This window comes from Lactobacillus sp. PV037, from assembly GCF_014522345.1.
In the GTDB taxonomy this organism is placed as follows: Bacteria; Bacillota; Bacilli; order Lactobacillales; family Lactobacillaceae; genus Lactobacillus.
This window is the reverse complement of record NZ_CP041987.1, coordinates 461,373-519,043: the sequence shown is the minus strand read 5'-3', so window position 1 is coordinate 519,043 and position 57,671 is coordinate 461,373. Positions and strand designations below refer to the sequence as shown.

57 protein-coding genes (2 of these 57 cut by a window edge) are annotated in these 57,671 nt (G+C 33.6%); 9 read left to right on the top strand and 48 right to left on the bottom strand.

Translation table 11 applies throughout. The features are described 5' to 3' along the window. Positions 1-1,385, bottom strand: partial view of a YSIRK-type signal peptide-containing protein gene (locus FP435_RS02990; RefSeq protein ID WP_265484333.1) — the 5' portion only. The gene continues 592 nt to the left of window position 1, outside the view; only the first 1,385 of its 1,977 coding nucleotides appear in the window; the start codon lies at positions 1,383-1,385; its stop codon lies beyond the left edge, outside the window. A gap of 173 nt (positions 1,386-1,558) precedes the next feature. On the opposite strand from FP435_RS02990, the gene FP435_RS02985 reads away from it, so the two are divergent. Genes FP435_RS02985 through FP435_RS02975 form a run of 3 tightly spaced genes read left to right on the top strand, consistent with a single transcriptional unit; the run spans position 1,559 to position 4,055 of the window. Then, a complete protein-coding gene (locus FP435_RS02985; protein ID WP_265484331.1) occupies positions 1,559-3,154 on the top strand; it encodes an Mbeg1-like protein in 1,596 nt (531 codons plus the stop codon). Positions 3,155-3,169: 15 nt separating this feature from the next. Further along, complete coding sequence (locus FP435_RS02980) at positions 3,170-3,661, top strand: LysR family transcriptional regulator (RefSeq protein WP_265484330.1); 492 nt, start codon at positions 3,170-3,172, stop codon at positions 3,659-3,661. Beyond that, the gene (locus FP435_RS02975) at positions 3,618-4,055 is read left to right on the top strand and encodes a LysR family transcriptional regulator substrate-binding protein (protein ID WP_265484328.1); all 438 of its coding nucleotides are present in this window, start codon (positions 3,618-3,620) and stop codon (positions 4,053-4,055) included. The genes FP435_RS02980 and FP435_RS02975 overlap by 44 nt, the downstream gene beginning before the upstream one ends. A gap of 40 nt (positions 4,056-4,095) precedes the next feature. Here FP435_RS02975 and FP435_RS02970 read toward each other — a convergent pair whose 3' ends face one another. The 6 genes from FP435_RS02970 to FP435_RS02945 all read right to left on the bottom strand — a co-directional run bounded on the left by FP435_RS02970 (position 4,096) and on the right by FP435_RS02945 (position 11,202). After that, a complete protein-coding gene (locus FP435_RS02970) occupies positions 4,096-4,707 on the bottom strand; it encodes an NAD(P)H-binding protein (RefSeq protein ID WP_265484326.1) in 612 nt (203 codons plus the stop codon). A 69-nt stretch (positions 4,708-4,776) separates the two neighbouring features. After that, positions 4,777-5,769 (bottom strand): asparaginase, encoded by a 993-nt coding sequence (locus FP435_RS02965; RefSeq protein ID WP_265484324.1) that lies wholly within the window; start codon positions 5,767-5,769, stop codon positions 4,777-4,779. Positions 5,770-5,848: 79 nt separating this feature from the next. Continuing rightward, positions 5,849-6,514, bottom strand: coding sequence for a beta-phosphoglucomutase (gene pgmB, locus FP435_RS02960; protein ID WP_265484322.1), 666 nt, complete (start codon positions 6,512-6,514; stop codon positions 5,849-5,851). 15 nt (positions 6,515-6,529) lie between these two features. Then, positions 6,530-8,782, bottom strand: a complete 2,253-nt coding sequence (locus FP435_RS02955; protein ID WP_265484320.1) for a glycoside hydrolase family 65 protein — start codon at positions 8,780-8,782, stop codon at positions 6,530-6,532. A gap of 13 nt (positions 8,783-8,795) precedes the next feature. Then, positions 8,796-10,145 (bottom strand): SLC45 family MFS transporter, encoded by a 1,350-nt coding sequence (locus FP435_RS02950; RefSeq protein WP_265484319.1) that lies wholly within the window; start codon positions 10,143-10,145, stop codon positions 8,796-8,798. 124 nt (positions 10,146-10,269) lie between these two features. After that, complete coding sequence (locus FP435_RS02945; protein WP_265484318.1) at positions 10,270-11,202, bottom strand: LacI family DNA-binding transcriptional regulator; 933 nt, start codon at positions 11,200-11,202, stop codon at positions 10,270-10,272. A 102-nt stretch (positions 11,203-11,304) separates the two neighbouring features. On the opposite strand from FP435_RS02945, the gene FP435_RS02940 reads away from it, so the two are divergent. Next, on the top strand, positions 11,305-12,036 hold the full coding sequence (locus tag FP435_RS02940) for a DUF554 domain-containing protein (RefSeq protein WP_265484316.1): 732 nt from the start codon (positions 11,305-11,307) through the stop codon (positions 12,034-12,036). A 114-nt stretch (positions 12,037-12,150) separates the two neighbouring features. Here FP435_RS02940 and FP435_RS02935 read toward each other — a convergent pair whose 3' ends face one another. The 10 genes from FP435_RS02935 to rpsO form a co-directional block, all read right to left on the bottom strand. Continuing rightward, positions 12,151-12,612 carry a low molecular weight protein-tyrosine-phosphatase gene (locus tag FP435_RS02935; protein WP_265484314.1) on the bottom strand — a complete coding sequence of 154 codons (462 nt, stop codon included), beginning with the start codon at positions 12,610-12,612 and terminating at the stop codon, positions 12,151-12,153. 14 nt (positions 12,613-12,626) lie between these two features. Next, the gene (locus FP435_RS02930; RefSeq protein WP_265484313.1) at positions 12,627-13,382 is read right to left on the bottom strand and encodes a hypothetical protein; all 756 of its coding nucleotides are present in this window, start codon (positions 13,380-13,382) and stop codon (positions 12,627-12,629) included. A 12-nt stretch (positions 13,383-13,394) separates the two neighbouring features. Then, positions 13,395-13,913, bottom strand: coding sequence for an SA1002 family membrane protein (locus FP435_RS02925; RefSeq protein WP_265484311.1), 519 nt, complete (start codon positions 13,911-13,913; stop codon positions 13,395-13,397). Positions 13,914-13,973: 60 nt separating this feature from the next. Then, positions 13,974-14,558 (bottom strand): ribosome biogenesis GTP-binding protein YihA/YsxC, encoded by a 585-nt coding sequence (gene yihA, locus FP435_RS02920; RefSeq protein ID WP_265484309.1) that lies wholly within the window; start codon positions 14,556-14,558, stop codon positions 13,974-13,976. Then, entirely contained in the window at positions 14,555-15,814 is a 1,260-nt protein-coding gene (clpX, locus tag FP435_RS02915) for an ATP-dependent Clp protease ATP-binding subunit ClpX (protein ID WP_265484307.1), read from the bottom strand. Before clpX ends, yihA begins: the two co-directional genes overlap by 4 nt. A gap of 117 nt (positions 15,815-15,931) precedes the next feature. Then, positions 15,932-17,266, bottom strand: a complete 1,335-nt coding sequence (tig, locus tag FP435_RS02910) for a trigger factor (RefSeq protein WP_265484305.1) — start codon at positions 17,264-17,266, stop codon at positions 15,932-15,934. A gap of 153 nt (positions 17,267-17,419) precedes the next feature. Further along, the gene (tuf, locus tag FP435_RS02905; RefSeq protein WP_265484304.1) at positions 17,420-18,610 is read right to left on the bottom strand and encodes an elongation factor Tu; all 1,191 of its coding nucleotides are present in this window, start codon (positions 18,608-18,610) and stop codon (positions 17,420-17,422) included. A 197-nt stretch (positions 18,611-18,807) separates the two neighbouring features. Further along, positions 18,808-19,650 (bottom strand): hypothetical protein, encoded by an 843-nt coding sequence (locus FP435_RS02900; protein WP_265484303.1) that lies wholly within the window; start codon positions 19,648-19,650, stop codon positions 18,808-18,810. Next, the gene (locus FP435_RS02895) at positions 19,650-21,458 is read right to left on the bottom strand and encodes a ribonuclease J (protein WP_265484301.1); all 1,809 of its coding nucleotides are present in this window, start codon (positions 21,456-21,458) and stop codon (positions 19,650-19,652) included. Before FP435_RS02895 ends, FP435_RS02900 begins: the two co-directional genes overlap by 1 nt. 139 nt (positions 21,459-21,597) lie before the next feature. Continuing rightward, positions 21,598-21,867, bottom strand: a complete 270-nt coding sequence (rpsO, locus tag FP435_RS02890) for a 30S ribosomal protein S15 (protein WP_265484300.1) — start codon at positions 21,865-21,867, stop codon at positions 21,598-21,600. Between the two features lie 206 nt (positions 21,868-22,073). Here rpsO and rpsT point away from each other — a divergent pair, with 206 nt between their 5' ends. Beyond that, positions 22,074-22,340, top strand: a complete 267-nt coding sequence (gene rpsT, locus FP435_RS02885) for a 30S ribosomal protein S20 (protein ID WP_265484298.1) — start codon at positions 22,074-22,076, stop codon at positions 22,338-22,340. A gap of 46 nt (positions 22,341-22,386) precedes the next feature. Here rpsT and holA read toward each other — a convergent pair whose 3' ends face one another. From holA to typA, 9 genes are all read right to left on the bottom strand, one after another. Next, the gene (holA, locus tag FP435_RS02880) at positions 22,387-23,373 is read right to left on the bottom strand and encodes a DNA polymerase III subunit delta (protein ID WP_265484297.1); all 987 of its coding nucleotides are present in this window, start codon (positions 23,371-23,373) and stop codon (positions 22,387-22,389) included. Next, positions 23,370-25,646, bottom strand: a complete 2,277-nt coding sequence (locus tag FP435_RS02875) for a DNA internalization-related competence protein ComEC/Rec2 (RefSeq protein WP_265484296.1) — start codon at positions 25,644-25,646, stop codon at positions 23,370-23,372. Before FP435_RS02875 ends, holA begins: the two co-directional genes overlap by 4 nt. Further along, entirely contained in the window at positions 25,615-26,331 is a 717-nt protein-coding gene (locus FP435_RS02870) for a helix-hairpin-helix domain-containing protein (protein ID WP_265484294.1), read from the bottom strand. Before FP435_RS02870 ends, FP435_RS02875 begins: the two co-directional genes overlap by 32 nt. Before the next feature lie 45 nt (positions 26,332-26,376). Beyond that, positions 26,377-27,411, bottom strand: coding sequence for a SepM family pheromone-processing serine protease (locus tag FP435_RS02865; protein WP_265484292.1), 1,035 nt, complete (start codon positions 27,409-27,411; stop codon positions 26,377-26,379). After that, positions 27,404-27,889: a pantetheine-phosphate adenylyltransferase gene (gene coaD / locus FP435_RS02860; RefSeq protein ID WP_265484291.1), complete on the bottom strand. Its 486-nt coding sequence runs from the start codon at positions 27,887-27,889 to the stop codon at positions 27,404-27,406. The genes FP435_RS02865 and coaD overlap by 8 nt, the downstream gene beginning before the upstream one ends. A gap of 2 nt (positions 27,890-27,891) precedes the next feature. After that, positions 27,892-28,443 carry a 16S rRNA (guanine(966)-N(2))-methyltransferase RsmD gene (gene rsmD, locus FP435_RS02855; protein ID WP_265484289.1) on the bottom strand — a complete coding sequence of 184 codons (552 nt, stop codon included), beginning with the start codon at positions 28,441-28,443 and terminating at the stop codon, positions 27,892-27,894. After that, positions 28,440-28,775, bottom strand: coding sequence for a DUF2129 domain-containing protein (locus FP435_RS02850; protein ID WP_265484287.1), 336 nt, complete (start codon positions 28,773-28,775; stop codon positions 28,440-28,442). The genes rsmD and FP435_RS02850 overlap by 4 nt, the downstream gene beginning before the upstream one ends. Position 28,776: 1 nt before the next feature. After that, complete coding sequence (locus FP435_RS02845; protein ID WP_265484286.1) at positions 28,777-29,964, bottom strand: FtsW/RodA/SpoVE family cell cycle protein; 1,188 nt, start codon at positions 29,962-29,964, stop codon at positions 28,777-28,779. Between the two features lie 99 nt (positions 29,965-30,063). Next, positions 30,064-31,902 (bottom strand): translational GTPase TypA, encoded by a 1,839-nt coding sequence (typA, locus tag FP435_RS02840; RefSeq protein WP_416202968.1) that lies wholly within the window; start codon positions 31,900-31,902, stop codon positions 30,064-30,066. 367 nt (positions 31,903-32,269) lie between these two features. Between typA and def the strand changes: the two genes are divergently transcribed. The 4 genes from def (at position 32,270) to FP435_RS02820 (ending at position 35,857) form a co-directional block, all read left to right on the top strand. Then, positions 32,270-32,824: a peptide deformylase gene (gene def / locus FP435_RS02835; protein WP_265484284.1), complete on the top strand. Its 555-nt coding sequence runs from the start codon at positions 32,270-32,272 to the stop codon at positions 32,822-32,824. Positions 32,825-32,941: 117 nt separating this feature from the next. After that, positions 32,942-33,169, top strand: a complete 228-nt coding sequence (locus tag FP435_RS02830) for a DNA-dependent RNA polymerase subunit epsilon (protein WP_265484283.1) — start codon at positions 32,942-32,944, stop codon at positions 33,167-33,169. Next, entirely contained in the window at positions 33,169-34,854 is a 1,686-nt protein-coding gene (gene rnjA / locus FP435_RS02825) for a ribonuclease J1 (protein ID WP_265484281.1), read from the top strand. Before FP435_RS02830 ends, rnjA begins: the two co-directional genes overlap by 1 nt. Positions 34,855-34,915: 61 nt before the next feature. Further along, a complete protein-coding gene (locus FP435_RS02820) occupies positions 34,916-35,857 on the top strand; it encodes a diacylglycerol/lipid kinase family protein (protein ID WP_265484280.1) in 942 nt (313 codons plus the stop codon). A gap of 65 nt (positions 35,858-35,922) precedes the next feature. On the opposite strand, the gene FP435_RS02815 is transcribed toward FP435_RS02820, so the two are convergent. The 22 genes from FP435_RS02815 to FP435_RS02710 all read right to left on the bottom strand — a co-directional run. Beyond that, positions 35,923-38,283, bottom strand: a complete 2,361-nt coding sequence (locus tag FP435_RS02815) for an ATP-dependent RecD-like DNA helicase (protein ID WP_265484278.1) — start codon at positions 38,281-38,283, stop codon at positions 35,923-35,925. Next, positions 38,270-38,914, bottom strand: a complete 645-nt coding sequence (locus FP435_RS02810) for a tetratricopeptide repeat protein (protein ID WP_265484277.1) — start codon at positions 38,912-38,914, stop codon at positions 38,270-38,272. The genes FP435_RS02815 and FP435_RS02810 overlap by 14 nt, the downstream gene beginning before the upstream one ends. Next, on the bottom strand, positions 38,915-39,580 hold the full coding sequence (locus FP435_RS02805) for a histidine phosphatase family protein (protein ID WP_265484276.1): 666 nt from the start codon (positions 39,578-39,580) through the stop codon (positions 38,915-38,917). Positions 39,581-39,679: 99 nt separating this feature from the next. Continuing rightward, positions 39,680-40,807: a tRNA 2-thiouridine(34) synthase MnmA gene (gene mnmA, locus FP435_RS02800; RefSeq protein WP_265484275.1), complete on the bottom strand. Its 1,128-nt coding sequence runs from the start codon at positions 40,805-40,807 to the stop codon at positions 39,680-39,682. Between the two features lie 17 nt (positions 40,808-40,824). Further along, on the bottom strand, positions 40,825-41,160 hold the full coding sequence (locus FP435_RS02795) for a DUF1831 domain-containing protein (protein WP_265484273.1): 336 nt from the start codon (positions 41,158-41,160) through the stop codon (positions 40,825-40,827). Between the two features lie 54 nt (positions 41,161-41,214). Next, a complete protein-coding gene (locus tag FP435_RS02790) occupies positions 41,215-42,369 on the bottom strand; it encodes a cysteine desulfurase family protein (protein ID WP_265484272.1) in 1,155 nt (384 codons plus the stop codon). A gap of 114 nt (positions 42,370-42,483) precedes the next feature. Continuing rightward, on the bottom strand, positions 42,484-43,179 hold the full coding sequence (locus tag FP435_RS02785) for a 5'-methylthioadenosine/adenosylhomocysteine nucleosidase (RefSeq protein ID WP_265484271.1): 696 nt from the start codon (positions 43,177-43,179) through the stop codon (positions 42,484-42,486). Between the two features lie 15 nt (positions 43,180-43,194). Further along, positions 43,195-43,470 carry a hypothetical protein gene (locus FP435_RS02780; RefSeq protein WP_265484270.1) on the bottom strand — a complete coding sequence of 92 codons (276 nt, stop codon included), beginning with the start codon at positions 43,468-43,470 and terminating at the stop codon, positions 43,195-43,197. 3 nt (positions 43,471-43,473) lie between these two features. Beyond that, positions 43,474-44,028 carry an NUDIX hydrolase gene (locus FP435_RS02775; RefSeq protein WP_265484269.1) on the bottom strand — a complete coding sequence of 185 codons (555 nt, stop codon included), beginning with the start codon at positions 44,026-44,028 and terminating at the stop codon, positions 43,474-43,476. Positions 44,029-44,032: 4 nt separating this feature from the next. Continuing rightward, entirely contained in the window at positions 44,033-44,254 is a 222-nt protein-coding gene (locus FP435_RS02770) for a cold-shock protein (RefSeq protein WP_265484268.1), read from the bottom strand. Beyond that, on the bottom strand, positions 44,254-47,040 hold the full coding sequence (gene ileS / locus FP435_RS02765) for an isoleucine--tRNA ligase (RefSeq protein WP_265484267.1): 2,787 nt from the start codon (positions 47,038-47,040) through the stop codon (positions 44,254-44,256). The genes FP435_RS02770 and ileS overlap by 1 nt, the downstream gene beginning before the upstream one ends. Positions 47,041-47,257: 217 nt before the next feature. After that, positions 47,258-48,043 carry a DivIVA domain-containing protein gene (locus FP435_RS02760; protein WP_265484265.1) on the bottom strand — a complete coding sequence of 262 codons (786 nt, stop codon included), beginning with the start codon at positions 48,041-48,043 and terminating at the stop codon, positions 47,258-47,260. 4 nt (positions 48,044-48,047) lie between these two features. Further along, positions 48,048-48,848: an RNA-binding protein gene (locus FP435_RS02755; protein ID WP_265484263.1), complete on the bottom strand. Its 801-nt coding sequence runs from the start codon at positions 48,846-48,848 to the stop codon at positions 48,048-48,050. Next, positions 48,849-49,142 carry a YggT family protein gene (locus FP435_RS02750; RefSeq protein WP_265484262.1) on the bottom strand — a complete coding sequence of 98 codons (294 nt, stop codon included), beginning with the start codon at positions 49,140-49,142 and terminating at the stop codon, positions 48,849-48,851. Further along, positions 49,142-49,576 carry a cell division protein SepF gene (locus FP435_RS02745; RefSeq protein ID WP_265484261.1) on the bottom strand — a complete coding sequence of 145 codons (435 nt, stop codon included), beginning with the start codon at positions 49,574-49,576 and terminating at the stop codon, positions 49,142-49,144. Before FP435_RS02745 ends, FP435_RS02750 begins: the two co-directional genes overlap by 1 nt. Before the next feature lie 22 nt (positions 49,577-49,598). After that, the gene (ftsZ, locus tag FP435_RS02740) at positions 49,599-50,921 is read right to left on the bottom strand and encodes a cell division protein FtsZ (protein WP_265484260.1); all 1,323 of its coding nucleotides are present in this window, start codon (positions 50,919-50,921) and stop codon (positions 49,599-49,601) included. A 16-nt stretch (positions 50,922-50,937) separates the two neighbouring features. Further along, on the bottom strand, positions 50,938-52,311 hold the full coding sequence (ftsA, locus tag FP435_RS02735) for a cell division protein FtsA (protein ID WP_265484259.1): 1,374 nt from the start codon (positions 52,309-52,311) through the stop codon (positions 50,938-50,940). Between the two features lie 69 nt (positions 52,312-52,380). Next, positions 52,381-53,232, bottom strand: a complete 852-nt coding sequence (locus FP435_RS02730) for a cell division protein FtsQ/DivIB (protein WP_265484257.1) — start codon at positions 53,230-53,232, stop codon at positions 52,381-52,383. A gap of 17 nt (positions 53,233-53,249) precedes the next feature. Beyond that, on the bottom strand, positions 53,250-54,371 hold the full coding sequence (murG, locus tag FP435_RS02725; protein WP_265484255.1) for an undecaprenyldiphospho-muramoylpentapeptide beta-N-acetylglucosaminyltransferase: 1,122 nt from the start codon (positions 54,369-54,371) through the stop codon (positions 53,250-53,252). 1 nt (position 54,372) lies between these two features. After that, positions 54,373-55,752 (bottom strand): UDP-N-acetylmuramoyl-L-alanine--D-glutamate ligase, encoded by a 1,380-nt coding sequence (gene murD, locus FP435_RS02720; protein WP_265484254.1) that lies wholly within the window; start codon positions 55,750-55,752, stop codon positions 54,373-54,375. A gap of 4 nt (positions 55,753-55,756) precedes the next feature. Beyond that, positions 55,757-56,716: a phospho-N-acetylmuramoyl-pentapeptide-transferase gene (gene mraY / locus FP435_RS02715; RefSeq protein ID WP_265484253.1), complete on the bottom strand. Its 960-nt coding sequence runs from the start codon at positions 56,714-56,716 to the stop codon at positions 55,757-55,759. A gap of 14 nt (positions 56,717-56,730) precedes the next feature. Continuing rightward, on the bottom strand, positions 56,731-57,671 hold the 3' portion of the coding sequence (locus FP435_RS02710) for a penicillin-binding transpeptidase domain-containing protein (RefSeq protein WP_265484251.1). 1,219 nt of this gene lie beyond the right edge of the window; only the last 941 of its 2,160 coding nucleotides appear in the window; its start codon lies off the right edge, out of view; the stop codon is at positions 56,731-56,733.

Sequence of the window (57,671 nt, the reverse complement as noted above, 5' to 3'; positions counted from 1 at the left end):
CCTGCGGTTACCTTATCAACATCACTTACCTTGATCCATTGATTGCTCTTGTAGCGATATGCAACTACCTTACCATTTACTTTCTTTACATTAGTAGTGTAAAGGTAAGAAACATTCTTTAAACTAGTTGTAACTTTCTTTAATTTATAGTCATAAAGAGAGAGATTCTTTTGAGAGTTCTTTTTGATAGTAATAGTTGCTTTGTAAGCAGGGTAAGTTACTTTATCGGCTGCTTTAGCCTTGGTAAAGGTTACAGCAGAACCTAAGAGCCATTGATCTTTTTTGGTACTACCAATTTGGTAATATACCTTACCATTAATGGTCTTCTTAGCAGTTGTCTTCCAAGTACTACCCTTCTTTACAGAAGTTTTAGTCTTTTTACCCTTACCAGTGTAGACGTAGGTATTTTTCTTAACTTTGACAGTACCATTTACTTTAGTAGCGCTACCTTCTACAGTAAGTACATCACTTGGCTTCACCCAAGCAAAGCCATCAGTTACATTACCAAAAATTACTCTTACATAACCATCATCAGTTACGCTAATAGTAGTGCCATCAGTAAAACTGTTTTCTTCTTTAATAGCAGCAATAATTTTATCTTTTTCACTATCAGTTAACTTAGAACTATCTTTAACACTAACTTTGGTCTCTGGTAGAGTAACTGTAGTAGCTGAAGCATTTAAACTTCCAGTTAGATTAAAAGTACTAATCCAACCTTCATTTACTAAATCCTTATTAGTTAAGTTTTTAGTTGAACCGTCAGTAAAAGTAACCACTACTTTAGAACCAGATTGAGAAACTGACTCTACTTCTTTATTCAAAGATTTAATTAAATCAGATACTTTATCAAATTCACTAGATGATAAAGAAGTTAATTTGTCTACTGCTACAGGAACAACTAAACTATCATCCTTAGCAGTATTTGGAGTTACGAAAGTTCCATTTGCTACTGGACCTTCGTTAATCAAATATTCAACAATCTTTAAAGTCTTAACAGTTTGCCCATCTTTAATAATATTTACTTCAGTTCCATCATCACTGAGTTTTACAGTATAGTCTGGATTTAATGTTTGAATTTTATTGACAAAATCAGCTGCAATCTTCTTACCATTATCATTTGAAGTAAAGAAGTCTTTATCATTTACTTTAGCAAATTCTGAATCACTTAAATGAACACTTAAGTGATCTACCTTTACTTCACTACTAGTAGTTGATGAGCTAGTTGTGCTATCAGAACTCGTAGTTACAGCTGTATTTGTAGTATCAGCTTGAACTTGTTGGCTTTGACTAGCTACACCAAATAAAGTTGTACCAATAACAACTGAAGCTGCACCCACAGCTAATTTTCTAATTGAAAATCTAAGTTTTTTTTCGTATTTCTTCACTGTTGAATCCTCCGACTATTGTTTAATAATTATTCATTCAACACTTATATTATAGGGTAGTGATGGACGGAATATCAATTACAAAAGTATTAAGAATTGGTAAGAATGCAGATCTTTTTCACGTCGTGATTTTTTAGAGGTAAAATATAAGAGAGAGATGAGGTGAACAACACATGGATAATTCAAATAATATTTTATCTTACATTAAATGGCGAGGAGATATTGATCTATCTGCTCTTCCTTTTAATGAAGTGGATGGATTAGCATTTGCAGTTTTATCTTATTTAGATTTTAGTGGCATTGTTTCTGATAGTGGAAAACAAATTACGATTAAAGAAGCTGCTAAAAAATATTTTGCTAGTGAAGATCAGCGCCATAATAGTCTTAAACAGCGAACCTTATTACAATTAATGGCAAATTCAAAGAGATTTGCTAATGCTAAACTTTCTTATTATGTTGCTATTAATAATGATCAAACACAGTTTAGTGCCATTCGCATTACCTTAGATGATGGGACTAATTATATCGCCTTTCGCGGCACTGATGATACAATTGTCGGCTGGAAAGAAGACTTTGAAATCAGCTTTAAAACTACTGCTGCCCAAGCTTCTGCCCTTGAATATTTAGAAAAACTTCTAAGTGAGGTTAAAAAAGACTTTACCCTAGTCGGTCACTCTAAAGGAGGGAACTTGGCTGAATTTGCTGCTTTAAATTTACCTGATGATCAAAAAAAGCAGATTAAAGGTGTTTATACTTATGACAGTCCTGGTCTTAGTAAAAGAGTTCAAGAAGTTCACTCAAAAATTCATCGTTACGTACCTGAGTTTAGTATTATTGGGCGACTTTTTGAACCTGCTGAAGGACAAGCAGCCACTATTGTAGTTTCCAATCGCCCTAAACTTGCCCAACATGATCCAGTGAGCTGGCAAATTGAAGGTTCTCATTTTGTTACTGCTAAGCACCGAAATGCTGAAGCTACACTTTATAATCAAATGATTAATAAGTGGATTGAAGAAGCAACGCCACAAGAACGCGAAGCTTTAACTAATGATTTATTTAGTGCTTTAGCTGCTAGCGGTTCTGACAAAATTACCCAACTTAATAAAAATGGTTTTGGTGGCTTTGGCGCAATTCTTTTTTCATTAACTAATTCTTCACGTAGAACTCGTTTTGTCCTTGGAAGTTTATGGCGGACTATTTGGAACAGCATTAAAGCCTTACATTTAAATCGACTTTTTATTACTAAACAGTCTTTAGTTGGTTGGGGGATGATAGTTCTAGGAATTATTAGTTTAACCTCTCCTGCTCATGCTTATCGAGCTTTTGGTTGGTTAGCTGCCTTAACAGTAATTATTTGGAGCGGTATTCATATTGTTAAAGCCGCTACCTCAACTTTTAAAAACCGCCAAAAACGATTCTTTATCATTACCTATTTGATTACCTTTGGTTTAGCAATTGCTATTATTGCTAATCGACTGCTCTTAGCTTTTCTAGCTCACTACGTCTTGGGAATTTTTCTTTTAAGTTTTTCTTATTTCAAATTGCGAAAAGTAATTCTAAAACGTGTAAAAGAAGGAATGCGCAAATTCGTTGATATTGTTGAAGGACTTTTAGCTTTTGCAGTAGGAATCATTGTAATCATTCGCCCACAATCACTTAATAAAGAGACAGTTGTCTTTTTGGGAATTTTTTTAATAGTTTATGGCCTATTGAAACTGCTTTTAGAACTTTGGCAACAACGTAAAAAAATGCCTACTGACCATCGTTAAGGAAATAGAGGAAACATGGATACCAGGGTTTTAAATTACTTTTTAACCGTTGCTAAAACTGGAAATGTCACTAAAGCCGCAAATAAGTTACATATTACTCAACCTACTTTATCACGGCAAATAAGTGACCTTGAAAAGCAACTTAATATTACTTTATTTGATCGAACAAACCGGCATCTTCGTTTAACAAAAGCCGGCACTTTTTTCAAAAAAAGAGCAGAATTAATTTTAGAATTAGTTTCTCAAACAGAAAAAGATATTCACACCCAAGAAAGTGAGCTGAGTGGTATCATCCGTATTGGCTGCGTTGAAAGTTCTGCTTCAACTTGGTTAATGAAAATTATCAAAAAGATGAATCATCACTTTCCTAACGTTCAATTTGATATTTATACGGCTAATGGGGATGACTTAAAAGAAAAACTAGATCAAAATTCACTAGATCTTGCTTTACTTTTAGAACCCATTGAAGCAAAAAAATATAACTATCTTCCCCCTTCCAATTCATGATACTTGGGGAATTATTACTACAAAAGATGATGAATTAAGCAAAAAGAAGGCCATCACTACTGATGACCTTTCTCAAATTCCACTGGCTATTTCTGCTCGCTCCTTAGTTCGAAACGAGCTAGCACAGTTATTGGATCTTAACATTAATAAACTCAAAATTATTGCCACTCATAATCTTGCTAGTAATCCTCTTCAGCTTGTTAAAGCCCACATGACCTACCTACTGGGAATTGATGGAATTTTAACTTTGCATCACGACCCTGATTTAACCTTTATCCCTCTCATTCCCAAAACTACTACTAGTCATATCATTGCATGGAAGAAAAATACTTATCTTTCTCCTCTTACAAAAAAATTTTTAAAACTAATTAGCGACGAACTCAATCAAAAATAAAAGCTCTTCGTGTCCTCTAGACATGGAGAGCTCTTATTTTTTACTTCTTTTTATCAGGCAAACTAATCGAAATACTTTGATCTTTATACATATTCTTTTCACTAAGTAATCGTAATACTAATTGTGCAATCTCTTTAACTGAAGTATCAAGTGATTCAACGGGAATATCTGCAATAACTATATCATATTTTACTGGGCCATTCTCTATTGCTTCAGATCTCAAAATGGTATAGTTTAGTCCTGAATTTTCTACAAGTTCTTCAGCTTTGTGGAACTCATTCAATACTTCTTTAGAAACTTTATGGGTACCTTCTTCTAAGCTTGCTGCTTCATACATCCCTAAATAACTCGCAAAGATAATCTTTTTTACCTCATGTTTCTTCATTGCTTGTAAAACTAATTTAGTTACCTTTACTACATCTTTATTAACAGCTACAACTACTGCATCTTGCATAATCATCAGGTCATCTAGATCTGCTGCAGTTGCTTTACTTACATCTTTACTGATAAGCTTTTCTCGTTGTGAATCAAATCCCATTGATTCTGCATCAGCTGAAAAAATGGTCAAATGCCAATTAGAATTAACAATCATTTCTTTGCGAATTGCTTTGTCTAAAACGCTTCCTGAACCAATTAATAATACATTTTCCATGTTTTTTCCTCCTCAATTAGGGCTACTTATATTGTAGAACTTGTTTATCAAAAAGTGTTAAATTAACTCTTACTCTAGGGTTACCTCCCCTACTACATCTGTATCAAAAAACTTCGCAATTTCATGAATATCCATTCCTTGTCCTAAAGCCCACATTAACTTGGTAATGGCACTTTCAGAAGTCATATCACGAGCGCTAATGGCTCCTTCTAGTAAAGCTCTTCTCCCTACTTCATAACGAGTCAAATCACTACGCTCATATAAACATTGACTTCCTGCTACTACAGGAATCCCTCGCTTAATTAATTCGCCAACAGTGGCAGCCAAATTTCTTCTAATATTGGTCATCCCTCCTAAGCCATATGCTTCAATCACTATTCCTTTACAACCACTATCTGCCATTGCAAATAAAAGATTCGGATCAAAGCCTGGGAATAACTTAACTAAAGAAACATTAGTATTAATATTAGTATTTAAAGATACTTTTTGTGGATGGGGAATTTTAAGTTCTTTATTAAAAATCAAGCCATCTGAAGTAACGGTTGCCACTGGAGGCATATTAACGCTCTCAAAGGCATCAAAGTTAATTGTTCTTACCTTTACGCTACGACAACCTAACATTACTTTTCTATCAAAGGCTAAATAAATTCCTGGACGACAACTTGTTGCCGCTGCAAAAGCTAAACGTAAATTATCTGGTGCATCACTCCATAAGACATTGATTGGCACCTGACTTCCTGTTAATACCACTGGCAAATTAATTCCTTGTAACATAAAAGATAACATTGATGCAGTATAAGCCATTGTATCTGTTCCATGAGAGACTACTATACCATCATAATCATTACGATTTTGATAAATGTTATCTGCAATAATTTGCCATTCTTCTGGCTGAATGTTTGAAGAATCTAATTGTAAAATATCTTTTACTTCAATCTCATATGGTAAATCACCCAATAACTGTAATAACTCTTCTCCTGATTGTTTAGGAGCTAGTCCTTCCTCAGACGCAACTGATGCTATCGTACCACCCGTTGACAACAAAAGTATATTTTTACGCATGATTGTTCCTGCTTTCATTAGCAATTTTACTTTAATTATACAAAAAGACCTAGGTTTTTAATATCCCTAGGCCTTTAACTTATTTATCTAAACGGTTTTTAATAGCATCTAATGAAACTTGTGCAGTAGAATCAAATTTTACATCTGCATCTTTTAAATCTTTTCCAAAACCAATTGATACTTCTCCAGCACCATTAATTGATTCAATTCCAGATTGAGCATCTTCTAAGCCTGCTACTTGACTTGGTTGTAAATTCATTGCTTTTGCTGATTCAACATAAATTTCTGGATCAGGTTTTCCATGACTTAATTTAGCTGGATCTACTATTGCATCAAAATAATCACTTAATCCTAAGTATTTTAAAATCTTTGGTGCATTTAATGAAGCAGAAGCCAAAACTAATTTATAGCCTTTTTTACGGGCATCATCCAAAAATGCTTTCATTCCTGGCAAAATATCTGCAGGTGTTAAAGTAGAAATTAATTTTAAGTAATTGTCATTTTTTTCTTTAGCTAGTGCTTCTTTTTGTTCTTGAGTATAGTCCTTTTCATGACCACCAGCTTTTAAAATTAATTCTAATGAATCCATTCGACTAACACCTTTTAAAGAGTCAGCCAATTCTGGTGTCCACTTAGTACCTACTTTATCAGCTACTTGATGCCAAGCCTTACCATGAAATTTTGCAGTATCTGCAATCACTCCATCAAGATCAATTGCAAAACCTTTAATATCTTCAAAGCTCATTTTTTACTCCTTAAATTACTTAAGTTCTAACTTTTTACCATTTAAGTCAATTGTAATGGGGTCACCTTCGATTAACTTAATATCGGTCTTATCTCTAGTTACACTTACTTCAATAATTCTGTCTCTAAACATTTGACGGAATTTATATGAAGTCCACTTCTTAGGTAAGAATGGAGCATAATGTAATTCTCCACCACGAACACGCATTCCAGCAAAACCTTGCACAATATCTAACCAACTTCCTGTCATAGAAGTAATATGTAAGCCATCACCAGTATCATTGTTGTAATTATCAAGATCAAGACGAGCTGCACGTTCATATAATTCTACAGCTTTTTCATGGTAGCCAATATCTGCTGCGATAATTGAGTAAACTGAAGCTGATAAACTTGATTCATGAACTGTAAATTGTTCATAGAAATCAAAGTTATTTTTCTTTTCTTCTTGACTAAAGTCATCAATAAAGTCCCAAAGACCTTGGATAACATCTCCTTGCTTTACGTATGGTGAACGTAAAATCTTATCCCATGACCAATTTTGATTTAATGGTAATTGATCACTTGGAATTTCTGAAACAGGTTTTAATTCCTTATCCATAAAGCCATCGTTTTCGGGGAAAATCTTCTTTTCAGCATCATATGGAAGATACATATTATCTACAATGCCCTTCCAGTGACGTTTTTCATCTTCACTAACATTTAATTCTTTGGCAACTTTGTCATCAACTTGATCAAGAATATCTAAAGTATATTGTAATGTCCAACGGCAAAGTAAGTTAGTGTACCAGTCATTATTTACATTATTATCATATTCATCAGGACCAGTAACAGCATGCAACATGTATTTATTCTTACTTTGAGCGTAGTGAACACGATCAGCCCAAAAGCGTGAAATTTCAGTTAAAACTTTAGCCCCTTCATGAAGTACGTAACTCTTGTCACCAGTGTAATTAGTGTAAAGATAGATCGCATAGGCAATGTCACCATTTCTATGAATTTCTTCAAAAGTAATTTCCCATTCATTGTGACATTCAATTCCGTTGAAAGTTACCATTGGGAATAAAGCACCCTTTAAGCCTTGTTGTTGTGCATTAATAAATGCACCATCCAATTGCTTATAACGATACATTAAAAGATTACGTGCAATCTTAGGATTTGCTACCCCTAAGTAAACTGGAATACAGTATGCTTCAGTATCCCAATAAGTAGCACCACCATACTTTTCTCCAGTAAATCCTTTTGGACTAATATTCAAGCGATCATCTTCACCATAGTAAGTAGAAAATAGTTGGAAAAGGTTAAATCGAATACCTTGCTGTGCCCCAGTATCACCGTTGATTTCAACATCTGATTGTTTCCAACGCTTTTCCCATTCTTTTTCATGAGGAGAAAGTAATTCATCGAAAGTTTGAGTATCTAATTTTGCAGATAATTTTTCTAAGGCAAAGTTTAATTCATCCTTAGTTTCATAATCACGTGAAGTTACAATCAAAGAACGCTTTTCAAAATCTACTTCTTTATTTGCAGCTACTTCCCCTTCAAAAACATTAAAAGCAGTCTTTTCAGTAGTACCGTCTTCTTGGTGAGTTAAATCGGTTTTAACTGTTGTTTGCATCCCTACCATAAAGCGAGGTGTACCAAAATCATTCTTTTTAGTCATTGAAAGTAAATAAGCTTTTTCTCCAGCTGCTTTTTTATCCAATACTTCCCAGAATTGTTCATCATAGTTAGCATCCTCATTATAAACATCTGCATCAATCATATTGGTAATGCTTAACTTAACAGGAGCAGCACTCAAATTCTTAACATGAATTCTTTGACCAACTAATTCTTTTTGGGCAACACTTACAAAACGTTCAAATTCAAATTCTAGTTTTGCACCACCTAGTTCAACTTGAAAACTTCTGGTATAAGTACCCTTCTTCATATCAAGATCTAACTTAAAGTTACTTGGAGTTTGTTTAGCTAAATCAAGTTGTTCCCCATTAACTTTAATGATTACTTTCATAAAGTTAACTGCATTGATCATCTTACCAAAATATTGTGGATATCCATTTTTCCACCAACCAACACGAGTCTTATCTGGGAACCAGACACCACCAAGATAAATTCCTTCTAAAGTGTCTCCACTATAACCTTCTTCAAAGAATCCACGCATTCCAAGATTTTCATTGGCTAAACTTGTAATTGATTCTTGGATCCTCTTATCCTTTGGAGCCCATTTTTCAGTATCAACATTCCATGGCTTAATTTCAAAAGTCTGTTTCATAATTATTACCTTTCTAATTTACATATTCTTCTTTAATTGTAACTACACTTACTGCTCCAATTGCAAGTACAACACCTGCCAATACTAACATATTTACTTGTGAAGCACCTAATAATGGGAAAAGAGCAAAACTCAAAAGTGAAGAAACAATTTGTGGTAAACAAATTGAACCATTAAATAATCCCAAGTATGTTCCCATGTGCTTTCCAGAAAGTGCATTGGTTACAATCGTTAATGGATAAGTATTAATACCTGCCCAAGAAATTCCTACCAAAATATAAGATAAGATTAGTAACCATTGGTTGTGGACAAAGAAAATTGAAACAAATCCAACTGCACCAATGAATAAACTTACTGAGTAACATACTTTGTGGTATTTGTTAGGAATTTTTGCCAAAACTAGGGATGCAATAACTGCTGCAATTGATTGGACAGCAGCTAATACACCATACCAGTTACCAGCTGCTTGATATCCGGCCGAAGTTGCATCAGTGGTATTCCAAACATTTTTGGCAATTGCACCTGTTGAGTAAGTCCACAAATATTGAAATGCAAACCAACTAAAAAATTGAACTAGACTTACAGTCCAAAAAGTTTTTGGCGCATTTTTCAATAAAGTGAACCAATTTCCACCTTCTTTATTATCTTCTTCGCTAATTCCATGATACATTGCATAGGTTGCTGGATCATATTCATGGACTTTGAAGACAGAAAACAAACTAGTGATAATTAATAAAGCTGCTCCTACATAAAATGCAATAATAACTGATTGAGGAACCACCCCTCTTTTAGCAGTATTTGAAACTCCCAATAATGTTAATACAAATGGGAAAATAGCTGCTAATACTGCACCTGTATTTGATAAAAAGCTTTGAATACCATAAGCATATGATTTTTGCTTATCATTTACCATGTCTCCAACCATCATTTTAAAAGGTTGCATAGCGACATTGGAAGATAAATCAAGCAAAGCAACTGTAATTGCTCCAAACCACAAAGCTGCTAATGATCCATATCCAAAGCCAAAACTACCAGCATTGGGCAACAAAATCATTACGATAACTGCCACAATCATCCCTAAAAGAAGATAAGGTAATCTTCTTCCTCCAAGCTTTGGCAACCAAGTTCGATCTGAGTAATATCCTACAATCGGTTGTACCACTAATCCTGCCAATGGCGGTAAAATAAAGAACCAACCCAAATTATTAGGATCTGCACCTAAAGTTTGGAAAATTCTACTCATTTGCGAACTTTGTAACGTAAAAGCTGTCTGTACGCCTAGGAAACCAAAGTTAATCATCCAAATCAAGCTTTTGGGTAACATTGGTAATCCAACTGTCTGTTTCTTTTTCTCCTCTTCCATATATTCTACCTACTTCAATCTATAATCTTTGTAAGCGCTTTATAATGTTTACATCAATATATTACCTCTTTTTTTAAAATTATGCAATCGTTTGCACAAAAACAAAAATAAAGATCTATACTTTTTAAGTACGATCTTTAATGCTAAAGTCTATAACCTTATTTTCTATCTTCTTATTAAACAAAACTTCAACGGCCTCTTGCCCCAATACCTCTGGCTTTAAATCCACAAAAGTCCATCTTTTTAATAATTTTCCCACTAAATAGCTGTCATTAAATGTGATAACAGGCAAATCTATTTTCAAAATATGATTTAATTCTTTAATCATTAAGGCATCATCTACACAGACTATTCCATCTATTTCGGGATGTGCCTTAATAAATTGCTCCAAATCAGTCTTCTCGGTTAATCTAATCGGAGTTTTCAAAATGCTTTTTAAGTAGTCTTTATATCCTAAATATCGATCTTGTTCAAAATGCTGATTTTTACTAGATTGAAAAAATAGAGGATTCTTACTACTTTTATTTTTAACTAAATATTCAGTTGCTGCTTTACCAGCTAAAATATTATCATTATTTATAGCTCGCACCTTTTGCTCAGGATGGCCAATAACTAAAAAATTTATCTGATTATCGTTAAGAAACTCAACTATTTCATTACTAAGTTCATCCTTCAAGAAAATAAAATTTTTAATTCTAAACTGATTGTAGTTTTTCGCAATCCGCTTCAATATTTCATCTTGATTTTTTCCTGTTAGCCAAACTAGCTCATAATGTCTTTTATTTAAGCTCTTACTGATAGACTGAATTAAGTCCATCTGAAAAAGATTAGCCGAAGCATCTCCAGCAATACTTTCTGAAACAACCCCTACCAGGTTAGTTTCATCTAAACTAAGATTTCGTGCATTATAATTAGTATGATAATTTAGAATTTGAGCTACCTGCTTCACCTTTTGCTTAGTTGCGGCACTAATTAGAGAGCTATTATTAAGCGCTCGAGAGGCTGTTGAAGTAGACACACCTGCCCTTTTAGCTACATCTTTAATTGTAACTGCCATACTTTACTCCTTTTACTTTAGTATACTAAATTCTAACATTGTTATCTTATCCTTAAAAGTTTATACTATTTAAGTATGACTTTTTAGGGGAGGAATATTTTTATGCCAATAGGTGTTTTAGTTGATGTCGGCTCTGTTATACTAGGAGGTATTTTAGGAGGTATATGGGGAGAAAAATTATCTGAAGACTTCAAAGAAAAATTAAACATGGTTTTTGGAGTTTCTTCGATGGGCATGGGAATCTACGCCATTGCACCCATGAAATACATGCCAGCAGTTATTTTTGCAATTATTTTAGGAACAATTGTTGGTTTATGGATGCATTTAGGAACAATCTTTAATAAAGGAGCTGCCTTAATGCAGCGTCCTATTACGAAGCTCATTCCAACAGAAAAATTAACAATTACTCAAGATGAATTTACAAGTTTAATGGTTACGGCTACCGTGTTATTCTGCGCAGGAGGAACTGGAATTTATGGATCTATGACTGAAGGTATTTCTGGGGATAGCTCGATCTTAATTTCTAAAGCAATTCTGGACTTCTTTACGGCAGCTATCTTTGCCGCTAGCCTTGGCTATGCTGTTTCAGTCATTGCGATCCCACAATTTATTATTTTTTATTTACTCTTTTTATTAGCGCGTTTCATTATTCCGTTTTCTTCTCCCAGTATGATTGCAGACTTTAAAGCTTGTGGAGGATTTTTAATGGTCGCTACTGGCTTTAGAATGCTTCGTCTAAAAATGTTTCCAATTGCGGAAATGATTCCCTCAATGATTTTCGTAATGCCTCTTTCAGCTTTATGGGTTAATATAATTTTACCCTTGATAAAATAAATGTTTGAAAATCATCCAACTTTCATTAAAAAATCGTCAATAATTCTAGGCTTTTATCACTAATATTGTGAGATGAGCCCGGAAATATTGACGATTTTTACTTAATAATTCTTCTTAAATACTTTTATTTTCTAACTTTTCAAATAATCCTTTGCATCCCTTTTGTATTTCCTGATAAGCTTTTTCAAAATCACCTGTATACCAAGGATCTTCAATATCGCTCCAAGAAGATACAAAATTTAAAAGTTTTGTTTCCTTTTTTTCAGGATCTCCACCTGTAATACGATTCATATCAAAAAAATTTTCTTCATCCATTCCTACCAGATAATCATATTTTTGATAATCTTCCTTTTGCAAGAGACTAGCATGATGGGTTCCAAAGGGAACATGATGCTTTTCCAAGACTCTTTTAGCCCGCGTGTCCATTTCTAAGCCTAGTGCATCCTTAGTAGCTGCTTTAGAAGTAATCTCATATTCTGCTTCTTTATCACCATTCCAAACAATATCTTTCATAATAAATTCTGCCATTGGAGAGCGACAGATATTCCCATGACATACAAAAACAATCCGTTTCATCTAACCTTTCCCTTCTAAGCTTGATGCTTATAATGTGGCTGAGCAGGTTTACTACTTACCTTTTTCTTGCTGCCTACTTTTGCCAAAAACAGCCAGCCGATTGAAATGATAATCGCTATTGTAACACTTGTCATAAACTCTCCACCTAAGTTAATCTTAATCCCTGAATATAGGGTTTGCTGCAAGCTTTCCATTGCTTGAGTGCTACCATACTTCAGAATCTCATACGAGCCTACAGATGCAATCAAAAGCGGAATAATAGCGCCTCGATTCCCAAATAATACCATAATAATTGCAATCAAATACAAAAAGAGAATTATATAATAACCTAATTGATAATATTGAGCTATTTGATTAAATGTCTCCTTATTCTCCTGAATTTCATTATTTGCTAATTTTACCAAAACATCATTTAAAATTTTTTCCTGATCTGTGGAATTTTTTAAGTCAAAATCATTAGCGGTTACACTATGATTTGTCTGAATGGACTGAGCCGTTTGTTTAAATTTTGTTAATGAAGTTTTTAGAGTTATTTTTTTCGGTAGTTGATTGGCAATTAAGGATTCTAAACCTAAAGATTGAAATAGTTGTACCCCTGTTTGGACTCCCTCATTTCCAGAATTACTTGCAGCTTTATTTAGTCCAGAATTAATGAGTCCACTAGTTGAAGATGTCATGGTAATTGAGCCATTTAGTGTAAATAAGGCCGATATTATAATTCCAATGATAGCAATTACTTTTATTATTAAACCGTTTAACTTTCTTAACATACTTGCTTCTTTCTATAGTTCATGAAGATGTTTCTTCAGCAAAACTAATCCTATCCATATCGAAATAAATGATGGTAAAACAATAATTACAAAAATATTTGGATCTAAAAAGTCCCCAATCTTTATATAATGTGCTACTGAAGTTAACTTTTTAATATTCGAAAACATTGTTTGATAGATAGTGATATAAATTAATACCCACTGAATACAGTATTCAATTAACGTCAATGTTGTAAGTGAAAGTGGGAAAACTTTATTAAATCCTCGTAGTCCCCAATATATTATAATTCCTGAAATTACCACTAAAATTCCAATCAGTAAAAATAAATTTTTTAGTTCTAAAGCCTGATCACTTCTTATCAATAGAAAGGCTACAAAAAGCAGAATTACAAAATTTAAAAAACTAAATGCCAACATTCCTAAAAATAAAACACAGGCTTTTAAAAAATATAAATGTTGTTTATCTTTAAAAAGTGTTATTGCTAATATAACAAGCATAATTGCTAAAAAAATTGGCCATATTTGATCCATTATTTTCCCCCTTAGTTCTCTTCAAAAATAAAAGCATAGCAAGGAGCGCTATGCTTTTATTTATTCGTGTTCTTCAATCCAATCCCAAAACTTATCTATATTAAGTTTTTTTACACTCGAAAATGGCAAAAATGAAACATGTTCTTGGTCTAGATCAAGACTCTTACCAATTTTTTGCTTAATTTGACTTGCTTCCATCTTTTTTAATTTATCCATCTTAGTGGCAACCACTAAAATGGGAATATCTAAGTATTGAGCATATTCAAACATGCTAATGTCATCTTTAGTCGGATCATGACGGGCATCAACTAGTAAGACTAAACCTTTTAGATCTGCTCTTGTTTCTAAATAGTCTTGAATCATTTCCCCAAATTTTTCGCGTTGTTTTTTTGAGACTTTTGCATACCCATACCCTGGAACATCAACTAAATAAAGCTCATTATTTACTTTATAAAAATTTAAAGTCTGTGTTTTTCCAGGTTGTTGAGACGTTCTCGCCAATTTTCTTCTATTTACAATTGCATTGATTAAACTAGACTTCCCTACATTTGATCTCCCAGCAAGTGCAAATTCAGGCAAATCATCTTTTGGATATTGTTTTTCTCCTACAGCACTGATAAAAAATTCACTATCTGTTACTTTCATTTTTTATTAACCTGTGCCTTTTCTTCTTCCTTACGAATAATTTTAGCTGGAGCGTGATTTTCAATCACATCTTTTGTAATTATGATTGTATCAATTGTATCGTCACTAGGAGCAGTATACATGATGTCCATCATTGCATTTTCAATAATAGTTCTCAAACCACGTGCTCCCATATCTCGCTTCAAAGCTAAATCAGCAATTGCCTTAACTGCTTCGTCATCAAATTCAAGGTTAATATTATCAAGACCTAACAATTTAATATATTGCTTTGTTAGAGCATTTTTGGGCTCTTTAAGAATTCTTGTTAGTGATTCTGAATCTAACTTATCCAAAGTAGAAATAATTGGAATACGTCCGATAAATTCTGGAATAAGACCGAATTTCACTAAATCACTAGTAGTTAAAAATCTTTGCCAATTGTCATCTGTAACATCTTTACTACTATTTTCAGCACCAAAACCAATCACCTTTTCACCTAAGCGATCTTTTACTATATTTTGAATGCCATCAAAAGCTCCACCCACAATAAATAAAATATTGCTTGTATCCATACGAATCATTTGTTGTTGCGGATGCTTACGTCCACCTTGAGGAGGAACAGAGGCAATAGTTCCTTCTAAAATTTTCAAAAGAGATTGTTGTACCCCTTCACCAGACACATCTCTTGTTATTGAAACATTTTCAGCCTTTTTTGAAATTTTATCAATTTCATCAATATAGATAATTCCCTTTTGTGCTCTTTCAATATCGTAATCGGCATTTTGAAGTAACTTAAGCAAAATGTTTTCAACATCTTCCCCAACGTACCCTGCTTCTGTTAAGGTAGTTGCATCGGCAATGGCAAAAGGTACATTTAAAATTCTAGCTAATGTTTGCGCAAGATAAGTTTTTCCTGATCCAGTAGGGCCGATTAAGGCAATATTAGACTTTTGAAGTTCTGTATCAGACTTACCCAAATTTACTTGACTAATTCTTTTATAGTGATTATAAACAGCTACTGATAGAATTTGCTTAGCCCGATCTTGACCAATAACATATTCATCTAGTTGCTTTTTAATATCCATTGGCTTAGGGAGATCCTTTGCTTCTTTAAGAGAATCAGCACGTAATTCATCTTCAATAATCTGCTGTGAAGTGGCAATACATTCATCGCAAATGTATACGCCATTTCCAGCGATTAGTTTTCTTACTTGAGATTGAGATTTGCCACAAAAAGAACATTTTACTTCTTCTTTAAGAGTAATATCATTGTTCATTTATGGTCTCCTTTCTACACTTTCTATTCGCATAGAATAAGTTTATCATGTTATGAGTGATTAACAAAAAAATTAGTTTGGAAATAAAAAAGCGACTAAAAAGTCGCCTTTTTATTATTATTTTTTGTCTTCTTTTTTAGTTGTCTTTTTTGCAGTAGTCTTTTTCTTCTTAGGAACTTGCTTTGCCTTATCAGTTACTAAATCAATTGCCTTTCTTACAGCAATATCATGCTTAAGCATGTCATCTGTTAAAGTACGACGTACAACTGCTTCTTCCATATTGTAGTCATTAGCTAAGTTAGCAATTTCTTCCTTGATTTCATCTTCATCAGCATCAAGTTTTTCTTTGTCAACAATAGCTTCTAAAACAAGATTTGTTTTTACACGTTCTTCAGCATCTTGTGCTAATTGATCACGTAATTGTGCTTCAGTAGTTCCAGTTAACTTGAAGTAAGTTTGTGGATCGATACCTTGACGTTGCATGCTACCCAAGTATTGATTCATTTGAGTTTGAACATCTTCTTGAATCATAGCATCTGGAATTTCATCAATTTCAGCATTTTCTACTGCCTTTTTAATTGCAGCTTCTTGAATTGCATCTTTAGCTTGATCTTCCTTAAGCTTCTTTAAATCTTTCTTGATTTTATCTTTTAATTCATCAAGAGATTCTACAGAGTCATCTACATCTTTAGCAAATTCATCATCTAATTTTGGTAATTCAGTAGACTTAACTTCGTGAATCTTGGTATCAAAGTGTGCTTCTTTACCGGCTAAATCCTTAGCACCATAATCTTCTGGGAAAGTAACTACTACATCAACATCATCCCCTGCTTTGTGACCAATAAGTTGATCTTCAAAGCCAGGAATAAATGTATTTGAGCCTAATTTTAAGTTATAGTTTTTAGCACTTCCACCATCAAATGGCTTACCATCAATTGTACCAGTGTAATCAATAGTTACAGTATCACCTTTAGCAGCTTTACCATCTTTTAAGACTAATTCTGCATTTTGTTGGCGACGCTTATTTAATTCAGCATCAACATCTTTTACCAATACACGTGTACTTTGCTTAGGAACTTCTACACCCTTGTAATCACCTAATTTAACTTCAGGTTTTACACTAACAGTAGCCTTCATTTCCCAAGGCTTACCTTTTTCCATTGAAACTGGAGTAATTTGTGGTTGACCTACTGGGTCAATACCAGCTTCTTTAACAGCTTCAGTATAAGCTTGTGGAAGCACAATGTTTAAAGCTTGTTCGTAAAGTGCTTCTTCACCATAGTATTGGTTAAAAATAGTACGTGAAACGTGTCCTGGACGGAAACCTGGTACACGTAAGTTTTTCTTAACACGCTTAAAAGCTTCATCTAAGCCTTTTTTTACTTCACTAGTAGGAATTTCAAAAGTTAATTCGCCGGTAGTTTTACCGGTCTTTTCCCATTTTACAGACATTAATAAAATACCTCCGATGTCAAATTTGGGTTTGTGCACTTGCATACTCATTTATCTTACCCTAAATGGCTTTAAATCGCAAATTTACCTGTGCTTTTTCAAAAAATAACATAAAAAAAAGACATGTCCGAAGACACGTCTTTTAATGAAAAATTAGTCAAGAATTTCAGTTACTTGACCAGCACCAACAGTCTTACCACCTTCACGGATAGTAAACTTAGTACCCTTTTCAATGGCAACTGGCTTAATTAATTCAACAGTGAATTCAACATTATCACCAGGCATAACCATTTCAGTACCTTCTGGCAATTCGATCTTTCCAGTTACGTCAGTAGTGTGGAAGTAGAATTGTGGACGGTAATCTGAGAAGAATGGAGTGTGACGTCCACCTTCGTCTTTGTTTAAGATATAAACTTGGCCCTTAAACTTCTTGTGAGTTTGGATTGAACCAGGTGCAGCTAAAACTTGACCACGTTCGATTTGATCACGGTCAACACCACGAAGCAATACACCAACGTTATCTCCGGCTTCACCTAAGTCAAGAGTCTTGTGGAACATTTCCAAACCAGTAACAGTTGATTTTTCAATCTTGTCAGTTAAACCAACGATTTCAACTTCGTCACCAACTTTAACAGTACCACGGTCGATACGACCTGAAGCAACAGTACCACGTCCAGTGATAGTAAATACGTCTTCAACTGGCATTAAGAATGGCTTGTCAGTATCACGTTCAGGAGTTGGAATGTATTCATCAACAGTCTTCATCAATTCTCTGATTACGTCTTGTTGTTCCTTATCACCTTGAAGTGCCTTTAAAGCTGAACCACGGATTACAGGTACATCATCACCAGGGTAATCGTATTCTGATAATAAGTCACGTACTTCCATTTCAACTAAGTCGATCAATTCTGGATCGTCAACTAAGTCAGTCTTGTTTAAGAATACAACGATGTATTCAACACCAACTTGACGAGCAAGTAAGATGTGTTCACGAGTTTGAGGCATTGGTCCATCAGTTGCAGCAACAACTAAGATAGCACCATCCATTTGAGCAGCACCAGTAATCATGTTCTTGATGTAGTCTGCGTGTCCTGGAGCATCCATGTGAGCGTAGTGACGGTTAGCAGTTTCATATTCAACGTGGGCAGTGTTGATAGTGATACCACGTTCCTTTTCTTCTGGAGCTGCATCGATTTGTGAGTAATCTTCAGCTTGTGCTAAACCATCTTCTGCTAAAACAGTAGTAATAGCTGCAGTTAAAGTGGTCTTACCATGGTCAACGTGGCCGATAGTACCAATGTTAACGTGCGGCTTAGTTCTTTCGTAATGTTCTTTTTCTGCCATTAAAATGACCCTCCTGTAAATATATTTGCAAGAAGTCCGTTGAGTAAAGTAACGGATAATTCTCTGTTGATTATTATACTACTTTCAAAGGTAAAAAGCCAAAGAATTAAAGTGATAGCCCGTACCCCTTTGAAAATATCCTTAACTGATTATACTAGATAGCACAAAAAAGTAAACCTTTTTAAGAAAAATAATTATTAATTTTTTTCATAGTTTAAATAACTATATATTTTTCCCAATAGCTCTTTGTTTTCTCCGCCATCCTTTTTTTCAATATATGTTCTTAAATCATGAGCAAAAGCATCTGGATTTGAAATATAAGTATGTAATTTAGGATATAACATACCCATTGCAATTTTTGCTTCATTCAACATCATTAAAAGCTTTGTTGGATCTTTTTGATAATAATCCGCAATGCTCATCACCACTTCATGATATAAAGTATCTTTTTCAAATAAACTCGTCTCTTTAGGAATGAAGCCTTCTTTTTTACCTAACACTAAAACTGACATTTCCTTGTCATAACCAAGCTTTACTAGATCTTCACATAAAGATAATCTAATTGCAAAATCAAGTGTTGGATCTAATAATAAACTTTGAGCAAAGTTTACAAAATTCTCCATATCCAACTTATATAGTTCTAAGTACTCCTTTTCTGTAGGTTTAGCAATTGTACGAAAATTTTTTATAATTTTTTGCTGTTCTGGCATCGAAACAGGTTTTACCTTTTCTGAGATACTAAGTCCCGCTAAATTACTCAATTCTCGTGCTTCTATATAAAAATGACATTTTTGGAGTATTTTTACGTATAAATCATAGATTTTTTGATTAGAAAAAAGATCTGGCTCTTCTTTTATTAATCGATATGCTTGAAAAGGTTCTTTTTTTTGTAAAAAAATATTACATAATTTTTCTACTATTTCCCATTTATGGCCTAACCTCAATGCTTCTAAGAGATAGCTTTGCGCCTGATTTAATTTATTTTTTGTTAAAGCTTCATCTGCCAATTTAATTAAATTATTTTGGCTTACCTCTTTCATTAAGCTTTTACCTTCTTTTGCTTGTTAGCATGAACACTCTTGTGCTTTGAAGAATTTTTTCTAGTTGGCTTATTATTTTTCTTCTTTGTAGATCCATCACTCTCTTGCTTAGCATTATTTTTTTTAGCCATTGCTCGGTGACGATTTTGGTTTACTTCCATCACTACTGGAAGTACAACAGGTCTTCTGCCAGTTTCTTTATACAAATACTTTTCAACTGAACTTCTTACATCTTGTTTTAATTCAGACCAGTCGAAACGTTTATTTTCAAAATTATTTTCAATTGCTTCACGAATAACTCCTACAGCTCCATCCATTAAAGCATGGTTAGCCTTAATATAAACAAAACCTCGCGTAGAAACTAAAGGGTTAGAAACAATTTTTTTCTTTTTTCGGTCAATAGTTACAGCTGCGATAAAAATACCATCATCTGATAAAACTTCGCGGTCTCTTAAAACTATATTTCCAACATCTCCAACACCTGCTCCATCAATCATAATGTCTTCTCCAGGTACTGGATCAGTCAAATAAAATCTACCATTTTCTAAGCTTAGTGTATCACCATTCTTGGTTAAGAATATATCATGTTTATCCATTCCTGCTTGAATAGCTAAGCCTTGTTGTAATTCTAAAAGTCGATATTCCCCAATTACTGGAATCAAAAACTTAGGCTTTAAAGTATTAATTAAAAGTTGCAAATCACGTCCTGTGGCATGACCACTGGTATGACGATCTCTTCCTAGTTCCTTGACTACCCCACCAGCTTGGTAAACTAAATCACTAGTCTGTGCAACCATGGTCTCTACAGAATGAGAAGGAGTAGTTGCAATAAACACCAAATCTCCTTCTTTAATTTTTATCATTCGATGACGTTTAGTTGCCATCTTTTGAAGAGATTTTAAGGGTTCACCCATTCTTCCAGTTTCAAGAATTACTAATTCATTATCTGGAATTTTTTTCAAATCTTTTCCATGAACCAAAAGATCTTTTGGAACATCTAAATATCCCAATTTCATAGCCGTATATACTACTCGACCAATATCTCTACCCGTTAAAAATACTTTTCTTCCAGTAGCATGGGCTGCCTTAAAAATTTCTTGTACCCTATTAATGTTAGACGCTTTTGCAGCTGCAATAATGCGCCCATTATGGTTTTGAAAAGTTTTTAAAATATATTTTTCAATTGAAGTTTGTTGGTCATTAGGGAAGACTGCTTCTGCATTTGTAGAATCAGCTAATAGAGCTAACACACCCTTTTTGGATATTTCAGATAAGCGAACAAAATCTGTCTTATATCCCTCTTTAGCTGAAGGATCAAATTTAAAATCACCTGTATAAACAATTTCTCCTTCTTTAGTTGAAATATCAATCCCTAATGAATCTGGAATGGAGTGAGTAGTCGAAAAGAAAGAAACAGTAGCATTTTTAAAATCAATTTCAGTATCTGCATCAATTACATGAAATAAATCATTCTTTCGACGCTTATTTTCTTTTTGAACAGCATATTTTGCTAATTCAATAGTTAATTTTGAACCAAACACTGGGATATCATGGTCTCTTAAAATATATGGTAAAGCTCCAATTGAATCTGCATGGCCATGTGTTAAAAAGATTCCTGCAATGCGATCACCATATTCTTTAAAAAACTCTAGGTCAGGGATTACCACATCAATTCCCAGTAAAGAACTATCTGGAAACTTTAAGCCAGCATCCATAATAAAAATTTCATCATCAACTTGTACGGCGTACATATTCTTTCCATTTTCACGTACACCACTTAAAATCATTAATTTAATTTTTTGTGACATAATTAATTCCTTCTAAATTTAATTTTCGGATCTCTAAAGATCAATTTGTAGTTAGTCTAATTAATTTTATCACAGATAGGAATTTTTTTAAATTTAAACAAAAAAGACTGGCCATAAGCCAGTCTTTTCAAAGTTAAAATTAACGACGTAAACCTAATTTGTTGATCAATTCACGGTAACGGTTGATATCCTTGTTCTTCAAGTAACGGAGTAAATTACGACGGTGACCGATCTTCTTAAGCAAACCACGGTATGAGTGGTGGTCTTGCTTGTTATTCTTTAAGTGTTCGTTCAAGTTGTTAATATCGTGAGTAAGTAATGCAATTTGAACTTCTGGAGAACCTGTATCACCTTCGTGACGTGCATAATTCTTAATTAATTCGTCTTTTTTTTCTTTACTAATTGCCATAATATAAGAAAACCTTTCTTTGATCAATTTAAAATAATTGCCACTAACAACGTTAACCGTCGGCAGCGAGGAAACAGCGTTAGTGGTTCCAACAAGTATTATAATACAGGATATTTTTAAAAAAGCAAGCAGATTTTAACTTGCACCTTACCGCTGGATTAAGTATAATTAACGAGTAAATCTTATTTTTATCGAGGTGAACTAATATGCCACAAATCAAGTCAGCAATTAAGCGTGTTAAAACTAACACCACTGCAAACAAGCGTAACTCTGCTGAATTAAGTAAATTGAGAACTGCAATCAGAAAATTCAACCAAGCTGTTGAAACTAAGTCTAAAGATGTCCTCGATTTAGAAATTAAGGCTGCTCGTGCTTTAGATAAGGCCGTAACTAAGGGACTTATTTCAAAGAATAAGGCAAACCGTGATAAATCACGTTTTGCTAAGAAGGCTAAAGCTGCTTCAAATAACTAATCTCAGCTACTATTAAAAACCACACACTATTTTAGTGTGTGGTTTTTTACATGTCTAAAATAAACATTTCTAAAAACTCATTCTCATGATAAGTACCATTTTTATAATTATAATCTAGCTTAATAATCTCTTTTACTAATTGCTTTAGCCTCTCTGCTTTTACTTTCTTTTCTAATGCAAACTTAACACGATAAGGATTAGCATGTAATTCCTTAATAATTTGGTCTTTACTCCATTGCCTTTCTTGCAAAATTTTTACGGCTAACAAAAACTCTAATTGACTTTCAAATACTGCTATTAATTGTACGACGGTTACTCCTTCACGTAAGTGATTCTTCAATCGCATAATAGCCTTCAGCTTATCTCTATTAAAAACATTAGTTAAAATTTCAAAGATATTTTCAGATAGTGATTGCTCAACATTATTTATAACTATCGTTTCAGTAATTTTATGATCATCACAAATATTTTTTAATTTTAAATAATTGCTTAACATCTCATCAAATACTTGGTCCGTTCTTTGTTCTAAAAGTGATAAAGCTGACCTTGTAAATTGATAGCCTTCCTGTTTAGCAATCTTTTTAATATATGCAATACTTTCATATGGTTTTATTTTAGTGGTAATAACATTTACTTGATCCAATATCATTTTAGATAATTTTTTTCGACGATCAATTTTTTCATAATTTGCCAGAAAAATCACTGTGTCATCCAAGTGACTTAAATTTTGCAATATTGGCGTTAATTGGGTTATTTGCTTTTTATATTTTACTGGAACTTTACTCGTTAAAAAAAATGGATTTTTTACAAGTACTAATTTTTGTTGACTAAACAAAGAAGACTCCATTAATGTTGCCATCAATTCATCCAGTCCTTCATCATTACAATCAATAATAATTTTTTCATAATCAGCAAATTTACTTTGCTTAATATAATCCTCAACAATATATTCATTAAAAAAACTATCTGGACCTTCAATAAGCAAATTATCTTTATCTGGGCTGGTTTGTTTAAAAAGTGAAGTAAGTGTCATTTTTTCCTTCTAAATAAATACGTCTCAAAATGTTCTTGATTAAATATGTTATATTTCCAAGTTATTGTACCACGATCTTGAGTATTTAAATATGCTATTTTTAATTCATTTAGTGTCTTCAAAGTTTCTAAATGAGGATGTCCATAACGATTATTGCGTCCAGAAGAGATAAATACCATAGATGGACAAATCTGCTTTAAAAAAGCTGGATTACTTGATGTCTTACTGCCATGATGGCCTAATTTGAAATAATCAACCTTTAACGGATACCTTTCTATTAATTTTAATTCTCCCGCTTGATCTAAGTCTCCTGTCATTAGCCAATTTTTATGCGCTAAAGTGAAAAATAGTGAAAGTGAGTCTTCATTTTTGCCTAATCCTTCTTGAAAGGGATAAACAACGTGAAAAGCAATATTTTGATCTTTTACTGTATCTCCTGCCAACAAGGGTGTTAATTTTGTATAGTTTACGCAATTAGAAATTCTTTTTTGAAAGCTCGGATTATTAGTTAATCCTTTTGCAAAATATAAATTGCTTACTTTTATATTTTGGAGCAAAGTCCTTAAATCACCAATGTGGTCAGCATCTTGATGTGATAAAAACACTCCATCAATTTTGTTAATTCCTTGTGCCTGAAGAAACGGCAATGTAATTCTCTCAAGTTGAGCCTGTGTAATCTTTTTCTTACCAAAGGTAACTTTACCACCTGTATCTATTAAATACACCTTTCTTTTTAATGGAGTTGTAATCAAAATACTATCTCCTTGACCTACATCAATAATACTTACTTGGCCAACTAGTGGAAAATGAATACTAACAAAGATTAATACATAAGTCATGATCACTGTTCCAAAACATAATCTGCTCTTTTTAGTTTTTTCTTTAGTTAAAATAAAAACTATTGTAATAATTAACAAAAGAAGTAATTGCCACCAATTAATTTTTCCAAAAAGAACCTGTCCAATTCTCGTTGAAGCTAGGCCATCAATAAAAATATTGATTTTTTGAAAAACTGGTTCAATAAAATACAAGGTAATATTTGGTAACTGCCAGAAGGAAAAAATTCCAATCACTGTTAAAGGCAACAGAACAAAATTAAAGATTGGCACAATAAGAAGATTAAAAAAAGGAGTTAAAATATTCACTTGATAAAAATAATATAAAAGAATTGGAGTAATCAATAAATTTAACTTGATTCCCTGAAACTTTATCGAATTACTCTCTAAAAGTTCTAATCCACCAACAAGTAAATAGCTTAAGATTGCCCCACTTGATAAAAATAAAGTAGGATTTAGCAATAAATGCGTCAAAACTACTGCACCTAATCTGTCACCACGTGCAATTGGCAAATGATGTTTTTCTACTATTTTTCCGTAAATATAGCCTAAACTTGCTCTTACAAACCCAGCTTGCCAATTTGAGATAATAATTTCAAAACCTAAAAATATACTACAAAATATAAAAATTTCATCTGGTGATCTTTTTAATTTAGTTAACCCTAAACTAATCGCTGCTACATAAAGACTTACATGTAAGCCAGAAATACTCAACAAATGAATCACACCCAAATTTCTGTAATTGCTTAAGATTGATTTATTATCTGCACTTGGATTTTTGGCTAAAATCATTTCACTTGCAAAAAACTTAGTAAGTTTGGGCATCTGATCAAAATACCGCTGCAATTCATACCGAATTTTATGAAAAAATATTTGTAAGTTTTTTCCATTATTTATTGAAAAGTTTGTAGATACAACTTTTAGACGATACTTGATTTTCTTAGTTTGATAGTATTTTCTAAAATCAAATTGTCCAAAATTAGTTTCCTGGTCAATCTCTTCTTTTTCAAGATTGACTTCACTTAAAACTAAGGGCAATCCCTGTTTGATAGCCTCCTCAAGTCCACTAGCTGTTTTCATCCCTACCAAAAACGTATTTTTTCCATCAGAAATTTGTCCCGATAAATAATGATCTGTGATACTGACTTCATCAGGATAAATAAAAAGCCTATTTCCAATACCCTGATTGTCAAAATTGTTTTTATTTATCAAGCACAAAAACACGCATCCTAGGATAATTATCCACCCTTTAGCTACTCGGTATTTATACTTAATTAAACCTCCTAAGTACAAAAGTAAAATTCCTGATACTACAAATTGTCCCCAAGTATGGGCCTGAAAAACTATTAGAGAAATAATAATACAAGTAATACTTATTAAAAGTAAATATCCTGGTCTTAAAAATTCATAGTTCCAATTGATCTTTGAACTTTTCAAACGTCTTGTCCCCAATACCTGATACTTTCGTTATTTCCTCAATTGATTTAAATCCACCATTTTGATCTCGGTAGCTTACAATCTGCTCAGCTTTCTTTTCTCCAATACCTGACAGTTTTTGAAAGTCTTGCACACTGGCACTATTAATATGAATTTTTTCACCACTTTGTGAATTGGTACTAGAAGTCGCAGTATTCTGATTATTCCCTGCAGATGAGCTACCTACACCTTGAGAAGAAACTGCAGTTTCAACTTTCTCTCCTTTTGTAGGAATATAAACCTGGTCCTGATCTTTTAAAATAAGGGCACGATTTACTTGTTTCAAATTTGCATTCTTTTTAATTCCTCCAGCTGCCTTAATCAGATTATCTAATCTTGCCCCATTTTTTAATGTATATACCCCTGGTTCCTTCACTGCACCTGCAATATCGCAAGTTACTGTACTCTGAGAGGAAGCAAGATGCTCGGTTTTTGAACTTTCTAAATTTTGGGTAGAGGAAGCCGTAGCACTAGAGCTAGCTGAATTTGTAGTTGACTGTCCATCTTGCGTTACTAAATTACTATTGTCTACAGGTTGCTGCCCTTGGCTTTTTAAGAAAAAGATTCCTCCAATCCCTAACACCAAAATTACCATCACATAACTCTTTTTTTCTAAAAGAAAGTTTTTTATCTTTTCAAAATCCATAAAATTAACCTCCAATTTTTTATACGAAAAAAAGATTGATTTTCATCAATCTTTTTCATATTTAATTAAATAATTTAAAGCATCATCAAATCTTTTCACAGGAATTATTTTCATTTTACTATGAATTTTCTTAGCTTTTTTTAAAGCCTCTGCATAATTGGTTTGATCTTTCCTTACCCCTTGTGGTTGTTCACTAGGAACAAAGAATACCTTCATTCCACTACGTGAAGCAGCAACTACCTTTTTATCAACTCCACCAATCATTCCCACATGACCACTTTTATCTATCGTTCCTGTACCAGCAATTTTGTTTTTAGGAGATAAGTTTTCTTTTGTAAAAAGCTGGTAACATACTAGGCTCATCATTAAGCCCGCAGAAGGCCCACCAATATCTTGAGTATTAATCTTAATTTCTGGCTTTGTCATTACCTTGGTATGGTCAAATAATTCAATTCCTATGCCATATTTTCCATTATTAAGTTTAACCAGTCTTCCAGTAAAAGTTTTATAATTTTTCCCTCTTAGTACCTTAATTTTTATTTTACTAGTTTTCTTTAAAGATTGAATATAATTCATAAAAGAATTACTGCTTCTAAATTGATGGTTATTTGCTGCAACAATCAAATCACCAGGTTGAAGTTTTCCTTTAAAGGAAGAATTAGATAGAACGTTAATAACATTGACACCTAGGAACTGCATTTTATGAGAAATTCCTGCTTTTTTAGCAGCATAATAAATTGCCTGATTTTGACTATTCTCCATAAAATATTTTTGCATTTGTTGATAGGTACGATTATTTTGATTACCTAACAGCTCTTTCTTAGAAATCCTCGTTTCATTTTTACTAAAAAAACTTAATAAATAGTCTCCTACACCGGCTGGACGTTCACTCACTGTTACTAAATAAAAATTTGGATTGGCTTGATCATGCTTAGCAGAATCTTGAATATAATTACTAATTTGATCTGTTGATCCAGGTGCTTCAATATAATAGTTCGTGGGCCAAAACGCAACAGCTAAGGTTAGCAAAATGCCTATCCAAATATAGATCCATTTACGTGATATTTTATGCTTAATCATTTTTTAACTTTTCATTTAGGGCAGTTACGACATTTGAAGGTACCAATTTACTAACATCTCCCCCAAAGGTTACTGTTTCCTTAATCATACTCGAAGAAATAAAACTATTTTCTGGACTTGTCAAAAGTAAGACAGTATTCAAGTCCGGGGCTAATGATTTATTAATGGCTGCAATTTCTCGCTCATAATTAAAGTCTGCATCATTGCGTAATCCTCTTACAATTGCATCAGCTCCCAGTTCCTCTGCTACCTTAACTGTCAAATCGGCTGGCCGAGAAATAACGTGAATATTTTGATCTTTACTAAATATTTGCTTAGCTAGTGTCACTCTTTCTTGTTCAGAAAAAAGATATTTTTTATTAGTATTCGTCATTATAACAAAGTAAACTTCATCAAATATTGAACTAGCAATCTTTGCCGTCTCTACATGGCCATTAGTAACCGGATCAAAACTTCCAGGAAAAATTGCCTTTACCATCCTTAAATCCTTTCATATATTTTAACTTTAGTTCTACCTAACTGGTGATTTTTTAACATTTTAAAGCCCTCTACTATTGAAGGTAGCTCTGTATGTTCATCCGTCTCTGCTACAATCCAAGCTTTTTCATTTAATAAATCAGCTTCTAGTAACTTTGTCATAATCTTAACAATTTTTTCTTTAGCATAAGGTGGATCTAAAAAAACAAGATCAAATTTCTTGCCATGTTCTTCAAAATATTTGAGAGCTTGTGTATCTCTCATTCTTAAGATGTCAAATTTTTCTGGTTCTTTAGTTAAAGCAACGTTCTTTTTGATAATTTCACAAGCTTGTCCACTAATGTCCACTAATGTTGCGTGATCATAACCACGTGAAACTGCTTCAATCCCTAAAGCACCACTACCTCCATATAAATCTAAGACTTCGCCACCATCAAAGAATTGTCCCATTGAATTAAATAATGAGCCCTTTACCTTATCACTTGTCGGACGAGTTTTATTACTCTTCAAAGTGAATAAATTACGTTTTGCGTACTTGCCAGCTATAATTCTCAAACTCTTAAATCCTCATTTTCTTCTCTTAACTTTTCTGCCTTTTCTTTCATTTCCCGCATTGTTTTTTCCTGATATTCAGGAGAAAAATCTAAATAGGATGACCTTGACTCTTCTACCTTCTTTGTAAACCCCTTATGATTCAAAATTGATACTGTTTTTTCAATATTTTCTTGATCCACATATAATACTGCATATTTTTTAGCTCTTGAAACATAAACAATATCACCATAGTATTTTAACTTTAAAAAATCTTTTTCTTTTTTTAGCCAGACGATTAATGAAATCCGCCGCTGTAAGTTATCTTTATCATTTGGCTGGTATACTAAGCTCATTTTACAATACTTCTTTCTTTAACAAGCCTTTTTCATTTGCAGAGATATTTAAAACAATTCCTAACCCAGCTGTCAATACAATCATTGACGATCCTCCATAGGAGATAAACGGTAAAGTCACCCCTGTAATTGGCAATAAACCTAAAACAGCTCCCACATTAAATAAAGTTTCTGTAAAAATCATCGTAGCAATCCCAAAACATACTAGTGCATTAAACTGTGTTGAAGCATGAATTCCGACATCCATTACTCGCCAGATCAAAAAGCCTAATAACCCTACTACAATGCTTGCTCCAATTACTCCGAATTCTTCAGCTACGATTGAAAGAATAAAGTCAGTATAGGGTTCTGGAAGATATCCTCTTTTTTGCATACTATTACCAAGTCCTACCCCAAAAAGTCCCCCATTATGAATTGCATAATAGGAATTTACTAACTGAGCTCCACCCTTTCTTTCTAACTCGAAGGGATGCGCAAATGCTAAAAATCTTTGAAGTTGATAAGAGTTTTTCATAAAGGAAGGTTCAAAGTTAATCACAATGAATAGGACTGCGAGAATTCCTCCAATTAGAATTAGTAACCACGTTACGGCAGTCTTTGTTGGAATTCCAGAAACTAAATACATTACAAAAACAATCGTAAATAAAATTGCAGTCCCACCAAAATCTGGCTCTAGTATTACTAAAAACATCATTATAAATGCAATTAAAGTTGGGCGCCACAATTTTGTACTTAATTGCGCAAGTTTACCATCAACTAATTGACCATCTTTTTTATTAAGTACATAAGCTAAATAAAGTACTAAACTCAATTTTGCAATTTCTACTGGTTGAATATTAATGAAGCCTAAATTAATCCATCCTACCGCTCCATTAACTGCTGCTTTACCATGAGTTATAACTTTTAATAAAATTAAAGCTAGTAGCATTAAGATAGAAACCAGTAAAAATATACTAATAACACTTCTGTTTTGAAAAATTTTCACCCGCATAAAATAGGCTGGCATTCCAAATATCACTAAAGCTGCCAAGAAATAAATTATCTGTCGCATCATATAAACATTGGCTTTAAAACCATTCACAAGTAATATATCGGAACTTGCAGAATAAACCATAATTATTCCAAATGATGCTAGGAGAAGATATGGAACCAAAATCGTCCAATCTACATATTTTAATTTGTTTCGCACGCTACAATTCTCCTTTAGTCGAATAATATTATTCTTATTATATCACTCACTTTTACAAACAAAAAAGTAGCTAAAAACTTTTAGCTACTTTTAATCTATTTAATTTGCTTTCTTACGTTTCTTATCAGCCTTTTGACGTTCACTAGTATTCAAAATCTTCTTACGTAAACGAATACTTTCTGGAGTTACTTCACAGTATTCATCATCATTTAAGAATTCAATTGATTCTTCTAAAGTCATTGTCTTAGGTGTCTTAATAGAAGCTGAGTGGTCTTTACCAGAAGCACGAGTATTAGTTAAGTTCTTACCTTTAGTAACATTAACAGCAATATCACGTTCACGAGAAGATTGACCTACAATCATTCCTTCATAAACTTCAACACCTGCACCCACAAAAAGAACACCACGTTGTTCTACAGATTGGAGTGAATAAGTAGTTGATTGACCTTGGTTAATTGATACAAGGGCACCATTACGACGACCAGGTTCCCAGTTTTTAACAACAGGCTTGTAAGAGTCAAAAGTATGGTTCATGATACCGTAACCTGCAGTTTGAGACATAAATTCATTGTTATATCCAATTAAACCACGAGATGGTACTAAGAACTCAAGTCTAGTTTGACCATTACCAGTTGAAGTCATGTTTTGCATTTCACCTTTTCTTTGAGAAAGTGAATCAATTACAGAACCTACATATTCATCTGGTGTATCAACTTGTACAGCTTCAAAAGGTTCACTAAGGACCCCGTCAATTTCACGGTAAATTACCTTAGGACGTGATAATTGTAATTCAAATCCTTCGCGGCGTAACTCTTCAACTAAAATAGATAAGTGTAATTCACCACGACCCGATACTGTCCAAGCATTAATTTGATCAGTTGGTTCTACCTTTAATGAAACATCAGTACGAGTTTGACGAATTAAACGATCTTCTAACTTCTTAGGAGTAACTTGATCACCTTCGCGTCCAGCAAATGGTGAATCATTAGCAACAAAATCCATTTGAAGAGTTGGTGGATCGATCTTCAAAACAGGTAAAGCTTCTGGCTTTTCAGCGGAGGCAATAGTTTCACCTACATAAATATCATTAATACCAGAAATAGCAATAATATCTCCTGCTTTAGCTTCTTGGATTTCATTACGCTTTAAACCAAAGTAACCAAATAGCTTAGTTACACGGAAGTTTTGAGTTGAACCATCACGTTTCATAACAGTTACTTGATCCCCAACTTTAATCTTTCCGCGGTAAACACGTCCTACTCCAATACGACCTACATAGTCATCCCAATCAAGCATAGTAATTTGGAATTGAAGTGGTTCATCTACATTATCAACTGGAGCTGGAATGTTCTTAACAATAGTTTCAAAAACAGGATCCATAGTTTCTTTTTGAGTACTTAAATCTTCATCATAAGAAGAAGTACCATTTAAAGCACTAGCATAAACAACTGGGAAATCAAGTTGTTCATCAGTTGCTCCCAATTCAATGAATAATTCTAATACTTCATCTAATACTTCACTTGGACGAGCTCCTGGACGGTCAATTTTGTTAATTACAACGATCGGCTTAACTCCAGCTTCTAAAGCTTTCTTCAACACAAAACGAGTTTGAGGCATAGTTCCTTCATAGGCATCAACCAATAAAAGGGCTCCATCAACCATGTGCATGATTCGTTCTACTTCCCCACCAAAGTCGGCGTGACCTGGAGTATCTAAGATATTGATAGTAGTATCACCGAATTTAACAGCAGTATTTTTTGATAAGATAGTAATACCACGTTCACGTTCAATATCATTAGAGTCCATCGCACGATCTTCTAAGTTCATGTGTTCTGGTAATGTATCAGACTGTTTTAATAATTGGTTAACTAAGGTAGTTTTACCGTGGTCAACGTGAGCAATAATCGCAATATTTCTAATATCTTCTCTTCTTTGCAAAAGAATTCCCTCCGAATTTCATAAAAAAACTGTGACTGAAGTCACAATCTTCTACAGTAAGTATTTAGTCAACTGTCTCATAGGCTGACCTTTTATGTAATAATTGTTTTTTGATTTTATCAAAAAAACCTTAAAACGTCAATGTTATCCTAATTAAGTAGGTTTGATTGATGCTAATTTTACTTATTTATTTTAACACATCTTCTAAATTATTTAACTTGATTTTTAAGATTATTCACTAAATTAACTTTTACACTATTGCTAACAATTTGAGTTTCTAGTTATTTTTTTTGCTATAATTAAAATGTATAAACTTAAATAGTTTTAAATGACAAATTTACTTTAATTACAAAGGAGATTATATAAATTGATTTTAATGCATGATATTGTTCGTGATGGACACCCTGTTTTGCGTCAAGTAGCAAAACCTCTTACTTTTCCTTTATCTGAAAAATATCAAAAACTTGCTAAGGATATGATGGAATATTTAATTAATTCCCAAGATCCAAAAATTGCTGAAAAACATCAATTGCGTGCTGGTGTTGGTCTAGCCGCTCCCCAGGTAGGTGAAGGTGTGCAAATGGCAGCTTTATTAGTACCGGATGATAAAGGGAACATCATTTTTAAAGATGTTTTTGTAAATCCTACTATTCTTTCAGAATCAGTACGTCAAGCTGCTATCGCTGAAGGTGAGGGCTGTTTGAGTGTTGATGAACTTATTGAAGGTTACGTTCCCCGTCCTGATAAACTTAAAATTCGTTATTATACTGTAGACGGTGAAGAAAAAACAATTCGCTTAAAGGATTATCCAGCTATTGTGGCTTCACATGAAATTGATCACTTAAATGGTCATCTTTTCTATGACCGCATTAATAAAGAAAATCCTTTCAAACTAGACGAAGATACAGTCATTATTTCTTAAAAGCTTCGCTCTTATACACTTTTTTACTATAATATGTTAAAATATTATTAACTGTTGAATCTTCATTTATTGAAGATTCTTTTTTGAACGTTTATAAAAATTAAGGAGATTAAACAAATGATCTATAAAGTTTTATACCAAAAAGACCAGATCGTTAATCCACGTCGTGAAACTACACAAACTTTATTTTTAGAAGCAAACAATATTGTTGAAGCACGTAGCTTGGTTGAAGATAAAACCCCTTACAACATTGAATTCATCCAAGAATTAACTGGAAACTCTCTTGCTTATGAAAAGCAAAATCCAGATTTTAAGCTTACAACATTTGATGCAGATAGCAAATAATGAGTGTTAAATTAAAGAATAACGAAGTTGGAGTTTTCGCCGTCGGGGGGTTAGGCGAAATCGGTCGTAATATGTACTGCGTTGAGTACCAAGATGAAATTATCATTATGGACGCAGGAATTAAATTCCCTGAAGATGATATGATGGGAATTAATTACGTTATCTCAGATTATTCTTATCTTGAAAAAAATCGCCATAAAATTAAGGCTCTCGTAATTAGTCACGGACACGAAGATCACATTGGTGGGATTCCATTTTTACTAAAAAAGATTCCCGAAATTCCAGTGTATGCCCCACCTTTTGCTTTAGCCTTAATTAGAGGTAAATTAGAAGAACACGGTCTTTTAAAGACAACAGAATTACACGAAGAACACGAAGATACAGTTTTAAAATTTCCAAAACTTTCTGTTTCTTTCTTTAGAACAACCCACTCTATTCCAGATACACTTGGAATTACAGTGCATACACCTGAAGGTGCAGTTGTATTTACTGGAGATTGGAAATTTGATTTAACGCCAGTTATGGATCAACCAGCTCCTAACTTTCAAAAGATGGCTAAAATTGGTCAAGAAGGTGTCTTAGCTCTGTTATCTGATTCTACAAATGCAGAAGTTCCTACTTTTACAAAATCAGAACGTTTTGTTGCTAAGTCCTTAAAAGATATCATTAATGGTATTGATGGTAGAATAATTTTTGCTACCTTCGCTTCCAACTTATATCGTGTTTCAACTGCAATTGAAGCTGCAGTTGAAAGTGGTAGAAAAGTGGCTATTTTTGGACGAAGCATGGAAAATGGGGTTCAAAATGGTATTGATTTAGGCTATCTTTCTGTTCCAGAAGGTACAATAGTTGATGCAAATACCATCAACCACACTCCACCTGAAAAGGCAATGATTCTTTGTACAGGATCTCAAGGAGAACCACTAGCTGCTTTATCACGAATTGCAGACGGAACCCACCGGCAAATTAGCATTCAACCTGGAGATACAGTTATCTTTTCATCTAACCCTATTCCAGGAAATACAACAAGTGTGAATAATCTAATTAACAGATTATACCAAGCCGGTGCTAATGTTGTTCATGGTAAGATTCACAATGTTCATACTTCTGGCCACGCTGGTCAAGAAGAGCAAAAAATGTTAATTGAACTAATGAAACCAAAGTACTTCGTTCCTGTTCACGGTGAATACCGAATGCAAGTTGTACATACAGAAACAGCTCAAGCAACTGGAATGCCTAAGGATCACACTTTTGTTTTAAAAAATGGTGATATGCTTGCTCTTACTAAAGATTCAGCCAGAATTGCTGGTCACATTAATATTGGTGATGTCTTTGTAGACACCTCAGGCTCTGCAGATGTAGGAAATGTAGTAGTAAGAGATCGACAAATTTTAGCTGAAGAAGGTTTAGTAGTTGTTGTAGCTACAGTTGATTATAAAAATCAACGTGTCTTAGCTGGTCCAGATATTTTAAGTCGTGGATTTGTATATATGCGTGAATCAACTGAATTGATCACTCAAGCGCAAAAACACGTTTACCACGTCTTAAGAACAGAAATGGCTAAAACACCTCAACCTGATGAACGTGCCATAAAGAAAGCCATTATTGAGAATTTACAAGATTTCCTTTATTCTAAAACTGAAAGACGTCCAATGATCTTACCAATGATCATTGAAAAAAAATAAAATTTTAGTTATAGTCCTAGTCCGACATGTGGGGCTGGGACTTTTTTATTGGAAGATAAGAATGAAAAAAACTATCCATCTTTTAGTAAATAAAGTTTCTGGTAGTAATCACGGAAACACACAATATAATCTACTCACAAAAGAACTCATCAAAAGAGATATTCCTTTTACTAGTGCGATCTCTTCCTATTCAGGAGAACTCGTCTCCTTAACAACTAATTTAGTAAACAAGATTGGAAATTCTTTTCAGGATAATTCAATTATTGTTATTGGAGGAGATGGTTCTTTAAACCAAGCTGTCAATGGTCTTAAACAATCCCATTTTCCTAATACACCTTTAGCCTATTTACCTTCAGGTACTGGCAATGATTTTGCACGTGCAGTTAAACTACCTCATACAATTGAGGAACTCTTAGATCACCTGTCACATCCAACGATCATTAAAGTAGATTGTGGTTTTTATAAAGATACTTTTAATCATAAAAGTGCCTATTTTGTAAATAATCTAGGAATTGGATTTGATGCTTACGTTGTCGCCCTTTCAAACCACTCTTCTCTGAAAGACCGGCTCAACAAGTGGCACTTGGGTAATTTAACTTATGGGCTTCATATTTTAAAAGTTTTACGGCACCAACCAACTTTCTCAGTTACAGTAAATGCTCAAGGAAAATCTCACTATTTTAAAAAGGCTTATTTGGTTACTACAACCAATCATCCCTTCTTTGGAGGTGGAGTTCCAATTTTGCCTCAAGCAAAGATTAATAATCATCTTTTAGATACAATTGTTGTAGAGAAAGTATCTGCCTTCTCCTTCATCCGTCTCTTTACAAAATTATTGATTAATGGATCTCACGTAAAGGACTCTCATTTTCACTACTTTGAAAGTGAAAAAATTGAAGTTAGTGTAGCTTCCAAACAATATCGGCAATTAGACGGAGAAGAACTGGGAAAAGATGCCTCAAATCTTATCTTTGGGATCGATTCCTTCAACCTTTTAACTTAAAGTTCAAATAAAAAGATTAATCAAGCTTTATTTTAAATCTTGCCTGATTAATCTTTTTTATTTTTCTATCTAACTTGATAATTTGGTTTAATACCTTCCATGCCAATCATGGGATCAATTTTATGACTTTTAATTATATCAGCAGTCAAAATATAGTTTTCTTCTAGATTTTCAACAGTGCTTTTTACCTTATTACTAGAATCTTTTTTTATTTCTTCTAACCCCAAAGATCTTCTAATTTTGCTAGTTAATCCTGTAGCTCGATCATTTCCAGGTGTCTCCAAAGCTTTTAAGTAAGCTCTTTTTTCTCCAATCATAACTAAATTCTTAGCTGCTCGAGTAATTCCAGTATATAAAAGGTTTCGTCTTAACATCATATAATTTTGCATGGTTAACGCCAAGATCACCAGTGGAAACTCAGACCCCTGTGACTTATGGATAGTAATTGCATACGCACGCGTGATTTCACTTAAATCTCTTAAACTATAAGAGACTTCATGTCCATCAAAGTCTGCAACTACACAATCTTCTTTTTTATCCTCTTCTATTCCGATAATTTTTCCTATCTGACCATTAAAGACATCCTTAGGGGTATTATTTTTTAATTGAAGAATCCGATCACCAATCCTAAAAGTTTCTCCGTGAGCTTCAATTTTCTTTCCAGTTAAATGCTCTTCATTGAGAACCCTCTGCAGTAAATCATTTAAAGCTGTAATACCACTCATTCCATTGTACATAGCTCCCAAAGTTTGGATATCGTCTTTATTAAATTTGCTCATTGCCTTAGTAGTAATTTGTGCAATGGCCGACCCAATTTGATCAGGGGGACATGGAATAAAAGAATAATTATTAGTTTTACTAAATAAAACCTCTGCTCCCTTTCCTTGGTTGATAGCATGCGCTAGTTTTACAATTGAGGAATTTTCACCTTGACGGTGAATTTGAGTTAACCGAGTAGTTGGGAAAGCCTGCGAGCTTATTAAATCGCCAAAAATATTTCCTGCTCCTACTGAAGGAAGTTGATCTTGATCTCCCACAAAAACAATTCTCTTAGTACTATCAATTCCTTTTAAGAGTAACTTAAACAAAAACATGTCTACCATTGACATCTCATCAATGATCAACAATTCTCCATTTAACAAATTAACTTCTGAATACTCTTCAATTTTATCTTCTAAGCCCACACCTAAAAGTCGATGAATAGTTTTTGCATTAATGCCTGTAACTTCCGCCATTCTTTTAGCTGCTCGTCCTGTAGGTGCACTTAATAACACCGGTGGATCGTCACTATATAATGAAGCATGGGGGATTTTTTCTAAGTATTTTAAACTTAAAATAATTCCATTAATAATAGTGGTTTTCCCAGTACCAGGTCCCCCTGTTAAAAGCGAGATGGAATTATTTAAAGCATTTTTTATTGCACTTTTTTGAATTTCATCGTAGGAAATGTCTAATTCTTTTTCAACCTTACTAATTACTTTTTCTAAAGTTTTATCGTCATACTCCTGAACTTCTGGCCTTGTTTTAATAATTCTTTTTAATTCGTCCGCAATTTCAGATTCAACTTCATAAATTTTTTTAATCGCAATATTTGAATCTTCATCAACCACTATTTCTTCATTAAGAACCAAGGTCTTTAAACTGGCTTCAATTATTTCATAATCTTGTATTTGAATTAAGTCTGCTGCCTTTACTAAAAGTTCCTTAGCAGAAACATACGTATCTCCCTTTTCAGTCATTGCTTCTTGCAAGACATGCAATATTGCTCCTTCAATTCGCCGATGATCTGTTAGTGAGATTCCTAGCTCATGCCCTATTTTGTCTGCAGCCGCAAAGCTATATCCTCTTATACTACTTACTAATTGATAAGGATTTTCTTCAATCTTATTTAATGATTGACCTTCAAAAACCTTATAGATATTATTGGCTACTCTTTTGTTGAGACCAAATTTAGCTAACTTCAAGACCACTTCCGCATATGAATCCATTTGTTGCACACCTTGGCGCAATGTCTCTTTTTGCTTACTGGTTAAATCTAATGTAGAAATTTTAATTGGATTTTCCTTTAAAATTTCTAAGGCATTACTTCCCAATTCATCGATTATTTTTTGAGCAGCTTTTTTACCAATGCCAGGAAATTTTGTAGAGCTTAAATAATTTATTAAACTATCTTTTTCTCTTGGTAAAACTTGAGTATAATTCTCTACCTTAAACTGTTGGCCAAATTTAGGATGAACTACAATTTCACCTGTAAACTCATATTGGCTTTCTAACTGCATTTCACCGAAGGTTCCAGTTACCCGAATACTATCTTCAGAGTATCCTTCTAGCTTACCAACAATATCTACATCAAGAATTTTAAAAAGATTTTGGGTATTTTCATAAATAATATTATTAACTTTTCCGGTAAACTTACTTGTTCCCATTTTTTCCTCTAATCAGTTTTAATAGACTTGCATATTGAGCATTTGCTTGCTTAAAATAGGTGGGATCTTTTTGCTTAGATAAATCAAAGTGTAAGTGTGCCTGCTCTAAATTCTCTTCAAGTAAAGTAAGGCCTAGTAAAAATTCAACCTTACTACTTCGATCCTGAGCTTCAATTTTTTCATAATTGGCTTTTGCCTGGTTTAAATCACCTAAACTGAGCCAAATATCCCCTAGTAATTCTAAAGTACGCTTATCTTGCTTTCTTAAACTTAAAGCATACGCTAATGCCTTTTGATATTGACCCAATTTTAAAAATACTAAGGCTTTTTGATATATAGTTTCTTGAGTATTTTCTAATTGATTCAAAAGAGAGAGAGACTTATTAAAATCCCCCTCAAGATAATAACAAACTGCTAAATTATAAGCTAAATCTTGTGGCTTATCTACTACTGCACTAGCTTTTTGTAATAACTCTAAAGCCTGCGCAATTGAATTTTGATCAATTAAATAAGTTGATAATTGAAGATAATTGTCTATATTCTTTGAATCGTGATCTATTTTTTCAATTAATTGATGAATAGCTAAGTCTGTTTTTCCACTATCATACAAATCTGCAATTTTCTTATCCATTTAAATTACATCCCTCTGTGTAATAGTACGGTTTAAATACGAAGTTTCATTCCATAACTTTTCTTGGAAGCTCTTACCTTGATCATCAGTTTCTAAAATGGTTAAACTGGTATTTGCTAAACCTCCTCGTTTCCGGATATCTGCAATAGAATATCCTTCTAAAGTTCTCGTTAAAGCACATAAAGCTGCCCCATGACTTACTAATAGAACTTTATCATCTTTATTAGGATATTTTTTCACAATATCAGCAATTAATTCTTTACCACGCTTTAACATGTGTTCAAAAGTTTCCCCATTAAATGCCGTGGGATCATATTTCTCTGGAATATAGCGAAAAGCTTTGATTTGTTCAGGGTACTTCGCTTCCGCATCAACAAATTTCATTCCTTCTAATTCTCCTAAATTAAATTCTCTTAAACGTGAATCAATTTCCACAGGAGCGGAACTTTTCATATCTTTTTTCAAAGTAGTAGCGGTAGTCACTGCTCTTTGCAGAGGACTAGTATAAAAGGCTTGAAATTTAGTATCTTTTTCTTTTAAATATCTAGCTAATTTTGCAATATCTTTATAGCTTTCAGGAAGAAGTGGCGAGTTTCCATGCCCTCCTTGATATCTACCTTCCAAATTCCATTGCGTTTTACCATGTCTTACAAAATATAATTGCATTGTCTCATTCTCCATTCTCTTACTCTTAATTATAAGTTTTTAAATGAAAAATTAACAGACAAAAAATGCTTACGATTTCAAAATCATAAGCATTTTTAATTATACTAATTGTAATTCAGCATTATTCTGGTAAGCCTTATCAATTGTAGCTCCACCTAAACATTCTTCACCCTTGTAGAAGACAATTGCTTGTCCAGGTGTCACTGCACGTGCTGGTTCATCAAAATCAACGTGAACAGTATTATCTTTTGCTCTGTAATGCATTGTTACCCCTACATCTGCTTGACGATAACGGAACTTAGCACTACATTTAATATCCACATCATGATCTGGTAATCCAGTAAAGAATGAAACATCACTAGCATCTAAACTAGTACTGTATAAAAGCTTACTATCATAGCCTTGCTCTACAATTAATTCATTCTTTTCTAAATCTTTTCCTACTACAAACCAAGGAGCAGTTGACTCCTTAGTTGATCCTAAGCCAAGACCTGAACGTTGACCAATTGTGTAATACATTAGACCTGCATGTTCACCAACCACTTTACCATCTGGAGTTATCATTTTGCCAGCCTTAGCAGGTAAAAATTCACTTAAGAACTTTTTGAAATTTCTTTCTCCAATAAAGCAAATTCCAGTTGAATCTTTTTTCTTAGCAGTTGCAAGGCCTGCAGCTAAAGCAATTTCTCTAACTTGTGGCTTAGTTAAATTTTGCAAAGGAAACATTACCTTGTCCAATTGATCTTGAGATAGTTGATTTAAGAAATAAGTTTGATCTTTATTACCATCTTTTGGACGCATCATATGAGTTACACCATTTTCATCAACTTCAGTTTTAGCATAATGACCCATTGCAATATAATCTGCATCTAGTTCCATTGCAAAGTCTAGGAAAGACTTAAATTTAATTTCTTTATTGCACATTACATCAGGATTAGGAGTTCTACCCTTTTTATATTCATCTAAAAAGTATTCGAATACTCTTTCCCAGTATTCTTTTTCAAAATTAATTGCATAATATGGAATGCCAATCTTGTCTGCAACTTTTTTAACATCTTCATAATCTTCTGTTGCGGTACAAACACCTGAATCATCTGTATCATCCCAGTTTTTCATGAAGACACCAACAACATCATAACCTTGTTGTTTAAGCAATAAAGCTGATACTGAAGAATCAACTCCACCACTCATACCAACGACAACTCTGGTTTTGCTGTTATCTACCATACGTAAAATTCCTCCTACTAGCCTGGCACAATAATATTACGATCTTGGAGATCTTTCAAAATAAAATCTAATAACTCTACCATCGGTTGTAGCTGTTTATTTTTAAAGATATTTACCTTCTGTAACCCATTAGTATCAGTTACAACCATCGTCAAGTGATCAAACTCCTCACTAATAGTTATTTTTAACTTACAAGTTGCATTATAAGGAGATTCATTATACAAAGGATGATTATAAAGGTAGTTACCTCGTTTAGTGGTCTGAAAACCTGCGTCAATTAATGCATAACGCTTAATTTCAGGACTCAAGGTAAACTTTCTTTGATCTCCGTTAATTATTACTGTGTTTGCCATTTCAAATTCTCTTTCTTATATTATAACTTACATTTTGTAAGTGTCAACCTTATCTTATTTCGTTAAGCGCTCAGCCATCTTTACTACATCTTGAGCAAATTTTTTCACTTCTTCTTCAGTAGTAAAACGACCAAACGATACTCTAATTGATTCTTGGATTCTTGGTGACTCAGACCCATACATCGCTGTTAAAACATGTGAAGGAGTTAAGGAACCAGCTGTACATGCTGATCCACCTGAAATTGCATCTCCTGCTAAATCTAAATTAGTTAAAGCTGAATAAGTTCCGATTCCTTTTAATCTTAGATTTAAAACGTGGTGAGAAACCTTACCTTCTATACTTCCATTTAACTCATATTTAACTCCCGCCTTATCCAATTCTTCTAAGATAAGACTTTGAAGTTTCTGATAGTGAGCTTGTAACTGTTGCTTATCTAATTTTTCCATTTCTTCAACAGCTACTTTAAATCCAGCAATTGCAGGTACATTCTCAGTTCCCGGTCTTCGCTTAAGTTCTTGTTCTCCACCCAAAAGCAGTTGAGAAATATTTACTCCATCTTTTTCATATAAGAAGCCTAAAAATTTTGGCCCGTATATTTTATGAGCAGAAGTTGATAGAAGATCAATATTCATCTTTTTAACATCAATCTCAATATTCCCATACCCTTGCACATTATCTACATGAAAATAAGCATTAGAATCCTTTACTATTTTACCAATTTCTTCAATTGGCATAATACTTCCTACTTCATTATTTACTGCCATAATTGACACTAAGATAGTATCATCCGTTAACTCCTGCGCTAATTGCTTTAAGGAAATATGCCCACTAGTATCTACATCAAGATATACTACTTCATATCCTTCTTTTTCTAACTGTTTCATTGGATTTAAAACAGAGGGGTGTTCACTTTTGGTAGTAATGATTTTTTTACCAATTTCTTTACGTGCATGAGCTGTTCCAAAAATTGCAGTATTGTTACTTTCAGAACCACCAGATGTAAAGATAATTTCCTTTGGTTGGGCATTAATTGACTTGGCTAAAACTTCACGCGATTGTTCAACAACATGTCGAGCTTTTCGGCCAAAAGTATGTTGACTTGAAGCATTACCAAAATCATTTGCCATTTCTTGACTAATTACTTTCACTACCTCTGGTGCCATTGGCGTAGTAGCTGCATTATCTAAATAGATTAATTTATTATCCATTATTGTATTGCCATCCCCTATAATTAATATTCTTATCTTTGGTAAGTATCAAGTGGCTTGTACTATTTTAACACAAAAAAATAAGCTAAGACTACTTAGCTTACTTTTCTTGACTTAGACTTTTGTTTCCAAATATTTTGAAATTGTTTCAGCTGCTTTCTGACCTACTTCTTTAACAAAAATATCAAAATCTTCTCCAGCACTGTCATCCCCGTTATCAGAAATTGCTCTTAGAGCAATTAATGGAACGGCAAAATGATTAGCAACTTGTGCAAAAGCTGCCCCTTCCATTTCAACACCTAATGCAGTGGGAAACATTTCTTGAATAGCATCTTTTTGTTTTTTCGAAGCAATAAATGAATCTCCAGTTACAATTAGCCCTTCTTTAAAATCAATACCTTCATTTTTTAAAAAGTCTGCGAATTTTTTCCTGGCCTCACTATTTAATTCATACTTTGCAGGTTCTTGAGGAATTTGTCCCTCTACATAATCTCCTGCCAAAGTATTATGAGCATCATGATAGGTAAAAGCAGTTGGTAAAACCAAATCTTTTTGATGAATATCTCTTTGAAGTGCTCCAGCCGATCCTGTCATAAAAATTAAATTTATTTTTTCTTTTGTCAGCAAGCTAGTCAAATTCATTGCTGCATTTACTTTTCCAATGCCACTAAGTCCCAAATAAATCTCATTTCCATTCACAGAAAAGTGTTCGAATTCAGCTGATCCGAACACCTTTTTTTCTGAATGTGGGAAATGTTGATGATAATATTCAGCTTCTTGTGCCATTGGCACAATGATTGCAATTTTCATAGTTAAATTTCCTCATTATAATTTAAATAAAGCTATCAAAACTAAAATAATTAACCCCAAAACAATTAAAATTGCCCAATTTAGTCTTTTTTTTAATCGATCTCTCTTTTCATCAACTGTTATTTGCTTCTCAGCATCTACACTATCTGAAAAAAATGTTTTATTTTCAGGGACATCAGTTTCATTTTCTGCTTCATCTTTTGGTTTTGATGTCTTAAAAAAGCTATGCCATAAATTCTTAAATTTCTTTTGTCTTTGCTTTTTGCGGTAATCTTTTCTTGTTTCCACCATTTTTTATTCTTTTCCTGATAAAAGCATATTTTCCCAAAAAGTAATTGCCATTATTGTTTTAGCATCTACAATTTTTCCTTCTATCATTAAAGTTTTTAATTCTGCTAGTGAATACCACTTATGAGTTAAAAATTCATCTTCATCCAAATCTCGCTTATGCTCTAATTTGGTTAAAGTATCACAATAGAAAAGATAAATTTTTTCATCACAAAAACCTGGTGAAGTATAAAACTCACTTACCTTTTCCCAATAATCCGCCTTATAGCCACCTTCTTCATTCAATTCCCTTTTCATTGCATCTAAAGGGGAGGCATCTGTTGGATCAATTAATCCAGCCGGAATTTCTAAGGTAACCTGCTTAATTGGTTCACGCCACTGTGCAACTAAAAGCATTTCTTTTTTTTCATTAATTGCAATTGCTGCACTAGCATCAGGATGCTTTACTACTTCCCGAGTTGCCGTTTTTCCATTAGGTAGACTAACAGTTTCTACATTTAAATCAATAAGTCTACCTTCAAAAATAGATTTATTGGAAATTTCGGTCTCTTTTAGGTCCATTTAATTACTCCCTTATGGCATTTTTATCAACATATACATTGATACATTGCAATCCTTTTTTTCCTTGAGCTAATTGATATTTTACTCTTTGACCAACTTGAAGTCTTTTATAACCATCATCTTTAATAGATTTATAAAAAACAAAATAAGAAGATCCAGTTAAATCATCCTCAATAAATCCAAAAGCTGAATTTGCATCAAATTGTTTTACTGTACCTGTACGCATTATTTATCAAAACCCTCTTCCGCTGCTTGTGGGAAATTTTTCTCAACGATTTCTGCACATCTTGCACATAATTCTGGGAAACGTGGATCACTACCAACATCAGTGGTGATGCGACGGCATCTTTCACATACTTTGCCTTCTGCTGGTTCGACTACAATTGAACCACTTTCATATTTTGGTGCATCTGCTGGAGCTGGAGCATCTGAAATTGTTAATTCAGAGACAATCAAAATTTGACGGAGATTCCCCTTTAATTTCTTCAATAACTCAGCAGTTTCTTTAGTTGGATATAAAGTTACATGAGCTTCAAAAGATTTACCAATAATCTTATCTGCTCTTGCTACTTCTAAAGCCTTCAATACATCTGCTCTGACACGCATAAAGGCATTCCAATCTTCCAAAATTTCACTTTCATTAGCAAAGTGTGCAACTTCTGGCATTTCGGCTAATTGAACGTAATCTTCAGGTTCTTTTAAATATCCCCAAACTTCTTCCATTGTATGAGGCAAAATTGGGGTCAAAAGTTTTGTCAATTTAACCAAAACATCATAAATTACTGTTTGCATAGAGCGACGCGTTTCGCTGTTTTCAGGATCAATGTAAAGAATATCTTTCGCAAAGTCAAGATAAAAGGCTGATAAATCATTGGAAATAAAACTAAACACCTTTTTATAAACTGTGTTAAAGTCAAAGTTTTCATATGCTTTAAGACATGCTTCAATTAATTTGTTTAATTTAACCTCTAAATATTGATCTACACCAGACATATCTGGATAAGCAATTGCATTTTCCTTTGGATCAAAATCTGAAGTATTTGCCAACATATAGCGCATAGTATTTCTAATCTTTCGGTAGCTTTCAGCTGCTTGACGCAAAATATCTTGTGAAACTGCTACATCAGAAGTTGTATCTGCCCCTGCTACCCAAAGACGAATAATTTCTGCACCCATTTGCTTGATAACATCATTTGGTGAAATTACATTACCCAATGACTTAGACATTTTATGGCCTTTATCATCTAAAACAAATCCTTGAGAAAGAATCTTCTTATATGGTGCCTTCCCAGTAGTTGCAACTGAAGTGATTAAGCTTGAGTTAAACCAGCCACGATATTGGTCACTACCTTCTAAGTATAAATCAGCAGGTGCCTTGAGGTCTGGACGTTGATCCATTACTGCTGACCAAGAACTTCCTGAGTCAAACCATACATCAAGGATATCTGTTTCCTTAGTAAACTTTCCATTTGGTGAATGTTCGGAAGTAAATCCTTCAGGTAACAATTCTTTTGCACTCTTCTTAAACCAAGCATTTGAGCCTTCTTTTTCAAAGATATCAGCTACATGGTTAATTGTTTCTTTAGTTACAATTGGTGTGCCATCTTCGGCATAAAAGATTGGTAATGGAACTCCCCAAGCACGTTGACGTGAAATTACCCAATCTCCACGATCCTTAATCATATTGTAAAGACGAGTTTTACCCCAACTTGGTGAGAAGCTAGCGTTTTCGATTTCATCCAAGATTTGTTGTCTAAATGGTTCAATTGAGGCAAACCATTGAGTTGTAGCACGGAAAATAAGTGGCTTCTTAGTTCTCCAATCATGAGGATAGGAGTGAGTAAATACTTTAAGTTTTAATAAAGATCCGTTATCCTTTAACTTTTCTACCATTAACTTATCTACATCTTGGTAAAACATCCCTTCAAGTTCTGGGACCTCGTCGGTATATTTTCCTTGTGAATCCACTGGACTAAAGACAGGTAGATGATATTTTTGACCTACATTAAAGTCGTCTTCACCAAAACCAGGAGCTGTATGAACTAATCCAGTACCATCATCTAAAGTAACATGGAATCCCTCAATTACAAGACTTTCTCTGTCATCGTAAAGGGGATGCTTAGCAGTCATATATTCCATGTCTGCTCCCTTTAAAGTCTTAACAACTTCGTAGTTCTCCCAACCAATTTCTTGGGCAACTTGATCTAACAATCCGGTTGCTACTACAAATTGTTTATCCCCCACTTTAACTACTGAATATTCAAAAGTTGGGTTAACAGCAATTGCTTCATTAGCTGGAATTGTCCATGGAGTTGTAGTCCAAATTACAAAATAAGTATTTTGTTCATCTAATAAGCCTTTACCATCTTTAACAGGGAAAGCCACAAAGATTGAATTTGCTTCAACATCTTTATATTCCACTTCTGCTTCTGCCAAAGTTGATTCTGATGACCAGGACCAATAAACAGGTTTCTTACCCTTATAGATGTATCCTTTATCAAACATTTCACCAAATACACGAATTTCAGCAGCTTCGAATTCTGGTTGAAGTGTGATATACGGATGTTCCCAATCCCCCATTACACCTAAGCGTTTAAAATCAGCTTTTTGTTTTTCGATCTGAGACATCGCATAATCATAACAGAGTTGACGATATTCAGCCATCGACATTTCTTTACGCTTAATGCCTTTCTTCGCTAATTGCTGTTCAATAGGTAAACCATGTGTATCCCAACCTGGTACATAAGGAGCATAAAAGCCGCTCATATTTTTATAACGGACGATAATATCTTTAGAGATTTTGTTCATGGAGTGTCCCATATGGATATTACCATTAGCAAATGGAGGACCATCATGTAGATCAAATCTTGGCTTACCCTCATTTAGTTTTAGTCTTTTTTCATATAATTTATTGTCTTCCCATTCTTTTTGCCATTGTGCTTCACGAACGGGAAGATTACCACGCATTTTGAATTTAGTCTTTCCCAAATTCAAAGTATCTTTCATTTTCATAAAATTCTCCCTTCTAACAAAAAAACTTCACCCAACTATAGGGCGAAGTTTCTTCGTGGTACCACCTAATTTGAACATTTCTGTTCCACTTAAGTTCCCATTTAACGCATGGGAAAACGCACTAATCTATCGGCAGCTGATCAACTTTCAATTATGTTAGCCTCTCACCCTCACTAACTCGCTGTGGTCATTTACTTGTTTTACTGTCAATTAGTTATTATTCTTTTTTATTTTCATCTGGAAAAATAATCTTTGGTCCATTATTGTTCTGAGATGAATTCACTTCCAACTGTTTTTCGCTTGATTTGTCTTCTAAAACAATTTTTGGAGCAGTTGTTGATTCAGATTGTACTTCATTATCACTACTTTTGTCAATCACTACATTTTCATTAGATTTTTTTTCAGTTTCTGAATCTTTTTTGCTTTCTAATTCATTTTCAGATTGAGCGATGGGTTGTGACCCATCTCCTGGATAAAGACGACTACGGCCGTAGTATTCATCTAATTCATATTGCCAACTATCATCACTTAAAGCATCTAATTGTTCTTGTAGTTGCTTCTTCATCTCACTACGAAAGTTGCTAACTTTTTTCTTCAAAAGTTCATAGTCTTCACTTAGAGTTGTGTATTCTTGTTTTAAGTTTTTATCTAAGTCTTCAGCGTTTCCTTTTGCCTTTTCCACAATTTCTTGTGCTTGTTTTTGTCCATCTTCAACAATCTTGGCTGAATTTTGTTCTGCCTCTTCTTGCAATTTTTGGGCCGCAATTAAAGACCGGTTTAAGGTTTCTTTTAATTCATCATATTCTTTTGTTTTATCAGTTAAAAGTTGATTTTGTTCCTCTAAATGTGCAATTTTATTCTTTAAATCTACATTTTCATCTAACACATCACCATAATCATTCACAATTTGATCTAAGTATCCATCTACTTCGTCAACATCATAACCTTTAAATTTAGTTTGAAATTGCTTTTCATGGATATTCATTGGAGTTAATCTTGCCATATTTTCACCTTTTCTTTGACTGCCATACTTGATAATTTATTCGATATTTTCCTTTTTTTGTTGTAAAAATTTCGTTGATTTTCACGCGACCAAAGTGTCGAATACTTAAAATATCCTCTCTAGAAATCATTATATGAGATTCTTTAATATCATGCCAATTTAATTTTATATTTTTCTCTTTTAAACTAGCTTTAACGTGACTTCTACTTTGATTAATTATACTACTTACTACCGTATCTAAACGTAAGGAAACGACTACAGCACTTCTCTCTTCACTATCATCATTAACTTGAAGAATTTCCTTTTCAGAAATTTCGTGTAATTTAACTTTTGCATGACCAATTTTAGTGACTTCTTGCTCTACGAATTTTACTAATTGTTTCTCAATAAAAAATTGCCAATTCCCTTTTCCATCGCTAATGATATCACCAACAGTATTAACTTCAATTCCTGAATTTGCTAATACTCCTAAAATTTGACTATGAGTAATTTTCTCCCATTTTTTATTATAAGATATTTCAAGTACAGCTATGTCAAACTTCTCTGGCAAAAAGCTTTCTTCCCAATCACATAGCAATAACCGAACTTTTTCGGCACTTTGATACCCACCCCAAGTTAAAACTTGAGCACAATTACCTACTATTTTTTTAAAAATAAAGACTTCGCGCGGATTTAAAAACGGAGTCAAAATTGGATCATTTTGAAATAAATACCTATTAAAAAGGCCGACGAAGAAATCCACCGTCGACCTTTCATTTACATCAAAATGCTGATAAAAATCACTTGCTTGTTTTTTCTCAATCATCTAATGCACCAAATGGACTACAATATTTGCAATCCACACTAAAACATAATTATTTACAAAATATATTACTAATAATGCAACTACCGGGGCAAAACTTATATTTGCAATTGGAGGGATAATACGTTCAAAAAAATTCAAATAAGGTTGAACAATTCTTGCCAAAACTCTTCCCAAAGTTGTATTTAAAAGTCTTGGTACCCACGTTAACAATGCATAAATAACAATTAACAATCCATATACATTCAATAAAGTTGAAATAATTCGCAACAACCATCCGATTATTGGTAAGATCATTATTCTAAGTTATCTTTCTTTTCTACTAATTCCGCAATCTTTCCATCAGTTTCAAATTTTGGTGGAGTAGCTAAAAATATTTTATCTCCCACACGCTGAATTTCCCCATTTAACGCATAAACTGTTCCTGTAACGAAATCTACAATTCGACGTGCTTGGGCATCATCCATTCGTGCAAAATTTATAATTACTGCTTTATTTGCCAAAAGATTCTGGGAAACTTCTTTTGCATCTGAATATACACGTGGTTCTTCTAAAACAATTTTACTAGTAGGGGTTCCAGCAGAATTAATTGGCACAACATTTCCTCGTCTTTCATTCGTTGGAATTTCATCTACCGAAGAATCATCTCTTACTTCAATTTCTTCTTCATCAGATATGTCTTCGTCATTACCATTCATCCCAAAAAAACGTCCTAATTTGTCAAAAGCCATAGTTCCTCCTTACCCTTCTTACTTAGTTTCTACGACGGTGTTTGAAAAATGGAATATCACTATCCGAGTCATCGTCAGCACTGGTTTCAATTTGTGAAATACTACTTTGTTCATCTGCACTGAATGATGAAAAATCATCTTTTTTAGCAGAAGGCGTAGGATTTTCAATTGGAGGTTGTGGACGCGTATTTTCACCTTTATCTTGCTTCCAAACACTTGTTGGATCTAAAAGATCATCTGAATTCTTTGGAGTATTTGCTCTTTCCTGCACTGGCTCTTGCTTTGCAGTTGAGGCAGCAGAAGCTGGATTTGCAACTGGTTGTTGAGAGGCAGACTCTTCAGTTGGTCGTCTGCGACGCATTGGCTGACGTGAAGCTGCTTCTTCTGCCTTGGCATCAATTCCAGTAGCAATCACTGTAACTACTACTTCATCACCTAAATTTGCATTGATTGAAGTACCAAATATAATATTTACTCCATCACCAGCAGCCTTTGAAACAATATCTGATGCATCTTGAGCTTCAAATAAGGTTAAATCTGGTCCACCAGTAATGTTTAATAATACTTGCTTAGCACCATCAATTGATACTTCAAGTAAAGGTGAAGAAATTGCTAGTTTAGTTGCTTCAACAGTTCTATTTTCCCCACTTGCTCTACCAATTCCCATTAAAGCAGCGCCTTGATTTTCCATAACTGTCTTAACATCAGCAAAGTCCAGGTTAACATAGTCAGTTGAAGTAATTAAATCTGAAATTCCTTGCACACCTTGGCGCAAAACATTATCTGCTTCTTTAAAGGCATCCATCATTGGGGTCTTTTTATCAACCATTTCAAGTAAACGGTTATTTGCAATAATTACCAATGTATCTACATATTGTTTTAATTCTGCAATCCCTTCAGCTGCGTTTTTTGAGCGTTTAGGGCCTTCAAAGGTAAAGGGGCGTGTAACCACACCGACAGTAAGTGCACCAGTTTCACGAGCAATTTTTGCGATTACTGGGGCAGCTCCTGTACCTGTTCCTCCACCCATTCCAGCAGTGATAAAAATCATATCTGCACCTTTGAGTGAATCCTCAATAGTTTGTTGACTTTCTTCTGCAGATTTTTCTCCCACTTCTGGGTGAGATCCTGCTCCAAGTCCACGAGTCAATTTTGGCCCGAGTTGAATTTTGTTTTCTGCTTTATTACTATTTAATGCTTGCACATCAGTATTGGCTGCAATAAAGGATACACCTTGAACACCTTCATCAATCATTCGGTTCACAGCGTTACCACCAGCACCACCAACACCGATTACTTTAATGACTGCATTTTTATTGTCATCAGAATCGAAAGTAAAATCCATTAATAAACCACCTTAATTAATCAAAAAACTTTTTGAAAAAGTCTTTGACTTTATTTCCTTTTTTAGTCTTTTTTAAATCTTCTTGCTCATCTTCAAAAGAAGAGGATACTGTATTTCTATTATAATCTTCTTTCGGTTCGATTTCACTAGAAGATGTAGGTCTTTTGAAAAACTTCATGTTTTCTCTATTTGGTTTTTCAATTTCCTGAGCTACTGGAGTACTATCTTCTCCATAAATTACGCTATTAACTAAATAATCAATGTCATCTAAATCGTAAGCATATTGAACAATTCCAAAACCAGCTGTATAAATTGGATTTCGTAACCCCATTTGATTAGGCTGAAAAATTTTAGTTTTTACTCTAAAATCATTCTTTACTACATCACCCATTCCTTGCAAAGCACTGGTTCCACCTGTGATTACAACTCCCCCTGGAAGGCTAAAGGCATCATGATCAGCTAATCCTTTACCAATTCGTGAAAGAATTTGCTCTACACGTGCATTAATTATTTCACTTAAATATTCCTCATCAATCATCTTTCCACTAGTTTCCCCCACTACTTTGACAGGAAACTGATTTTCAGGTGAAGTTAGATCTGGATCTGCATATCCAAATTCAATTTTAATTTTCTCGGCTTCTTTCTTTGAAGTATTCAAGACAGTCGAAATATCCTTAGTAATATCAATGCCACCTTCAAGATCAATGGTTGCATACTTAATCTTATTTTCATGAATGACAGTAGCCGTAGTGGTACCACCACCTAAGTCTAAGAGTACAGATCCAAATGTTCTTTCTCCCTCATCTAAGGCAATGCTAGAAATTGCCAATGGAGTTGGAATAAAGAAATTATTTTTAAACCCAGCTCTTTCTACAGCTTTTTTTATATTATGAAGATCAGCTGTTGGAGCAGTAAGTAAAATTCCATGTACTTCTAATGAATGAGCAATCATTTTACGTGGATCGTCTACATCAGTCTTACCATCAATTAAAAATTTACTTGGTAAAAAAGAAATAGCTTGGCGACCATCTTTTAAAGCAGCTCCAATTGCGGAAGATAGGACCCTTTTTACATCACTATCGCCCACTTCTTGACCTTGTTCTCCAATATTTATCAATCCAGTAGCATTTTCTAATTGTAGTAATCCCACTGGAATACCTGTTACTACCCGATAAATTTTTGAATTTGTTTTTTGTGCTACTTTATTTACTGCACGTGAAATACTAGCAGCTGTTTCATCAATATCAACAATTTTCCCATGACGCATCCCACTAGTAGGTTCAGTTGCTGCTCCAATTACACGTAATTCATTTGATGTTGTATCTGCTACAACTGCTTTTACACTTGTGGTTCCAATGTCTAATCCCACCAGTAAATTTGATTTATTCAAGACTATGCCTCCAAATCATATCCTAATTATTAAAATTCTAACATATTATTTTTTATTTTGACTATTAAACTATTTAGTATTCTCTACAAGCTTTCTTTCACTTGAAGTCAATGGATGACTAAATGCTCCAATTTCAAAATCTACTACTGAAGGTTGTTTTAAGTTTTTAGCAATAACTGGATAATACTTAATCTTATCTACAATCGTTGGAGTACTACCTAAAATAATATTTTTATCTTTTAAGATCAACTTAATTTGAGTAGTTCGTTTAGTATCTCCATCAATTACGCGAACTTGATTTTTGATAACTTGAGGAAATTGCTTATAAATATTAAGTGCTTGTTGTAATCTTTTTCCATTACTATAATTAATAAAAATTGGTTTATCTTTTTTTATTTTTGCTAATGGCAAGGTATAAGTACTTAATTTTCCATTAACTAGTAGTGCTCTATAACCCACATTTTCCTTTACGTATCCAGCTACTGCATATTGCTTAACATTAATTATAAAATTATTCCAGTTTTTAACTTGAATACTACTTTCTTTAATTTCTGGAAAATTTTGGCTTAATTTTTGTTTGATTTGACTCTTCTTAAAAATAGTTCCTATTACTTTATCTTGTGCTTTAATTCCAGAAACAGTCACAATCTTATGAGGATTAATTTCTTGTGCTCCTAACACACGAACACTCTTCACATTAGAAAGTGGTGATATAAAATACCCAAGTCCTAATATAAATATTAAGGCTACAACAATAATTAACCCCAACCGTCTTAAAACAGATTTTCTTCTTTCAGCATGCAGTTTTTTCAGTGAGGCTGAAACCTTTTTCCCACTGGTAGAATTAGATTTATTTTTATAATCTACCCACCCAGAAATTTCTTTACGTGGGTCTTTCTTAGTTATTTTTTTCTTAGCCATCTGCCTCACCTATAACTTTAAGCACTTTTTTGCTTGCTAATCAAGTTTTCCATAACTTTAATTACTTGGTCAGAAGCATCAGGAATACCCATTTTCTTTGAAGCCTGCTTCATCTTCTTGGCATAGTCAGTATCTAACAAAATATGATCAATTGATGACACAAAATTATTAGGGTTTAAATCATCTTCACTAATTACTAAAGCAGCCCCTGCTTTCTCCATGTCCATCGCATTCTTCATTTGGTGATTATGAGTAACATTAGGACTCGGAATTAAAATCACTGGAATTCCTAAAGCAGTAAACTCAGCTAAACTAGTTGCCCCTGAACGTGAAACAACACATGTCATCTGAGGAAGTAACCCCGGCATATTCTTTATATATGGTACCACTCGAATATTATTTCCAACTTTTTTATCAGCTAATCTTTTTCTTATGCTGTCGTAGTATAATTGCCCAGTTGCCCAAATAATTTGATAGGGTTTCTTAGAAAGATCTGCAAGAGATTTTTCTACAATTTGATTAATTGCTAAGGCTCCTCGAGACCCACCAAATATTAAAACTGTTGGAATTGCTGGATCTAAATCCCATTTTTGGTTAATATCTACCTTTTCTTCATTCAATCCTAGTACTTGTTGTGAACGAGGATTTCCTGTTTTAACTAATTTCTTCTTTTCAGGGAATTGTTTGGCAGCATCATCAAAAGTGTAACAAATTTTATCTACATAATGAGCTAAAAACTTATTTGCTAATCCAACCACAGAATTCGATTCATGAATGATAGTAGGAATATGAAGTTTGGCAGCTTCAAACACAATTGCACCTGATACATACCCACCAGTTCCTACTACAATATCTGGCTTAAAGTTTTTAATAATCTTTTTTGCCTCTTTACTAGATTTTAAAAACTTATTAATCGTTGAAAAATTTTTCAATGGATGACGTCGATTAAACCCTTGAATATCCAAGGTTTTAAAGGGAACTTTTGCATTAGGCACAATCTTTGATTCAAGACCTTTCGTTGTTCCCACAAAAAGAATCTCATCATTTGTAACCAAATTTCGTTCTTTTAAGCGTTCAATCAATGCCATAATTGGATAAATGTGGCCGCCTGTTCCACCACCTGAAAAAATTACTCTCATTTTATTTTGTCTTTAATTCCTTTACAAATTTCACAAAGAAGTCACCACGTTCTTCAAAAGTATTAAATTGATCCCATGACGCACACGCTGGTGAAAAAAGAATCACGTCTCCCTCTTTACTACCTTCATATGCCTTTGGAACAGCTTCTTGAAGCGTGTTAACAATAATAATATCTTTTATTCCCGCTTTTCTAGCCGCATCTGCTAAAAGATAGCGCGTTTCACCATATAATACTATCGTCTTTACATGCTTCTTTAAAAGATCAACCAAACTATCAAACATAAAGCCACGATCTAGTCCCCCTGCTATCAAAACTTCGGGATTTTTAAAAGAATCAATCGCTACAGTGGCTGCTTCAATATTCGTTGACTTAGAATCATTATAAATTCTTCGACCATTATATGTCATTACATATTCTAAACGATGTTTGGCTCCTTTAAAAGTAGAAAGTACAGCTCTAATATCTTCATTACTTGCACCCATAACTTTAGAAATAGCAATTGCTACCAAACTATTTTGTTGATTATGGATACCTGGAATTTTAATTTCATCTATTTCCATAATATCTTCGTCTTTACCTTGAAGATATTTTTCACCAATAAAGTAATCAGCAGTTGAATCCACTTCTGAAAAAGTTAATACTTGAGCCTTAGTTTTAGATAACTCTTTTTTTAAAATATCTTTCTGATCAAAATTTGCTATAAAGTAATCACTACTATCCTGTGATTGAGTAATTCGTAATTTTGCCTCAACATAATTTTCAAAAGATTTATGATAATCTAGGTGCACATTATTATAGATATCGACAATTGCTGCCACCTTAGGCTTGACAGTATTGACACCCATTAATTGAAAACTAGACATTTCAACTACCAAAAGATCATCCTTGGTAGCTTTTTCAACTACTTCAGAAATTGGAACACCAATGTTTCCAACTGCATAAACATGATGTCCATTTTTTGCCAAATGATGATCCATGATTTGCTGAGTAAGCATCACAGTAGTAGTTTTTCCATTTGATCCAGTGACAGCCACATATGGGGCTTCGCTTACTCCTAAAGCAACTTCTGGCTCTGTAATTACTGGTACATTTTTCTTCTTAGCAGCAACTACCATTGGATTTTCATAAGGGATGCCAGGATTTTTGACTAAATAATCAAAAGCTTGGCTTTCAAAAATTTCTACTGGATGATGTCCTGAAATAACATTGACACCCAATTTTTCCAATTCTGCTGCTTGATCATTTCCCTTTAAATCCTTTTTGTCATTTAAAGTAAGTCGAGCACCTAACTTCAAAAGTAACTTTGCCACTGCAAAACCACTTTTTCCTAATCCTAATATTAAAATATTTTTATCTTTATATGTATCAACTTTTTTCATTTTACTAGCCCCAAATTAAAAGATAAATAATGCTTGCTACCAAACCTACGATCCAAAATACAATATCCACTTTCCATTCTGACCAACCAAGCATTTCAAAATGGTGGTGAATAGGCGTCATTTTAAAAATTCTTTTTCCAGTGGTTTGAAATGAAATCACTTGGAGGATAACACTAAGAGTTTCACACACAAAAACAATTCCAATCAATAGTAGTGACCATGGTCGGTGTAATAAAATAGAAACAATGGCTAAACCACCACCTAACGCTAAAGATCCAGCATCTCCCATAAAAATCTTAGCCGGTTTGTGATTAAAAATAAAGAAACCCACTAATCCACCAATTACACTCATTGTAAAGATAAGTACAGCCCAATTTTTATCTAAATAGGCCATATATCCATAGGTACCATACGCAATTACTGATAAACCAGTAGCCAAACCATCTAACCCATCAGAAAGATTAACTGCGTTAGAGAAACCTACTAGCCAGAAAATCATAAATAAAGCAAATAGAATCTCGCTATGAATTACTCCAAAAAATGGTACAAATAAAGCAGTGCTAAAATGATCACTAAAAGCCAAAAGTAAAATAATTGCTGCAATAATAATTTGACCTAGCAGTTTTTGCCATGCTCTTAATCCAAGATTACGCTTGTAAAATAACTTTAAGCCATCATCTAAAAAGCCAATAATTCCATACCCAATAAATGCTATCATAAGCATCCAAGCTGTCTTATTTAGGTTATGTTGCCATAATGATACCCAAAGTATCGAAATTATACTGGCAATAGTAAACACCACTCCTCCCATTGTAGGAGTTCCAGATTTCTTTTCATGCCATTTAGGTCCTTCATCACGGATTTGTTGTCCTTCATGTTTCATTCGCATGAAACCAATAAACAACGGTAAGAATATTACAGTTATTGCAAAACTGCTAATAAATGGTATTAAACTATATTGCATTTTTTGCTCCTTAATTATGTCAAGTCCACACTTAACTTTCTATTTGCTTTTAATCTTTCTCCTACTGCTAGGCTTTGTTTGGTTACGTGCCCACTTCCAGAAATTTTGATTGGGATTCCAATTACTTTACTAAATTCCTCAACTTCTGCCTTACTCCAGCCTTGCATATCTGGGATCTTAATTATTCCTCCAGTATAAAGAAATAATTTACTATTAAGAAAGGTTTTTGTTTGATAAGGTAATGATTGGCGTAATACTTTCTTACCACTACCAATAATATAAGCTTCAAAACCGCTATTTTGAGCTTCTTGTTTAGCTGCAGTAGCTTTCTTACCACTTAAAGCTGGTACTTCAATCGCTTCATTAACTGATTTTAATTGGGCGCTTGAAGAATTCAAAACTCTCTCCATTACTGGTTTAAAAATTGATGCTAGAATTGTTTCAGCTGATTTCATTTGTCGAGGTTGCTTTACAGTTATGTAAACACAATAGCGAGGATTGTTGGCTGGTGCAAAACCTACAACAGAGAAGAGATAATTTTTATCCCCTTTTAAATATCCCCCATTGGGAGCCGCAATCTGTGCAGTACCTGTTTTAACAGCTACATTTTTACCGGGAATTTTATAGGCTGTCCCAGTTCCGTAGTTCTTGTTTACAACATCTTGCATTGAACTCAAAATTGTCTGAGCAGTAGCAGCTGAAAAAATCGGTTCCCCTACTTTTTTAGTATGAAATTCAGAAATTGTTTTCCCATTAGAATTAGTAATCTTTTCAACAAATTGTGGTTTAATCATCTGACCATCATTTGCCACTGAACTAAATGCTTGCATCATCTGCATTGCATTAACGTTAACCCCTTGTCCAAAAGAAGTTACTGCTCCTTGCAATCGTGTAGTTAAAGACACCAATCCTGGATTTTCTCCCGGAAGAGTTACACCAGTCTTCTTACCAATTT

Excerpts from the sequence above, each read along its gene's own strand:
- FP435_RS02830 (WP_265484283.1), top strand. The coding sequence starts at position 32,942 with ATGATCTATAAAGTTTTATACCAAAAAGACCAGATCGTTAATCCACGT.
- FP435_RS02820 (WP_265484280.1), top strand. The coding sequence starts at position 34,916 with ATGAAAAAAACTATCCATCTTTTAGTAAATAAAGTTTCTGGTAGTAAT.
- FP435_RS02865 (WP_265484292.1), bottom strand. The coding sequence starts at position 27,411 with ATGATTAAGCATAAAATATCACGTAAATGGATCTATATTTGGATAGGC.
- FP435_RS02815 (WP_265484278.1), bottom strand. The coding sequence starts at position 38,283 with ATGGGAACAAGTAAGTTTACCGGAAAAGTTAATAATATTATTTATGAA.
- FP435_RS02895 (WP_265484301.1), bottom strand. The coding sequence starts at position 21,458 with ATGTCACAAAAAATTAAATTAATGATTTTAAGTGGTGTACGTGAAAAT.
- FP435_RS02900 (WP_265484303.1), bottom strand. The coding sequence starts at position 19,650 with ATGAAAGAGGTAAGCCAAAATAATTTAATTAAATTGGCAGATGAAGCT.
- ftsZ (WP_265484260.1), bottom strand. The coding sequence starts at position 50,921 with ATGGATTTTACTTTCGATTCTGATGACAATAAAAATGCAGTCATTAAA.
- tuf (WP_265484304.1), bottom strand. The coding sequence starts at position 18,610 with ATGGCAGAAAAAGAACATTACGAAAGAACTAAGCCGCACGTTAACATT.
- mnmA (WP_265484275.1), bottom strand. The coding sequence starts at position 40,807 with ATGGTAGATAACAGCAAAACCAGAGTTGTCGTTGGTATGAGTGGTGGA.
- FP435_RS02955 (WP_265484320.1), bottom strand. The coding sequence starts at position 8,782 with ATGAAACAGACTTTTGAAATTAAGCCATGGAATGTTGATACTGAAAAA.
- holA (WP_265484297.1), bottom strand. The coding sequence starts at position 23,373 with ATGACACTTACTTCACTTTTTAAACAAACCAGCCCAGATAAAGATAAT.
- FP435_RS02925 (WP_265484311.1), bottom strand. The coding sequence starts at position 13,913 with ATGGATCAAATATGGCCAATTTTTTTAGCAATTATGCTTGTTATATTA.
- FP435_RS02745 (WP_265484261.1), bottom strand. The coding sequence starts at position 49,576 with ATGGCTTTTGACAAATTAGGACGTTTTTTTGGGATGAATGGTAATGAC.
- FP435_RS02810 (WP_265484277.1), bottom strand. The coding sequence starts at position 38,914 with ATGGATAAGAAAATTGCAGATTTGTATGATAGTGGAAAAACAGACTTA.
- rpsT (WP_265484298.1), top strand. The coding sequence starts at position 22,074 with ATGCCACAAATCAAGTCAGCAATTAAGCGTGTTAAAACTAACACCACT.
- FP435_RS02950 (WP_265484319.1), bottom strand. The coding sequence starts at position 10,145 with ATGGAAGAGGAGAAAAAGAAACAGACAGTTGGATTACCAATGTTACCC.
- FP435_RS02945 (WP_265484318.1), bottom strand. The coding sequence starts at position 11,202 with ATGGCAGTTACAATTAAAGATGTAGCTAAAAGGGCAGGTGTGTCTACT.
- FP435_RS02795 (WP_265484273.1), bottom strand. The coding sequence starts at position 41,160 with ATGGCAAACACAGTAATAATTAACGGAGATCAAAGAAAGTTTACCTTG.
- FP435_RS02970 (WP_265484326.1), bottom strand. The coding sequence starts at position 4,707 with ATGGAAAATGTATTATTAATTGGTTCAGGAAGCGTTTTAGACAAAGCA.
- clpX (WP_265484307.1), bottom strand. The coding sequence starts at position 15,814 with ATGAACAATGATATTACTCTTAAAGAAGAAGTAAAATGTTCTTTTTGT.
- rnjA (WP_265484281.1), top strand. The coding sequence starts at position 33,169 with ATGAGTGTTAAATTAAAGAATAACGAAGTTGGAGTTTTCGCCGTCGGG.
- FP435_RS02780 (WP_265484270.1), bottom strand. The coding sequence starts at position 43,470 with ATGGTGGAAACAAGAAAAGATTACCGCAAAAAGCAAAGACAAAAGAAA.
- yihA (WP_265484309.1), bottom strand. The coding sequence starts at position 14,558 with ATGAAAGTAACAGATAGTGAATTTTTTATCAGTGCTGTAGGAGAAAAA.
- FP435_RS02930 (WP_265484313.1), bottom strand. The coding sequence starts at position 13,382 with ATGTTAAGAAAGTTAAACGGTTTAATAATAAAAGTAATTGCTATCATT.
- FP435_RS02870 (WP_265484294.1), bottom strand. The coding sequence starts at position 26,331 with ATGGATTTTGAAAAGATAAAAAACTTTCTTTTAGAAAAAAAGAGTTAT.
- FP435_RS02755 (WP_265484263.1), bottom strand. The coding sequence starts at position 48,848 with ATGATTGAGAAAAAACAAGCAAGTGATTTTTATCAGCATTTTGATGTA.
- FP435_RS02790 (WP_265484272.1), bottom strand. The coding sequence starts at position 42,369 with ATGGATAATAAATTAATCTATTTAGATAATGCAGCTACTACGCCAATG.
- FP435_RS02940 (WP_265484316.1), top strand. The coding sequence starts at position 11,305 with ATGCCAATAGGTGTTTTAGTTGATGTCGGCTCTGTTATACTAGGAGGT.
- FP435_RS02785 (WP_265484271.1), bottom strand. The coding sequence starts at position 43,179 with ATGAAAATTGCAATCATTGTGCCAATGGCACAAGAAGCTGAATATTAT.
- FP435_RS02985 (WP_265484331.1), top strand. The coding sequence starts at position 1,559 with ATGGATAATTCAAATAATATTTTATCTTACATTAAATGGCGAGGAGAT.
- FP435_RS02770 (WP_265484268.1), bottom strand. The coding sequence starts at position 44,254 with ATGCGTACAGGTACAGTAAAACAATTTGATGCAAATTCAGCTTTTGGA.
- FP435_RS02775 (WP_265484269.1), bottom strand. The coding sequence starts at position 44,028 with ATGGACCTAAAAGAGACCGAAATTTCCAATAAATCTATTTTTGAAGGT.
- FP435_RS02760 (WP_265484265.1), bottom strand. The coding sequence starts at position 48,043 with ATGGCAAGATTAACTCCAATGAATATCCATGAAAAGCAATTTCAAACT.
- ileS (WP_265484267.1), bottom strand. The coding sequence starts at position 47,040 with ATGAAAATGAAAGATACTTTGAATTTGGGAAAGACTAAATTCAAAATG.
- pgmB (WP_265484322.1), bottom strand. The coding sequence starts at position 6,514 with ATGAGCTTTGAAGATATTAAAGGTTTTGCAATTGATCTTGATGGAGTG.
- FP435_RS02980 (WP_265484330.1), top strand. The coding sequence starts at position 3,170 with ATGGATACCAGGGTTTTAAATTACTTTTTAACCGTTGCTAAAACTGGA.
- murD (WP_265484254.1), bottom strand. The coding sequence starts at position 55,752 with ATGAAAAAAGTTGATACATATAAAGATAAAAATATTTTAATATTAGGA.
- FP435_RS02805 (WP_265484276.1), bottom strand. The coding sequence starts at position 39,580 with ATGCAATTATATTTTGTAAGACATGGTAAAACGCAATGGAATTTGGAA.
- tig (WP_265484305.1), bottom strand. The coding sequence starts at position 17,266 with ATGTCTGTAAAATGGGAAAAGACCGGTAAAACTACCGGCGAATTAACT.
- murG (WP_265484255.1), bottom strand. The coding sequence starts at position 54,371 with ATGAGAGTAATTTTTTCAGGTGGTGGAACAGGCGGCCACATTTATCCA.
- FP435_RS02730 (WP_265484257.1), bottom strand. The coding sequence starts at position 53,232 with ATGGCTAAGAAAAAAATAACTAAGAAAGACCCACGTAAAGAAATTTCT.
- FP435_RS02935 (WP_265484314.1), bottom strand. The coding sequence starts at position 12,612 with ATGAAACGGATTGTTTTTGTATGTCATGGGAATATCTGTCGCTCTCCA.
- FP435_RS02750 (WP_265484262.1), bottom strand. The coding sequence starts at position 49,142 with ATGATCTTACCAATAATCGGATGGTTGTTGCGAATTATTTCAACTTTA.
- FP435_RS02965 (WP_265484324.1), bottom strand. The coding sequence starts at position 5,769 with ATGCGTAAAAATATACTTTTGTTGTCAACGGGTGGTACGATAGCATCA.
- rpsO (WP_265484300.1), bottom strand. The coding sequence starts at position 21,867 with ATGGCAATTAGTAAAGAAAAAAAAGACGAATTAATTAAGAATTATGCA.
- FP435_RS02850 (WP_265484287.1), bottom strand. The coding sequence starts at position 28,775 with ATGAGCTTAGTATACCAGCCAAATGATAAAGATAACTTACAGCGGCGG.
- mraY (WP_265484253.1), bottom strand. The coding sequence starts at position 56,716 with ATGCAATATAGTTTAATACCATTTATTAGCAGTTTTGCAATAACTGTA.
- coaD (WP_265484291.1), bottom strand. The coding sequence starts at position 27,889 with ATGGTAAAGGCAATTTTTCCTGGAAGTTTTGATCCGGTTACTAATGGC.